Source organism: Mesorhizobium sp. CA4 (assembly GCF_020165075.1).
Classification (GTDB): Bacteria; Pseudomonadota; Alphaproteobacteria; order Rhizobiales; family Rhizobiaceae; genus Mesorhizobium.
The window spans coordinates 1-54765 of sequence record NZ_JAIUHK010000035.1; the positions used below are offsets into that span (position 1 = coordinate 1).

56 protein-coding genes (1 of these 56 only partly in view) are annotated in these 54765 nt (G+C 63.8%); 32 read left to right on the forward strand and 24 right to left on the reverse strand.

Annotated features, from left to right (window positions below; all coding sequences use genetic code 11):
- Positions 1–268: 268 nt before the first annotated feature.
- The 7 genes from LB528_RS24090 to rpsF form a co-directional block, all read right to left on the reverse strand.
- Positions 269–1759 (reverse strand): replicative DNA helicase, encoded by a 1491-nt coding sequence (locus LB528_RS24090; RefSeq protein ID WP_224512555.1) that lies wholly within the window; start codon positions 1757–1759, stop codon positions 269–271.
- Between the two features lie 197 nt (positions 1760–1956).
- Positions 1957–2922 (reverse strand): small ribosomal subunit Rsm22 family protein, encoded by a 966-nt coding sequence (locus LB528_RS24095; protein WP_224716575.1) that lies wholly within the window; start codon positions 2920–2922, stop codon positions 1957–1959.
- A gap of 1 nt (position 2923) precedes the next feature.
- Entirely contained in the window at positions 2924–3247 is a 324-nt protein-coding gene (locus LB528_RS24100) for a YnfA family protein (protein WP_224716576.1), read from the reverse strand.
- Between the two features lie 153 nt (positions 3248–3400).
- Positions 3401–4687, reverse strand: a complete 1287-nt coding sequence (locus tag LB528_RS24105; RefSeq protein WP_224716577.1) for an SAM-dependent methyltransferase — start codon at positions 4685–4687, stop codon at positions 3401–3403.
- 308 nt (positions 4688–4995) lie between these two features.
- Positions 4996–5580 (reverse strand): 50S ribosomal protein L9, encoded by a 585-nt coding sequence (gene rplI / locus LB528_RS24110; protein ID WP_224512562.1) that lies wholly within the window; start codon positions 5578–5580, stop codon positions 4996–4998.
- A 215-nt stretch (positions 5581–5795) separates the two neighbouring features.
- A complete protein-coding gene (gene rpsR, locus LB528_RS24115) occupies positions 5796–6044 on the reverse strand; it encodes a 30S ribosomal protein S18 (RefSeq protein ID WP_006203718.1) in 249 nt (82 codons plus the stop codon).
- Positions 6044–6538, reverse strand: a complete 495-nt coding sequence (gene rpsF / locus LB528_RS24120) for a 30S ribosomal protein S6 (RefSeq protein ID WP_224512564.1) — start codon at positions 6536–6538, stop codon at positions 6044–6046. The genes rpsR and rpsF overlap by 1 nt, the downstream gene beginning before the upstream one ends.
- A gap of 372 nt (positions 6539–6910) precedes the next feature.
- Between rpsF and LB528_RS24125 the strand changes: the two genes are divergently transcribed.
- Together LB528_RS24125 and LB528_RS24130 are read left to right on the forward strand one after the other, a co-directional pair.
- A complete protein-coding gene (locus tag LB528_RS24125) occupies positions 6911–7066 on the forward strand; it encodes a hypothetical protein (protein WP_224512567.1) in 156 nt (51 codons plus the stop codon).
- A 151-nt stretch (positions 7067–7217) separates the two neighbouring features.
- Positions 7218–7469, forward strand: coding sequence for a DUF2188 domain-containing protein (locus LB528_RS24130; protein ID WP_224716578.1), 252 nt, complete (start codon positions 7218–7220; stop codon positions 7467–7469).
- A 432-nt stretch (positions 7470–7901) separates the two neighbouring features.
- Here the strand turns inward: LB528_RS24130 and LB528_RS24135 are convergent, their stop codons facing one another.
- The gene (locus LB528_RS24135) at positions 7902–8084 is read right to left on the reverse strand and encodes a hypothetical protein (RefSeq protein WP_224716579.1); all 183 of its coding nucleotides are present in this window, start codon (positions 8082–8084) and stop codon (positions 7902–7904) included.
- Positions 8085–8630: 546 nt separating this feature from the next.
- On the opposite strand from LB528_RS24135, the gene LB528_RS24140 reads away from it, so the two are divergent.
- The 7 genes from LB528_RS24140 (at position 8631) to LB528_RS24170 (ending at position 11522) form a co-directional block, all read left to right on the forward strand.
- Complete coding sequence (locus tag LB528_RS24140; protein WP_224512573.1) at positions 8631–8990, forward strand: hypothetical protein; 360 nt, start codon at positions 8631–8633, stop codon at positions 8988–8990.
- Between the two features lie 91 nt (positions 8991–9081).
- Positions 9082–9324: a hypothetical protein gene (locus tag LB528_RS24145; protein ID WP_224512574.1), complete on the forward strand. Its 243-nt coding sequence runs from the start codon at positions 9082–9084 to the stop codon at positions 9322–9324.
- On the forward strand, positions 9321–9647 hold the full coding sequence (locus LB528_RS24150) for a hypothetical protein (protein ID WP_224716580.1): 327 nt from the start codon (positions 9321–9323) through the stop codon (positions 9645–9647). The genes LB528_RS24145 and LB528_RS24150 overlap by 4 nt, the downstream gene beginning before the upstream one ends.
- Complete coding sequence (locus tag LB528_RS24155) at positions 9644–9919, forward strand: DUF1488 domain-containing protein (RefSeq protein ID WP_224716581.1); 276 nt, start codon at positions 9644–9646, stop codon at positions 9917–9919. The genes LB528_RS24150 and LB528_RS24155 overlap by 4 nt, the downstream gene beginning before the upstream one ends.
- Before the next feature lie 83 nt (positions 9920–10002).
- Positions 10003–10254: a DUF982 domain-containing protein gene (locus LB528_RS24160; protein WP_224716582.1), complete on the forward strand. Its 252-nt coding sequence runs from the start codon at positions 10003–10005 to the stop codon at positions 10252–10254.
- A gap of 145 nt (positions 10255–10399) precedes the next feature.
- Positions 10400–10555, forward strand: coding sequence for a hypothetical protein (locus tag LB528_RS24165; protein ID WP_224512577.1), 156 nt, complete (start codon positions 10400–10402; stop codon positions 10553–10555).
- Between the two features lie 193 nt (positions 10556–10748).
- A complete protein-coding gene (locus LB528_RS24170; protein WP_224716625.1) occupies positions 10749–11522 on the forward strand; it encodes an NYN domain-containing protein in 774 nt (257 codons plus the stop codon).
- 326 nt (positions 11523–11848) lie between these two features.
- Here the strand turns inward: LB528_RS24170 and LB528_RS24175 are convergent, their stop codons facing one another.
- The 3 genes from LB528_RS24175 to LB528_RS24185 are packed head-to-tail and all read right to left on the reverse strand — an operon-like array spanning position 11849 to position 16851.
- Positions 11849–12604 (reverse strand): TetR family transcriptional regulator, encoded by a 756-nt coding sequence (locus tag LB528_RS24175; RefSeq protein ID WP_318012348.1) that lies wholly within the window; start codon positions 12602–12604, stop codon positions 11849–11851.
- 3 nt (positions 12605–12607) lie between these two features.
- Positions 12608–15724 (reverse strand): efflux RND transporter permease subunit, encoded by a 3117-nt coding sequence (locus tag LB528_RS24180; RefSeq protein WP_224716583.1) that lies wholly within the window; start codon positions 15722–15724, stop codon positions 12608–12610.
- A 2-nt stretch (positions 15725–15726) separates the two neighbouring features.
- A complete protein-coding gene (locus tag LB528_RS24185) occupies positions 15727–16851 on the reverse strand; it encodes an efflux RND transporter periplasmic adaptor subunit (RefSeq protein ID WP_224716584.1) in 1125 nt (374 codons plus the stop codon).
- Between the two features lie 85 nt (positions 16852–16936).
- Here LB528_RS24185 and LB528_RS24190 point away from each other — a divergent pair, with 85 nt between their 5' ends.
- The 7 genes from LB528_RS24190 to LB528_RS24220 all read left to right on the forward strand — a co-directional run bounded on the left by LB528_RS24190 (position 16937) and on the right by LB528_RS24220 (position 25156).
- Positions 16937–17515, forward strand: coding sequence for a TetR/AcrR family transcriptional regulator (locus tag LB528_RS24190; RefSeq protein ID WP_224512586.1), 579 nt, complete (start codon positions 16937–16939; stop codon positions 17513–17515).
- Between the two features lie 39 nt (positions 17516–17554).
- Entirely contained in the window at positions 17555–18853 is a 1299-nt protein-coding gene (gene fabF, locus LB528_RS24195; protein ID WP_224716585.1) for a beta-ketoacyl-ACP synthase II, read from the forward strand.
- Between the two features lie 56 nt (positions 18854–18909).
- Entirely contained in the window at positions 18910–19725 is an 816-nt protein-coding gene (locus LB528_RS24200; RefSeq protein WP_224716586.1) for an oxidoreductase, read from the forward strand.
- Between the two features lie 376 nt (positions 19726–20101).
- Positions 20102–21262, forward strand: a complete 1161-nt coding sequence (locus LB528_RS24205) for an acyltransferase family protein (protein ID WP_224716627.1) — start codon at positions 20102–20104, stop codon at positions 21260–21262.
- Positions 21259–22365, forward strand: a complete 1107-nt coding sequence (locus tag LB528_RS24210; protein ID WP_224716587.1) for a glycosyltransferase family 2 protein — start codon at positions 21259–21261, stop codon at positions 22363–22365. The genes LB528_RS24205 and LB528_RS24210 overlap by 4 nt, the downstream gene beginning before the upstream one ends.
- A complete protein-coding gene (locus LB528_RS24215; protein ID WP_224716588.1) occupies positions 22362–23381 on the forward strand; it encodes a glycosyltransferase family 2 protein in 1020 nt (339 codons plus the stop codon). Before LB528_RS24210 ends, LB528_RS24215 begins: the two co-directional genes overlap by 4 nt.
- On the forward strand, positions 23378–25156 hold the full coding sequence (locus LB528_RS24220; protein WP_224716590.1) for an ABC transporter ATP-binding protein: 1779 nt from the start codon (positions 23378–23380) through the stop codon (positions 25154–25156). The genes LB528_RS24215 and LB528_RS24220 overlap by 4 nt, the downstream gene beginning before the upstream one ends.
- 64 nt (positions 25157–25220) lie before the next feature.
- Here the strand turns inward: LB528_RS24220 and LB528_RS24225 are convergent, their stop codons facing one another.
- Positions 25221–27149, reverse strand: coding sequence for an LTA synthase family protein (locus LB528_RS24225; protein WP_224716592.1), 1929 nt, complete (start codon positions 27147–27149; stop codon positions 25221–25223).
- 278 nt (positions 27150–27427) lie between these two features.
- Between LB528_RS24225 and fabD the strand changes: the two genes are divergently transcribed.
- The 7 genes from fabD to gmk all read left to right on the forward strand — a co-directional run bounded on the left by fabD (position 27428) and on the right by gmk (position 34389).
- The gene (gene fabD / locus LB528_RS24230) at positions 27428–28369 is read left to right on the forward strand and encodes an ACP S-malonyltransferase (RefSeq protein WP_224716593.1); all 942 of its coding nucleotides are present in this window, start codon (positions 27428–27430) and stop codon (positions 28367–28369) included.
- Positions 28370–28671: 302 nt separating this feature from the next.
- Positions 28672–29409: a 3-oxoacyl-[acyl-carrier-protein] reductase gene (gene fabG, locus LB528_RS24235; protein WP_224512595.1), complete on the forward strand. Its 738-nt coding sequence runs from the start codon at positions 28672–28674 to the stop codon at positions 29407–29409.
- A 221-nt stretch (positions 29410–29630) separates the two neighbouring features.
- Entirely contained in the window at positions 29631–29867 is a 237-nt protein-coding gene (locus LB528_RS24240; RefSeq protein ID WP_006203723.1) for an acyl carrier protein, read from the forward strand.
- A 34-nt stretch (positions 29868–29901) separates the two neighbouring features.
- Positions 29902–31164 carry a beta-ketoacyl-ACP synthase II gene (gene fabF, locus LB528_RS24245; RefSeq protein WP_224512597.1) on the forward strand — a complete coding sequence of 421 codons (1263 nt, stop codon included), beginning with the start codon at positions 29902–29904 and terminating at the stop codon, positions 31162–31164.
- A 159-nt stretch (positions 31165–31323) separates the two neighbouring features.
- Positions 31324–32571: an endolytic transglycosylase MltG gene (mltG, locus tag LB528_RS24250; RefSeq protein ID WP_224716595.1), complete on the forward strand. Its 1248-nt coding sequence runs from the start codon at positions 31324–31326 to the stop codon at positions 32569–32571.
- 247 nt (positions 32572–32818) lie between these two features.
- Positions 32819–33709, forward strand: coding sequence for a YicC/YloC family endoribonuclease (locus LB528_RS24255; protein ID WP_224716596.1), 891 nt, complete (start codon positions 32819–32821; stop codon positions 33707–33709).
- Between the two features lie 5 nt (positions 33710–33714).
- Complete coding sequence (gene gmk / locus LB528_RS24260) at positions 33715–34389, forward strand: guanylate kinase (protein WP_224716597.1); 675 nt, start codon at positions 33715–33717, stop codon at positions 34387–34389.
- Between the two features lie 204 nt (positions 34390–34593).
- On the opposite strand, the gene rsmA is transcribed toward gmk, so the two are convergent.
- The 6 genes from rsmA to lptF form a co-directional block, all read right to left on the reverse strand.
- Entirely contained in the window at positions 34594–35439 is an 846-nt protein-coding gene (gene rsmA / locus LB528_RS24265) for a 16S rRNA (adenine(1518)-N(6)/adenine(1519)-N(6))-dimethyltransferase RsmA (RefSeq protein WP_224716598.1), read from the reverse strand.
- A 7-nt stretch (positions 35440–35446) separates the two neighbouring features.
- Positions 35447–36481, reverse strand: coding sequence for a 4-hydroxythreonine-4-phosphate dehydrogenase PdxA (gene pdxA, locus LB528_RS24270; protein WP_224716599.1), 1035 nt, complete (start codon positions 36479–36481; stop codon positions 35447–35449).
- Between the two features lie 74 nt (positions 36482–36555).
- A complete protein-coding gene (locus LB528_RS24275; protein ID WP_224716600.1) occupies positions 36556–37479 on the reverse strand; it encodes a peptidylprolyl isomerase in 924 nt (307 codons plus the stop codon).
- Positions 37480–37702: 223 nt separating this feature from the next.
- Entirely contained in the window at positions 37703–40117 is a 2415-nt protein-coding gene (locus tag LB528_RS24280) for an LPS-assembly protein LptD (RefSeq protein WP_224716601.1), read from the reverse strand.
- Positions 40117–41199 carry an LPS export ABC transporter permease LptG gene (gene lptG, locus LB528_RS24285; RefSeq protein ID WP_224716602.1) on the reverse strand — a complete coding sequence of 361 codons (1083 nt, stop codon included), beginning with the start codon at positions 41197–41199 and terminating at the stop codon, positions 40117–40119. Before lptG ends, LB528_RS24280 begins: the two co-directional genes overlap by 1 nt.
- Before the next feature lie 2 nt (positions 41200–41201).
- On the reverse strand, positions 41202–42398 hold the full coding sequence (gene lptF / locus LB528_RS24290) for an LPS export ABC transporter permease LptF (protein WP_224716603.1): 1197 nt from the start codon (positions 42396–42398) through the stop codon (positions 41202–41204).
- A gap of 355 nt (positions 42399–42753) precedes the next feature.
- Between lptF and LB528_RS24295 the strand changes: the two genes are divergently transcribed.
- Both LB528_RS24295 and LB528_RS24300 read left to right on the forward strand, forming a co-directional pair.
- Positions 42754–44295, forward strand: coding sequence for a leucyl aminopeptidase (locus tag LB528_RS24295; protein ID WP_224716604.1), 1542 nt, complete (start codon positions 42754–42756; stop codon positions 44293–44295).
- A 3-nt stretch (positions 44296–44298) separates the two neighbouring features.
- Positions 44299–44748: a DNA polymerase III subunit chi gene (locus tag LB528_RS24300; RefSeq protein ID WP_224716605.1), complete on the forward strand. Its 450-nt coding sequence runs from the start codon at positions 44299–44301 to the stop codon at positions 44746–44748.
- Here the strand turns inward: LB528_RS24300 and LB528_RS24305 are convergent.
- A complete protein-coding gene (locus LB528_RS24305) occupies positions 44745–45641 on the reverse strand; it encodes a LysR family transcriptional regulator (RefSeq protein ID WP_224716606.1) in 897 nt (298 codons plus the stop codon). The two genes, LB528_RS24300 and LB528_RS24305, sit on opposite strands and share 4 nt — an antisense overlap.
- Before the next feature lie 114 nt (positions 45642–45755).
- Between LB528_RS24305 and LB528_RS24310 the strand changes: the two genes are divergently transcribed.
- Entirely contained in the window at positions 45756–46553 is a 798-nt protein-coding gene (locus LB528_RS24310) for an alpha/beta fold hydrolase (protein WP_224716607.1), read from the forward strand.
- A gap of 105 nt (positions 46554–46658) precedes the next feature.
- Here LB528_RS24310 and LB528_RS24315 read toward each other — a convergent pair whose 3' ends face one another.
- The 3 genes from LB528_RS24315 to LB528_RS24325 all read right to left on the reverse strand — a co-directional run bounded on the left by LB528_RS24315 (position 46659) and on the right by LB528_RS24325 (position 49371).
- On the reverse strand, positions 46659–47735 hold the full coding sequence (locus LB528_RS24315; RefSeq protein ID WP_224716608.1) for a glycosyltransferase family 2 protein: 1077 nt from the start codon (positions 47733–47735) through the stop codon (positions 46659–46661).
- A gap of 5 nt (positions 47736–47740) precedes the next feature.
- On the reverse strand, positions 47741–48658 hold the full coding sequence (locus LB528_RS24320; protein WP_224716609.1) for a lysylphosphatidylglycerol synthase domain-containing protein: 918 nt from the start codon (positions 48656–48658) through the stop codon (positions 47741–47743).
- A gap of 239 nt (positions 48659–48897) precedes the next feature.
- Positions 48898–49371, reverse strand: coding sequence for a carboxymuconolactone decarboxylase family protein (locus LB528_RS24325; RefSeq protein ID WP_224716610.1), 474 nt, complete (start codon positions 49369–49371; stop codon positions 48898–48900).
- A 132-nt stretch (positions 49372–49503) separates the two neighbouring features.
- Between LB528_RS24325 and LB528_RS24330 the strand changes: the two genes are divergently transcribed.
- Genes LB528_RS24330 through LB528_RS24340 form a run of 3 tightly spaced genes read left to right on the forward strand, consistent with a single transcriptional unit; the run spans position 49504 to position 51693 of the window.
- Positions 49504–50121: a TetR/AcrR family transcriptional regulator gene (locus tag LB528_RS24330; RefSeq protein WP_224512628.1), complete on the forward strand. Its 618-nt coding sequence runs from the start codon at positions 49504–49506 to the stop codon at positions 50119–50121.
- 38 nt (positions 50122–50159) lie between these two features.
- On the forward strand, positions 50160–50786 hold the full coding sequence (locus LB528_RS24335; protein ID WP_224716611.1) for a hypothetical protein: 627 nt from the start codon (positions 50160–50162) through the stop codon (positions 50784–50786).
- A gap of 58 nt (positions 50787–50844) precedes the next feature.
- Positions 50845–51693, forward strand: a complete 849-nt coding sequence (locus LB528_RS24340) for a 23S rRNA (adenine(2030)-N(6))-methyltransferase RlmJ (RefSeq protein ID WP_224716612.1) — start codon at positions 50845–50847, stop codon at positions 51691–51693.
- Positions 51694–51708: 15 nt separating this feature from the next.
- Here the strand turns inward: LB528_RS24340 and LB528_RS24345 are convergent, their stop codons facing one another.
- Positions 51709–52464, reverse strand: a complete 756-nt coding sequence (locus tag LB528_RS24345) for an AraC family transcriptional regulator (protein ID WP_224716613.1) — start codon at positions 52462–52464, stop codon at positions 51709–51711.
- A gap of 182 nt (positions 52465–52646) precedes the next feature.
- Between LB528_RS24345 and LB528_RS24350 the strand changes: the two genes are divergently transcribed.
- The 3 genes from LB528_RS24350 to LB528_RS24360 all read left to right on the forward strand — a co-directional run bounded on the left by LB528_RS24350 (position 52647) and on the right by LB528_RS24360 (position 54083).
- Complete coding sequence (locus tag LB528_RS24350; protein ID WP_224716614.1) at positions 52647–53069, forward strand: VOC family protein; 423 nt, start codon at positions 52647–52649, stop codon at positions 53067–53069.
- Positions 53070–53103: 34 nt separating this feature from the next.
- Entirely contained in the window at positions 53104–53466 is a 363-nt protein-coding gene (locus LB528_RS24355) for a DoxX family protein (protein WP_224716615.1), read from the forward strand.
- A 164-nt stretch (positions 53467–53630) separates the two neighbouring features.
- Positions 53631–54083 (forward strand): hypothetical protein, encoded by a 453-nt coding sequence (locus LB528_RS24360; RefSeq protein WP_224716616.1) that lies wholly within the window; start codon positions 53631–53633, stop codon positions 54081–54083.
- A gap of 173 nt (positions 54084–54256) precedes the next feature.
- Here LB528_RS24360 and LB528_RS24365 read toward each other — a convergent pair whose 3' ends face one another.
- Positions 54257–54765: the 3' portion of a TetR/AcrR family transcriptional regulator gene (locus LB528_RS24365; protein ID WP_224716628.1), read on the reverse strand. The gene runs 82 nt beyond the window's last position; 509 of the gene's 591 nt are visible here — the last part of the coding sequence; the start codon falls outside the window, past its right edge — the gene reads right to left on this strand; it ends in the stop codon at positions 54257–54259.

A 54765-nucleotide genomic window follows, 5' to 3' on the forward strand; every position in this document is an offset into this window, starting at 1 on the left:
ACCGAGCCGCAATTCTGGCAGATGAACTGAACGCGCGATTTGGCCATTAGGCGCGGCCCGACATTGGATAGGCCGGCGGGACAGCGCCCCCCTCTGTCCTGCCGGACATCTCCCCCTCTAGGGGGGAGATCAGCAGTTTTGCCGACGGCGCCCATCTTGCCGCGTCGGTGATTGGCGAAAGCCGACGCGACATCCAATCTCCCCCCTTGAGGGGGAGATGTCCGGCAGGACAGAGAGGGGGGTGAAGGAATGAGGCCTTTGCCAAGAGCTACTCAAACCTCTCTGGCAAATGATGCTCCTCGGCCAAATCCGAGAACCGTGTGAACTCACCATGGAAGGCCAGGCTGACGGAGCCAGTTGGTCCGTGGCGCTGCTTGGCGACGATCACCTCGGCCTTGCCGCGCGCCTCGTTCATCTCGTTTTCCCACTTGACGTATTCCTCGGTGCCGAGCTTCGGCTCGCGGTTCTTGAGGTAATACTCCTCGCGATAGACGAACAGCACCACGTCGGCGTCCTGCTCGATGGAGCCGGATTCGCGCAAGTCCGAGAGCTGCGGGCGCTTGTCGTCGCGGCTTTCGACCTGACGCGACAGCTGCGACAGCGCGATGATCGGCACGCCGAGCTCCTTGGCCAGAGCTTTCAAACCCGTGGTGATCTCGGTGATTTCCTGCACGCGGTTCTGCGAGGCGCGGGCGGAGGATCCCTGCATCAGCTGGATATAGTCGATGACGATGAGGTCGAGGCCGCGCTGGCGCTTCAGCCGGCGCGCGCGGGCGGAGAGCTGCGCGATCGAGATGCCGCCGGTCTGGTCGATGAACAGCGGGATCTTCTGCATCGTCTGCGAGCAGGCGACGAGTTTTTCGAAATCCATCTCGGTGATCTCGCCGCGGCGGATCTTCGACGAAGAAATCTCGGTCTGCTCGGAGATGATGCGGGTGGCGAGCTGCTCCGACGACATTTCGAGCGAGAAGAAGCCGACGACGCCGCCATTGGCGGCCTTGAAGCTGCCGTCGGCCTGCTGCGCCGGAACATAGGCCTCGGCGATGTTGAAGGCGATGTTGGTGGCCAAGGAGGTCTTGCCCATGCCCGGGCGCCCGGCGAGCACGATCAGGTCGGAGGGCTGCAGGCCGCCCATGCGGCGATCGAGGTCGCGCAGCCCGGTGGCGATGCCTGACAGGTGGCCGTCACGCATATAGGCGGCGTTGGCCATGTCGACAGCGGTTTTCACCGCATCGTTGAAGCTTTCGAAGCCGCCATCGTAGCGGCCGGTTTCGGCAAGCTCGAACAGCCGCCGTTCGGCATCCTCGATCTGGTCGGAGGGCGACATGTCGACCGGCGCGTCATAGGCGATGTTGACCATGTCCTCGCCGACGGTGATCAGCGCCCGGCGCGTCGCGAGGTCGTAGATCGCCCGGCCATAGTCGGTGGCGTTGACGACGGTGACCGCTTCGACGGCGAGGCGCACGACATACTGTGCCACCGTCATGTCGCCGACCTTCTCGTCGGCCGGCAGGAAGGTCTTGAGCGTAATCGGCGTCGCGATCTTGCCCATGCGGATGAGTTCGGCCGCGACCTCGAAGATCCGGCGGTGCAGCGGCTCGTAGAAATGTCCCGGCTTGAGGAAATCGGAAACGCGGTAGAAGGCGTCGTTGTTGACGAGGATGGCGCCAAGCAGCGCCTGCTCGGCCTCGATGTTGTTCGGTGCCTCGCGATAAAGCGGCGTTTCCGCCGCGCCGAATTTCAGTGCCGCCTCTGCCATGATTTCCCCGATTTCGATCCCGCCTCCTCGATATCAGAACGGAAAGAAAGGGTGCTGACCTTTCTGCAACAGTAAGATTCCGACTGACTTTGATACTCGCGATTCACAGCAAAATTTTCACGTGGAAAGAATTGTCATTGACTCGAATCGAAGAGGCTGAAGATAGCGCTTCGAACGAGAACAAAACAAGAAAATTCCTATCCCAGCGTATCGCCCCAGTCCGCCCGCCGCGCGGCCCTGAAAACGTCCCCGTCGCGCTTGCTGAACAGTCGCTCGCCGGCGCTTCCGTCCGGCTGGCAGAGTTTCAGAACCACCTTGCCGGAGCCGCCTTTCGGCGGCGCAAGCACCCGTGCCGGGAGCGCCGGCGCTGGCTGCCGGGAGGCGGCAAGGTGAATGAATTTCTCGTCCTCCCATGGCACGTCGGCTTCCTTGACCAGGCGATGCAAGCGTGAGCGGGCGACGCGGCGCGAAAAATGGCACCAGTCTGGCGGCTTGAGCGGGCAGGGCGTCGCGTGCGGGCAAGGCGCCAGGATATGCGCGCCGGCTTCGATCAATTGTTGCCGGGCGGCAAGGATGCGCTGCCAGCCGGCGGGCGTGCCGGGCTCGACGATAAGCAGGGTGTCGGCGGTGAGCTGCCAGAGGCGACCGACGAGCTTCGGCAGCGAAGCCGGCGCGACCTCATCGAGCACATAGGCGATGCTGACAAGGTCGGCGGGCTTGATGTCGTCGAGATCGATGGTGGCGTCGCCGGCGACCCATTCGGCGCGGGCGGCGATCGTGCCGGCCGCAAGCGATTGCCCGACCTTGCGTACCGCCGCGCTTGCTTCGACCAGAACCGCCTGTTCCAACTCTGGCCAGGCATCTGAGGTGGCCCACAGCATGGTGCCAGGCCCGGCGCCGATGTCGAGCAAGGTCTTCGGGTGGAAATCCGGTAGCGCATGGGCCAGCGCATCGAGGCCAGCGCGTACAGCGGCATAGGTGGCGGGCAGCCGCGTCGCCAGATAGGCCTTGACGGCCATCTCCTCGCCCATATGCAAGCGGCCGTCGCGCAGCTCGGCGCGGTAGCGTTCCGAGAGCGTCCGCGCCGCTTGTTTCAGCGCCGGCAATGGCACCTTCTCCAGGAGGCTGTCGATGCCTTGTCGGAGCAGGGCGGGCAATTCCACCTCAGGCTCCCCTTGGTGCAAGCAGGATGACGGAGGCGCCGACGATGCAGAGCGCCGCGCCCGCCAGGTCCCAACGGTCGGGGCGCGCGCCCTCGACCAGCCACAGCCAGCCGAGCGAGGCCACGATGTAGATGCCGCCATAGGCAGCGTCCGCGCGGCCCGCCGCGTCCGTCTCGACCAGCGACAGCAGCAAGGCGAAGAGCGCCAGCGAGGCGAGTCCGGGAAGAAGCCAGAGCGGCGACTTTTCCAGCCGCCACCACGCCCAGAACGAGAAACAGCCGGCGATCTCGGCAAGGGCAGCTGTGGTGTAGATGAGGTAGGTCATGACAAGGTCGAACTTGTCACAGGCTGCCACGCCGATAGCAAGTCATCATCGGCTGGCGGGGGCTGAGGGAAATTCCCGAAGGGCGGCGCTAGCGCTCAAAAACCGGCTCTGCCGCCGACAGACGACCTTTGCCAAGGCTTAGGTCTAAATCGCCTATTCCACCTTCTTGCGGCGTGTCGGCTTGGCGGGCGCAGGCGCCGCCGGCTCCTTGTGCGCGATATCGCGCAGCTCCAGCGCCTTCTCGCATTTGGCCATATAGTCGCGCGTCATCGGCAGCGTGTCGTTCTTCTTGGCGATCTGGAACTGGAAGATCACCAGGTCCTGCCAGCGGAAGGCGGCCTCGGAGGCGGCAAGATAGAACTCCCACATTCGGCAGAAGCGCTCGTCATAGATCGCCTTCGCCTTGTCGCGATTGGCGGCGAAACGGGCCCCCCAATGCTTGAGCGTCTCGGCGTAGTGCAGACGCAGGATCTCGATGTCGGTGACGACCAGGCCGGACTTCTCGATCGCCGGCAGCACCTCCGACATTGCCGGGACGTAGCCGCCCGGGAAGATGTACTTGCGGATGAAGGCGCTGGTCGCCCACGGCACGCCGGAGCGGCCGATGGTGTGGAGCAGCATCACGCCGTCGGGCTTCAGAAGCGTCGCAGCCTTGTCGAAGAAGGTGCGGTAGTGGTTGACCCCGACATGCTCGAACATGCCGACCGAGACGATGCGGTCGAAGCGCTCGTTGATGTGGCGATAGTCCTTGAGATCGAAATGCACGCGGTCCTGCAAGCCTTGCGCATGCGCGCGGTCGGTGGAGACGCCCTGCTGCTCGGTCGACAGCGTCACGCCCTGCACGTCGACGTCGAAGGCTTTGGCGAGATAGAGGCCGAGGCCGCCCCAGCCGGAGCCGATGTCGAGCACCGTCTGGCCGGCCTTGAGCCTGAGCTTGGCGGCGATGTGGCGCTTCTTGGCCAGTTGCGCTTCGTCCAGCGTCATGTCCGGCTGTTCGAAATAGGCGCAGGAATACTGCATGTCCTCGTCGAGGAAGAGCTTGTAGAGCTCGCCGGACAGGTCGTAGTGGCGCTCGACATTGCGGCGCGAGCGCGACGCGGTGTTGATCTGCTGCAGCCGGCGGAAGGCGTGGCGCAGGCCCTCGATCGCCTTCGACCAGGTGACGTCGATGCCGCTCGATCCCATGTTCTGGAACGCGATGCGCATCAGCCCGAGAACGCCGCCCTCGAGCACGTCCAGCTCGCCGTCCATATAGGCTTCGGGCACCGCCAGCATCGGGTCGAAGGTGATGGCGCGCTCGGCATGCGTGGTCTTGATATGGATATGCACCGGCTCGCCGCTGCCGTCGCCGAACTTGTGCGTCGTGCCTTTCGGTCCGGTCACCTTGAGGTCGCCGGCGCGCACCAGGCGCTCGAGAACGTGTTTCAACAGGATATTCATGACCAAATGTCCCCTCAGTCGGACCACCCGGTAACCGGACTGGATGCCAAATCGAACCGCACGGCGCATCGCCCGCGTCCAATCGACGCGCCACGCTGTAATGTGCACAAGATATAGGGTGGCGAAAAGTTCCTTTTGGCACAAAAAAGCCCGGGTCGGAGACCCGGGCGTTGGTCCAGAAATCCTGGACATGTGCGAGCCGAAGTGATGCCTCGGAAACTGTGCCGATCAGGCCCGGAGATCAGGCCCGGAGATCAGGCTAAGAGATCAGGCTAAGAGATCAGGCCCCAGAGATCAGGCCCCAGAGATCAGGTGTTCTCTTCGCCGCCTTCGAACTCGGCGTTCGGGTCGAAGAAATTCTCCGGCCGGGCGTTGTCGTTGATATCCTCGCCATAAATGGCTTCGGCGGTGGTCAGCGTCTCGCCCTTGGCCTGGCGCTCCGCCTCGTCGGCCGAACGGGCGACGTTGAGCGTCACGGTGACCTCGACTTCCGGATGCAGCGCGATCGCCACATTGGAGAGGCCGATGGTCTTGATCGGCTGGTTGAGCTCGATCTGGTTGCGGTTGACGGTGAAGCCTTCGGCGGTGAGCAGATCGGCGATGTCGCGGGTCGACACCGAGCCATAAAGTTGGCCGGTCTCGCCGGCCGAACGCACGACGATGAAGCTCTTGCCGTCGAGCGTCTCGGCGATCTTTGCGGCTTCCGACTTGCGCTCGAGGTTGCGGGCTTCGAGCTGGGCCCGCTGGCCTTCGAACTTCTTCTTGTTGGCTTCGTTGGCGCGCAGCGCCTTGCCCTGGGGGAGCAGGAAATTGCGGGCGAACCCGTCCTTGACCTTTACGGTCTCGCCCATCTGACCGAGGCGGGAAATGCGCTCGAGGAGAATGACTTCCATGGTTTCGTTCCTTTGTCAGTGCCGCCGATCCTTCGATCGACATTGATTGAATTGGAACAGGTCAGGAAGCTTGGTGCGGCGTCGCCGCTCTTGTCGCTGTCCTGCCTGTCTGGGCAGTTAGAGGCCGACTGGCCCCAACTCGGGATTTGATGCTCAACCCGACGCGCCCGTCACGTCGGTGAAAAGAGCGGGCGGGGAGCCGCCCGCTCGAGAAATCAGCGAACCACGTAGGGCAGCAGGCCGAGGAAGCGGGCGCGCTTGATCGCCTTGGCGAGCTCGCGCTGCTTCTTCTGGCTGACGGCGGTGATGCGCGAGGGCACGATCTTGCCGCGCTCGGAGATGTAGCGCTGCAGGAGACGCACGTCCTTGTAGTCGATCTTCGGAGCATTGGCGCCGGAGAACGGGCAGGTCTTGCGGCGGCGATGGAACGGACGCCGGGTCGGGATCTGGTTGATGTCGACCATTATTCTGCACCTCCTTCAACGCCTTCGCGCGGACGGCGCGGGCCACGGTCGCCGCCGTCACGGTCGCCGAACGAACGCGGGCCGCGGTCACCGCGGTCGCGATCGCCGAAGGAACGCGGGCCGCGATCGCCACGATCGCGGTCGCCGAAGCCGCCGCGCTCGGAGCGCTCTTCGCGCTTCTGCATCATCGCCGAAGCGCCTTCCTCATGCGCCTCGACCTTGATGGTCAAAAAGCGAAGGACGTCTTCCGACAGGCCCATCTGGCGCTCCATTTCGTTGAGCGCGGCCGGCGGGCAGGTGATGTCCATCAGCGTGTAGTAAGCCTTCCGGTTCTTCTTGACCCGGTAGGTGAGGGACTTCAGTCCCCAGTTCTCGATCCGGCCGACCGAGCCGCCATTCGCGGTGATGACGCCCTTGTACTGTTCGACAAGCGCGTCAACCTGCTGCTGCGACAGGTCCTGCCGGGCAAGAAACACATGTTCGTAAAGAGCCATTATGTTTTTCTGCCTTTCTTCGTTTCTCTCACACCGGCCCTCGCGGCTAAGCCTCTGCAACTTGTCTGACCCGGTCGCCAAGGCGTGGGGAAGAAAGGAGCATCACGAGACGGTCGAGAGCGGAGACACGGGAGGCAGGAAGCGCTTCTGGCTTCGTGTCGGGGTCTTTGATGACCACGGCCCTCCGTTCAGCCCCCAGCAAGGACCGGCAGATTGAGCGCGTCTATATAGCAATTTGCCAGGAAGACAAGGCCGGCAGGGTGCCGGGCGAGACTCCAATGTGTCGCAGCTTCGGAAAACGGCGGCGCACAATGTCGACGGACGAAGGATGTCTGCACCCAGCTGAAGAACCAGGGCGTCCAGATCTACACCATGGTGCTGCAGGCAGACACTGCGGCCAACCGCTCACTCTACAGCGCCTGCGCTTCGGACCCGAGCGACTATTACTACGTCGAGGATCCGGCCAAGCTCCCCAACGTGTTCCAGACGATCGCCAACAAATTTTCCAGGCTGCAGCTCACCAACTGAGGGGGAGCCATCGTCCAGCATTATGCGACTAGCTAATCGAGAGGGAAAGGCGCACAGTGCTCCGGCGTGACGCAGCAAGGACAGCCTTGCTAACGGCCGGATGTCCGGGACTTTATTTCAAGGCAGTTCCACAACGGTGCTGCAACCGCGGTTGTCCATCCAATTTTTATTCTTCGGCATTGAAGAGGCGGCCAGCATGGCAGGAGCGAGATACTATATATTTAAGGACGCTCATTGCTGGAAGATTGGCTACGACGGTAAGGAATATGTCTATAAGTCGAACGCAGATGCAGTCATGGCCGCGATCAAGGCTGCAAACGAAACTGCGTTACACGGCTTCGAAGCTGAGGTCCTCGTTCAGGGGATAGACGGCAAGTGGCGCACGGAATGGTCCGGGGGATGAACGGACGTTCAAGCTCTCACTCGATCGCCGGCGGGAAATGAGCCTATGCCTCGCCTTTGAGGCGGCGACCATTATAGACCAGACCAGCGCGGGCGCCTTCGGTCAGTGCAAATACCGCCGCATGATACTTAGTAGCCAATCGTGGAGGCTCATGTCTGGAGGTCGGCAACCATATTCTTCGATCGCAGTCCGCAGGGTCAACTGAACCAATTCCTCACCTGATTTGAGCGATCCGCCTCTGTACTGTCGCGCTCTTGTTCGAAGGGCGCCGAGCAGATGCTGGTCACCTTGGGTGGACAACAGGTTGTGATCCGGACGCATTGATCGCCCTGTCTCTCGAGCGGAATGGAGCGAGGTCTCTGCCTCGGCTGTCGACGTGCTTCGCCCGGTTGCGGAACGGAGGCTGCGTAGGCGCTCATGGCGCCAATCGATTCAAAGCAGGCGGTTGCGTTCCGCGACTTCACGTGCCCGCCTTAGAGTTCCGTCTGTGTCGGCGATCCTGCGCCTTGCTGCTTCGTCGGTTCTGATGGTCAGCCGCGCCGACATGATCTTGGATGACTTGGTCACCACAGCGATCAGGACACGTGGGGTATCCGGTGTTTTCATGGTTCTCATGGGTATTCTCCCTTCAGTGAAATGGATGCCGGGACCGCAGTTATCCAGACAATGCCGCACATGATCGGGCCAGGAGCGCTAAACCGCAGTATCGGCCTTGCCGCGATCGCCGGATGTCCTCGATGCCGGGCTTGGCGCGGCTGTCGGGCGGCCGAGTTTTAAGGGCGACTTCTTGCTTGGGGCTGAACGAGTGTGCATATCCTTTTATAGACGGCTTGCCGTGCGATAGCCAGGAGCGCCGAAATTATTTACCGGACCCGCAAAATTATCGACGAAGATAAATTGCGAGACGCGAAAAAAATCTCGCAAAAAGCAGCCGATTTTTGGTGTTTTTGAAATCTGTGTTTAGACTTTTATTTATCCGATGAAAATAAACGCTGTCGCGGTCTTGCCCGCGGTGCCCTTGGAGCGCATATATTAAATTCGTTGATTTGGTCGAGGTGGCTTTCGTTACGATAAAGCCTCGCCATCCGCCTTCCGAATTTTCGATAATGAAATGCATGCGCCGCTTCCGGCGCTGCGGCTCGTCGAGGGACGGAGACAACCATGACCACGCTTCTGCAACGCAACACACGCCCGATCCAGCATGGCGCGCCGGCGCGCCTTTTCGACATCGGACAGGCGGTCCGGCTGAAGGGCGGCCTCGGCGTCGGTCCGAAGACGGGTGAAGTCTACCGCGTCACCGGAACCCTGCCGCCGAGGGGAAACTCGCCGCAATACCGCGTCCGCAACGAAAGCGAGCCGCATGAGCGGGTCGTGACGGAGGACCGGCTGGAAACGGCCGGCGACGTGCCAGAGGACGGCATGATGCTCATCGAAAGGACATTCGGACATGGCCAAGGGACAGAAGCGCTCGAACGGCGAGATCAGAAAGCCGAAGCAGGAAAAGACACCGGCCAAACCTGAGAGCGCGTTCGTTCAAATCAAAGGCGCCGGCGGGGTCCGCTCAAGGAAAGAGCAAGGCTGACGGCGGGATGTTTGTGCGCGACGGGCTCGGATGAAAGTCGTGATTGAATTCTATCGCGTCCGCGCCGCGGACGACGCTCATGCCGTCGTCGGCCGTGAGACTGTGGAAGCGGTCGATCTGGAAGCGGCAATCGAGATCGCGCGGCTTCTGGCAAGGACGCTGAACATGCCGCAATGGCCAGATGCCGTCGCGATTGCCGACACCGACGGCGCGACGATCTATTCCGGCGTCATTGCCGCGCAGGCGGGCATGGACAAAGGGCCGACATCATGAACGCCGGCAACCAGCCCACCGATGTCGCCCGCAGCATCTGGGCTCGTCCGGACGAGCAAAATGCAAGCGGCGCTCAGGCATGCGAGTTTAGAGACCACCAATATGGCCGCCGCGTGGAAGCCGATCGTTCCTGGACCGTCTATCATGTCTTCACGGGGATTCCTGCGCATGTGAACGGTACCTCTATGATCGGGCTCAGCCGTTCGGAAGCGACGAACAATATGCTGTCCCTCAACCTTCGCACCAGCGAACGCCGCAAGGGGAGGATCGCCGCGCGGCCAGCTCTTGTTGGCGTTCCTGAATTATCGGGAGACCAGTCATGACCCTAGCTTTCCCCAATCCCAGTCGCAGCTTCGACGAAGCGCGCAATGCCGTCTGCTTCATCGGCCATGACGGCATGTTTCGGATCCGTTTCTTTATCGAGGCAGAGGCGTTGGCCAAATCCGGCGTTGTCCCAGGCGGAAAAGTAAGCACCGAGACGGCCTGTCTTACGGCATTCGACGCCTTGCGGGCCACCATCCAAGACGTGGCCGGCAAGGTTTATGTCCGCAACCGCCGCGACTCCTACACTTTGACCGCCGCTGATTTCCGGTAGCGGCATCCGCAATGCGATCAAGGCTGGCTGAATAATGTTGCTGCCGCGCTCGTCTTTCGGCGCCGTCGGGCGTAGGGTGCACGATGGTTCACAAAAAATTCCGGGCTCCTGTGGTTGTCTACATCGCTGGCCCTATCGGTTTCACTCTCATTGAGTCCGTCGCACAGGCTTCGGATTTCCTGTTTGACCATTGGCCTGGAAACGACAGCCTGGCTTGGACTGACGCGATGAAGCGCTGCGCCGAAGATGGTGCTGCCGATGACGCGAGTGTCGCTTTCCTTGCCGCGCTTAAGAGTGCGGGGATCAGCTACGACCGCGCCGTTGAGATTTACTGAGCTCGGTGACGGAAAGCGCGCGGTCTGATCTGCGCGCTTTCGGTTTGCAACAGCCATGGAAAACCGCGGCGGTGTTTGCTTAAAACTTGCCCAATCCTGCATACTCCAATCCTGCATACTCCAATCCTGCATACGGAGATTTCGAATGGCGATGAAGCCGAACTATCGATACGAGCGGAGCCAACGAGACAAGGCCAAGGCGGCCAAGAAAGAAGCCAAGCTTGCCGGGAAAGCTGCGAAGGAGAAACCTTCATCCATAGAGCAGAAGGAAGCGCGAGAGCCCGCCGCTGACGAAAGCTGAGGCATGGCGATGACAGAGCGCGAGACGGACAACTTCGAAATCGACGTGGAATGCCCCCGTTGCCGCCATCAGGCAAAGACGCTTGTCGGCTGGATTCGTACTCACACCCAGATGGAATGCGCGAACTGCGGCGAGATCATTGACATTGAAAGCAAGAACTTCAGGTGGCATGAACAGCGCTAAGGAAAGCCCTATGACGCCATCCGAACCTCGGTCGCCGCGCCTTGCCGTTCTGATCGATGCCGACAATGCCTCGGCCAAGATTGCCGATGGGCTGTTCGAGGAGATCGCCAAGATCGGCGAGGCCAGCGTGCGTCGCATCTATGGCGATTTTTCCAGCTCGCGCTCGAAAGCCTGGGCCGACGTTCTTTCGAAGCACGCAATCATACCCCAGCAGCAGTTTGCCTACACGACAGGCAAGAACGCCTCGGACATCACGCTCGTCATCGACGCGATGGATCTGCTCCATAGCGGCCGGTTCGATGGCTTCTGCTTGGTTTCCTCTGACAGCGATTTCACCCGGCTGGCGGCCCGCATTCGTGAACAGGGCATCGACGTGTTCGGCTTCGGCGAACACAAGACACCCGAGAGTTTCCGCCAGGCATGCCGGCGATTTGTCTATACCGAGAACCTGCTGCCGTCTGCCCCCGCGAACGAGCCTGAAGCGGTATCGAGCATGAAGCCGTTGCAGCCGCCGTCAGCGGCCGTGCCGATCATCCGCAAAATCATCGCGCAGATGGAAAGCGAAGACGGCTGGGTACCGCTCGGTGCGGTCGGGACACAGCTCGCCAATTTGGCTTCCGACTTCGATCCGCGTACCTTCGGCTTTCGCAAGCTGAGCGATCTCGTCCGCAAGACCAACGCGTTCGAAATCGACCGTCCCGAGGGCGGGACGTTGCGCATCAGAATAAAACCGGAAGCCGCGATCAAACCGGAGGCCGCGCGAAGGGGCAGGCGAAAGACCTGACCGGTGCGGCGCAGATATGCCGACGTGTTCGCAGGTTGGCCATCTATCGATCGCCGAGCTTTTCCATCTCCCGGTCCTGTTCGGTGCAACTGCCTGTTCGGTGCGCAACTGGTTGAGCGGATCGGTCAGGGCCTTGCCTTCGGGTGAGCCAGATCCGCGGGCCATGAACGCCTCGGTGCCAACCTCCGAAGCTTGACCGCCCGAGGCCCGGTTGGCTCATGCCTCACAAAATCTCGTCGCGCTCGCCGACCCCATGACCAGCCGGCGGTCGCGCATAGTAACAACCGCATTGTGGTCCTGCGCCGGCCGGCAGCGGCAGGCTGCAATCATTGGACACGTGGCTCAGTCCGACTGCCGAGTGCTTTCAGAATGAAGCGTATCTGCTCGCGCAGGCTCGCTTCGGTGTCTTCGCCGTGTTGAATGCAGTGCTCGATCAGAAGCGGGTGGAAGAACGGTATGAACGCCGTCTTGACGGCACGCGCCGCCTCTGCGGGGTCGCCGACCTCGAGTTCGCCCGCCTCGACGCCCTCGCGAATGATCGCCTCGAACGTCGTCACCATCCACTCGATATGAGCTTTGATGATCGCCCAGTTCTCCTCCATCACGGCGACAATCATGTCGTGCATATGCTTCTGCTCGATCAGTGTCGCCTTGCCATGGTGGTGAACTGCGATCAAAAGCCGACTTAGTTTCTCCGAGGCCGTGGCGTTCGTGCGTGCGATCGCAAAGGCGATGTCGGCAACCTCGTTCAGAATCCGCTTGCAGATGAAACCGGTGATCGCGTCCCTGGAGCGAAAGAAACGGTAGACATTCGCCCGGCTCATGCCGAGTTCGGAGGCGATGTCGGCCATCGATGTCTTGTGGTAACCGATGCGGCGAAAGTGCTCCTCCGCCACCTCCAGAATGCGAGCGCGCACTTCCTCGAGATCAGTTCGCATTCCGATCGGGTGGTTCATCGGTGTCTCCGGAACTGATCGATCGGACATGCGGGGCTCGTGCGGGCGGTTGTCTGCAAACGCGTAAACTCGTCCCGCCCGCAAGGCAGATCCTGCGGGCGGGATCCTTGACGCGTCTTCCGGCAATCCCTATTCCGCAGCCGTTGCCAGCCGCAGTTCCGGTTCCGGTTCATGCGTCAAATCCTCAGGGATCGCATCCGCCACCGGCTTGATCCGGAACCACGCGGTATAGAGCGCTGGAAGGAAGAGCAGTATCAGCACCGTGCCGACCGCCGTGCCGCCGATCAGCGTATACGCCATCGATCCCCAGAAGACGGAGTGCGTGAGGGGTATGAAGGCCAGCACCGCTGCAAGCGCGGTCAGGATCACAGGCCTCGCGCGCTGCACCGTGGCTTCGATGACGGCGTGATAGTCATCCAGGCCGGCAGCTTGGTTTTCCTTGATCTGTTCGGTCAGGATCAACGTGTTGCGCATCAGGATGCCGGCCAGTCCTATTAAGCCCAGAATGGCGTTGAAGCCGAAGGGCTGGTTGAAGGTAAGCAGCATGGGCACGACGCCGACGAGACCAAGCGGGGCCGTCAGCACGACCATGAACATCGTCGAGAAGGATCGCACCTGCAGCATGATGACGATCAGCATGGCGGCGATCATAGCCGGGAAGATTTTGCCCAACGCGGTGTTGGCCTTCTCCGCCTCCTCGATCGATCCGCCCATTTCGATGCGATAACCGGCAGGAAGGGATGCGATCAACGGCTGAAGGGCTTTCATGATCTGCTTCGAGACCTCCGGAGGCTGGGTCGCTTCGTTGATGTCGGAGCGGATCGTGATGACCGGCGTGCGATCGCGGCGCTTCAGGATCGGCTCTTCCAGACGGACCTCCGAATGGCCGATCTGGTCGAGCGGAATCTGCCGGCCCTCCCGGCTCATCAACGAGAAATCCGCCAGGCGCGATGGATCCAGCCGCTCGCCGCCGGCGCTGCGCGCCACGATCGGGACGTTGCGGATGTCCTCGCGGACCTGCGTGACCGGAATGCCGGTGAGGAGGAATTGCAGCTGCTGCGCAGCCTCGGCCGGCGATAGACCGATGAGGTTCAGACGATCCTGGTCCGGGACAAAGCGAAGCACGGGTGTGCGATTGCCCCAGTCGCGGCTGGCCTGCCGCACATCCGGGACGGTTCGCATGATGTCGAGAGCCTTCTCGGAGATGCTGTAGAGTTCTGCGGGGTCAGGTCCCACGACCCGGAACTCGACCGGGAACGGCGTGTACGGTCCGAAGACAAGCTGAGTGACGCGCACGTAAGCCTCGGGTGCAACCCCTTGTGACACCGCCTTTCGGAGCCGCTCCTTCAAGGCCTCGCGCGCCTCGGCGTTCGGGGTCAGCACGACGATCTTGGCAAAGGCAGGATCGGGCAGCTCAGGCGCCATGGCGAAGAAGAAGCGCGGAGCGCCCTGACCGACATAGCTGGTGACGATCTTGGCCTCGGGCTGGCCGTCAAGCCAGTGCTCGAGCTTCTCGACCGTGGCGGTCGTCGTCTCGATGCTGGTGCCTTCCGGCAGGCGAACCTCGACAAGCACTTCCGGGCGGTCGGATGTCGGAAAGAACTGCTGCTTGACGGCGCCCATGCCGGCAACGGAAAGCGCGAAGGCGATAGCGACGATACCGGAGGTCACGAACTTGTGGCGCACGGCAAAGGTGATGAGCCGCCGCAGGCGCCGATAATTCGGCGTGTCGTAGATCGCGTGGTGACCGCCCTCGATCGGCTTGATCTCGGGCAGCATCTTGACGCCGAGATACGGCGTGAAGACCACGGCGACGATCCAGGAGACGATGAGCGCGAACCCCACGACCCAGAAGATGTTGCCGGCGTATTCGCCGGCCGTCGAGCGGGCGAAGCCCACCGGCAGGAAGCCGGCGATCGTCACCAGCGTTCCCGACAGCATCGGTGCCGCGGTATGGCTCCACGCATAGGCCGCGGCTCTGATGCGGTCCATGCCCTCTTCCATCTTCACCACCATCACCTCGATGGCGATGATGGCATCGTCCACGAGGAGACCGAGCGCCAGGATCAAGGCGCCGAGCGTGATCCGGTCGAAGAACCGGCCGGTCTCCAGCATGATGAGGAACACGGCGGCGAGCGTCAGGGGGACAGCGGCCGCCACGACGATGCCGACGCGCCAGCCCATGCTGAGCAGGCTGATCAGCAGTACGACGCCGAGCGCCATCGCGAACTTCATCATGAATTCGTCAACCGCCGAACTGATGTTGACGGCTTGGTCTGACACCTTGTCGAGCGTCATCCCGAGCGGCAATGTCCGTAAGATGTCGGCCGTCCTGTCCTCCAGCGCCTTGCCGAGCGCACGACCATCCCAGCCCTCCTGCATAACCGCCGCGAGCATGATGGTGGGCTCGCCCTGGCGGCGGATGAGATAGGTGGCAGGATCCTCATAGCCGCGGCGGACCTCGGCGATGTCGGAAAGCTTCAGCGTCCGCCCCGCTGCGACGATCGGCGTGTCGGCGATCGCCTCGACGCTGTCATACGCGCCGTTGACCCGGATGAAGACCTGCGGCCCCTCAGTGTCGATCGAGCCCGACGGCGTAACGGTGTTCTGCCGCTGCAAGGCCGCAACGATATCCCGTGCCGACACGCCGAGCGTTGCCAGCTTGGTATAGGAGAACTCGACGAAGATCTGCTCCGGACGTTCGCCCAGGATGTTGATCTTCTTGACACCCGGCACGTGCAGGAGATCCTGGCGGATCGTCTCGGCCTGCCTTGCCAGCTCGCGCATCGGCATACCTTTCGCCTTAAGGGCGTACAGGGCGAAGCTGACGTCCGAATATTCATCGTTGACGAAGGGGCCGTAGACGCCGGGCGCCAGGTTGCGCGCCTCATCCCCGAGCTTCTTGCGAGCTTGGTAGAACTCTTCCTGCACGGCGGATGGCGGTGTGCTGTCCTTCAGCGTGACAGTCATATACGCGTAGCCCGGCCGTGTGGTCGTCTCCACGCGGTCGTACCAGGTCAGCTCCTGAAGCCGCTTCTCCAAGGGTTCGGCGACGAGGTCCTGCATCTCACGCGCCGTCGCGCCCGGCCACGCCGTGGTGACCGTCAGGGTCTTGATGGTGAAGTTGGGGTCCTCCGCGCGCCCGAGCATGACGAAGGCGTAGGCCCCGGCGGCCACCAGCAGGAGGATGAAGAACAGGGTGACGGCGCGTTCGCGGACGGCGATGGCGGAAAGACTGAGGTTCATGATCAGTTGCTCCCGCTTTCGGCCGCAGTCCTGACGCGGGCGCCTTCCTGCAGGAGATGAGCGCCGAGCGAAACAACCCGATCGCTGCGGTTCAATCCGGAGATCACGGCGGATTCGCCGGTCACGCGAATAAGCTTGACGGGTTGAAAATGCACGGTCGAGGCGGCCTTGTCCAAAACCCAAACGCCGGTCTTCTTGCCGTCGTCGAGCACGGCTCCCAGCGGCACCTGGACTTCCGGCTCGCTCGCCTGCGTTGCCAGCCGAATGGTTACAGTCGCGCCAAGCGGCGCTGCCGCTGCCTCACCGTCAAGCACATAGCGGGCCTCATAGGTGCGGGTCTGGGCATCGGCGGAGTTGGACAGTTGTCGCAGATGCGCCGTATGGCGCTGCTCGTCGCCCCCATATACGCTGGCGTCGGCCAACGAGCCGATCGCCGGCCGGATCGTTTCGGGAAGCGCGACCACCGCTTCGCGTGGGCCGGCCTGGGCGACCCGGACCACCGTCTGGCCGGCGGAGACGACCTGGCCCGGCTCGCCAAGCGTGTCGAACACCGTTCCGTCGGCGTCCGCCAGCAGGACCGCGTATGTGGCCTCATTCTGCGCGACCTTCGCTTCCGCCTCGGCGGCGGCAAGTTCGGCCGTGGCGGTATCCAGCGCGGCCTTTGCCTGCTCGTAGCGCTGCCGGGGAACCCATCCATCTTTCAGCAGATTGGCGTATCGCCGTTCATCCGGTTGCGTCTGAACGACGATCGCACGCGCGGCAATAACGGCATTGTGCTTTGCCGTAAGCGCGAGGCGAAGGTCGGTGTCGTCGATCCGCATCAGCGGCTGACCGGCCTTTACCTGCTGGCCGACATTAACGAGCCTTTCAACGATCTTACCGGGGACGCGGAAGCCGAGATTGCTCTCCACCCTCACGCCTATGATTCCCGTGAAGCTGCGTTCGGCACCGCTCACCGGCGCTACCGTCGCCAGCCTGACGACGGGCGGCTCCTGCCTCGGGTCGCTTGCGGAGGCTTCCTGGGCGGAACTGGCAAATGTGCCGAATGCCGCCGCCCCTGATACCGCGATCGCTCCTGACCCCGCGATCAGGATCGCGCCCACGATAATAGCCGGTCTGTTTTTCATGCCCATCGCCTCGAGTAAAAATAGATTGCATTCACACTCTATATCGGATATGGATTACGAATGCAATCTAAAAAAGGAGATGACGATGCGTGTGAGCCGCATTCAGGCTGAGCAGAACCGGCAAACCGTGATCGATGTGGCCAGCCGCCTTTTTCGGGAGCACGGTTTCGACGGCATCGGCCTCAAGGATCTGATGAAGGGCGCCGGGCTGACCCAAGGCGCTTTCTACAAACAGTTCGCGTCGAAGGAGGATCTCGCCGCACAGGCGTCCAAGCGGGCGATGGAGAGCGCTGCCGATAGATGGACGGCGGCGACCGCAGCGAATCCTGGCGATCCGCTTGGGGCGGTGATCGAGTTCTACCTCAGCATGGACCATCGCGAAGAAAGGATGGACGGCTGCCCGGTCGCGGCGCTCGGCTCGGACGCCGCCAGGCAGGGGAGCGACGTCAAAGCGTCGTTCGAAACCGGGATCAAAGCATATCTTGAGGTCCTCGGCAGGATGATTGCCAGGACGGACGGCGAGCAAGCCAATGAAAAAGCCATGGCTGTCCTCTCGACGATGGTCGGTGCGGTGGTCCTCTCGCGCGTCGTCAATGATCCCAACCTAGCCCAGGCCTTCTTGGATGCGGCGACCGAACAGGTTCGCGCCACCGTCACCGTTTGAACGGCGCAGGGCTGGCGACTCAGATCGATAGGAGAATAGATGCGACGGATTGTTGTCACTGGCATGGGCGCGGTCACGCCCCTTGCCGCAGATGTCGAGACGTCGTGGTCGCGTCTCCTGGCCGGCCGCTCGGGCATCCGCGGGCTTCCCGACGAAATGGTCGAAACCCTGCCGACAAAGATCGGCGGAACGGTTCTTTCCCTGGAGGAGGATCCCGAAGCCGGTCTCGATGTGAATGCCTTCCTGGCGCCGAAGGACCAGCGCAAAATCGACCGCTTCATCCTTTTCGCGCTGGCGGCGGCGGAAGAAGCGCTGGCCCAGGCGGGGTGGAAGCCGGTCTCGGAAAAGGATCGGCTTCGCACCGCGACCATCATTGCTTCAGGCATCGGAGGGTTCCCCGCCATAACCGAGGCGGTGCGGACCGTCGATCAGCGCGGCGTTCGGCGTCTTTCGCCGTTCACGGTGCCGTCGTTCCTGGTGAACCTCGCCGCGGGCCACATCACGATCCGTTACGGCTTCAAGGGCCACATCGGCGCGCCGGTAACGGCGTGCGCCGCCGGCATCCAGGCGATCGGCGATGCGGCACGTATCATCCGGGCCAATGAAGCCGACATCGCCGTATGCGGCGGCACCGAAGCCTGCATGAATGTCGTCAGTCTGGGCGGCTTCGCGGCGGCGCGCTCGCTTTCGACGTCATTCAACCATCGTCCCGAGCAGGCCTCCCGTCCGTTCGACGTCTCGCGGGACGGCTTCGTCATGGGCGAAGGCGCGGGTATCCTTGTCATCGAGGAATTGAGCCATGCGCTGGCGCGCGGCGCACAACCGCTCGCCGAGGTCGTCGGCTACGGCACGACGGCGGATGCGCATCACGTCACTTCCGGCCCCGAAGACGGGGACGGCGCGCGCCGTGCCATGGAGATCGCGATTGCACAGGCCGGCATCTCACCGCGCGAGATCCGCCATCTCAACGCTCACGCGACCTCCACGCCGGTGGGCGACCTGGGAGAAATCGAGGCGATCAAAAGCGTCTTCGGCACGAATTTCTCCATAGCGGTCAGCGGAACCAAATCGGCGACCGGACACCTGCTCGGGGCTGCCGGCGGGCTTGGCGCGATCTTCACGATCCTGGCGCTCAGGGATCAGGTGGCGCCGCCGACCCTCAACCTGAGCGCCCCCGATCCGGCCGGCGACGGAATAGACTTGGTCGCAAACCAGGCCCGGCCGATGGAGATGGAATACGCGATCGCCAACGGCTTCGGCTTCGGCGGCGTCAACGCCAGCGCGCTGTTCCGGCGCTGGGACGGACATGGCGTGAACGGTCGAGCCGCTCGTGACTGACGCTTTTGCTTCGGCCTTTCCTGCTTTTCGAGTTCAACCCAAAGAAAGTGATCTCCATGACTAGGACCAATCCTGGCGTCGCCATCGTCACAGGGGCATCCAGCGGAATCGGGCAGGTGACGGCCAAGGCCCTGCAGAAGGCGGGCTTTCGCGTCTTCGGAACCAGCCGTCGCGCAGTCTCCAAGAAAACCGACGGCATTACCATGCTGGCCTGCGACGTCACCGATGACGCGTCCGTGGCGAAGCTGGTCGACGAGGTGCTGGCCGATGCCGGGCGCATCGATCTGCTCGTCAACAATGCCGGCATGGGTCTGCTCGGCGGCGCGGAGGAATCCTCGACTGCACAGGCCCAGGCTCTGTTCGACGTGAACGTCTTCGGTGTCATCCGGATGATCAACGCGGTGCTGCCGATCATGCGACGTCAAGGAAAGGGCAGGATCGTCAATTTGAGCTCGGTGCAGGGGTTCATCCCGGCGCCTTATTTCGCGCTTTATTCGGCGACCAAACACGCCGTCGAGGGCTATTCCGAATCGCTTGACCACGAGCTGCGGCCGTTCGGAATTCGCGTCGCGCTGGTCGAGCCCGCCTACACCCGGACTTCGTTCGAAGACAACCTCGCCAAGCCGAACCGGTTGCTCGAGATCTATGACGCCGCGCGCGCCGGCATGACAGTAGCAGTGCGCAAGGCGATGGACAAAGGCGATGCGCCCGAAGTGGTGGCCGACACCGTTCTGGCGGCTGCGACTGATCCAACTCCGAAGCGGCGCTATGCGGCCGGAAAGATGGCGCGCCGGGTCAGTGTCCTGCGCCGTTTCGTCCCCGCATCCGCATTCGACAAGAGCCTGCGAAAGCAGCTCGGGCTGCCGGCCTGAACTGAATGGAGATCATCGGTTATCGACATTGCAACGGGGCAAATTAAAGACAATCACAGTCGGCGCCGCCCAAGAGGGGCTGCCACCAGCCAGGGTCTCCAGCCGCTTGTCGAGCCTGACGCATCGCCTTGATCGGTGAATGCGCTCCGCCAAAATGGGCGGAATAGTGGCACGGGCAGGGCATTTTCTGGCACGAGACATCACATTTCGGTTCAACCGGTTACCTATTCTGTGTTGCACTGCACCATGTTGTCTGCAGTTATTTAGCGTATGCGAATATAGCTTAGGAGTCGGCAGGCTTGCGTTTTCCGTTGACCAGCACGGATATTGCGGTCGGCGGCCCGGGTCACGTTGTCAGCGCTGGCGGCTGTAAATGATGGCCGGTGGTCGTGACCTTCAGCTTGACACGCTGCGGGCTTTTGCCGTCACGCTCGTTCTTTACGCGCATTTCCTTGCGCCCGGCGGCACGTCCTTCCTCGGTCACCTCGGGGTACGGCTGTTCTTCACGCTTTCCGGTTTCCTGATCACCAGGCTTTTGCTGGAGGCGCGCGACGCCGCCCAATTCGCGGCCGGGCCGGCGCTATACTCCTTTTATGCCAGGCGCGCGATCCGGATATTTCCGCCCTATTTCGCTGTGCTGGCCTTTGTCTGGTTCACCGATCTGGAACAGGCCGGATCGTCGCTCGCCTGGCATGCGCTTTATCTCTCGAACTTCTGGTACGCGCATCGCAACGAATGGACACCCTGGCTGCTCTGCCATTTCTGGAGCCTCAGCATCGAGGAGCAGTTCTACCTCGCCTGGCCGCTGATTGTGCTTCTGGCGCCGCGCAGGCGCATCGAGGCTATCACGATCTGCGTCATCGCCTTCTCGCTCGCCTACCGCTTCTACTGGCCGATCGCTGCCAACCCGGCCTTGGCCCGGGACCTCTTGCCGCCGGCCTCGATGGACGCGCTCGCCTGCGGTGCGCTGCTCGCCGTCCGCCGCGCCAGGGGCGCGGATGTGCCGGGTTGGGTGCGGCGCGGCTGGCCGGCCTTCGCGGCAGTTTTCCTCCTCGTCGTCGGGTCCGATCCCGGGCCGGCGGACTCGGCATGGGAATGGCCGCGCTGGCTTTTGGTGCAGGTGCTGCCGCTGGTGCCGCTGGTGGCGATCGTCGCCGCCTGCTCAAGCGGCCTTGACGGCAGGATCGGCAGGCTGGCCGAGCTGCCGCCGCTGCTGGCGCTCGGCCGCATCAGCTACGGCGTCTATCTCTACCACCCGATCCTGCTCGCCTATGTCGTCAAGGCGCAGCCATGGATCCCGCTCAATGTCTCGGAACAGGGACCTGGGCGCTTCCTCGTCGCCGGCGCCGCCACGCTGCTTGCCGCCTCGTTGTCATGGGTGCTTTTTGAAAAACCCGTCAACGGCCTCAAGCGCCATTTCCCTTATGTGGCGCGGTCGCGCGCACGCACGCCGAGCGAAGCCCAGGGGTTTGGAGCTACTTATCCCCGCGCACAAGCAGCCGTCGATCTGCGGCCGACGGACCGGAGCTATCCATGACGCGCCCGCTCATCTCCGTATTGCTGCCGGTGTACAACGCCGAACCCTACGTCGCCGCCGCCGTCGACTCCATTCTGCGGCAAGACTACGACCGGCTCGAAGTCATCGCCATCGATGACGGCTCCACCGACCGGTCGCTGGAAATCCTTGAGCGCTACCGCCGCGCCGACCGCCGCGTATCCGTTATTTCGCGCGCAAATCGCGGGCTCGTCGCCAGCCTCAACGAGGGGCTGGCGGTGGCCCGCGGCGAGCTTATTGCGCGCATGGATGCCGACGACTTCGCCTACCCATGGCGGCTGTCGCGGCAGGCCGCGCTGTTTGCCGCGCGACCCGAGCTCGGCTTCTGCGGCTCGGTGGTCGACATGCTGCAGCACGGCCGCATCGCCCGGGGCCAGCTTGACCCGGTTTTCCGGCTCGGGCTGCCTGTGCTGTCGAAATTTTTCACGATCTTCATGCACCCGACGGTGGTTTATAACCGCCGGGTCGTCGACGAATCCGACCTCAATTATAACTGCTCTTACCGGCACGCCGAGGATTTCGACCTCTTCAGGCGGCTCGCCGGTCGCTATCCGGCGGCAATGATGTCTGAAAGCCTGCTCGTCTATCGCTTGCATCCCGGCAGCGTGACTAGCCGGCACGCCAGCGAGATGCGGCGCACGCATCTTCGCATTGTCGGTGAAAATCTCGAGGCAGAGGGACTGGTACAGGACAGCGTCGACCTATGCGCCATCGGCGACGATGTTTCGTTCGACAACGTGCGCCGCGCAGCCGCCTTCATCCGCGGCCTGGAGGAGCGGATCGCCGAGTTACCGGCTGCGTCACGGCCGAGCTTCGAGGCCGGCGCGCTGAACCTGTTTTATTTCCTATACCAGCTCGTCAACGACCAGCAGCGGCCGGCGCTGACGCACGAGCTCTTGACCCTGACGGCGAAGTGGAACGTTATCCGCCGCCGGGAGAAATATGCGCTCAGCCCGGGTGCCTGGGCGCCTTGGCTGAGCCAAGCCTCGATATGGGCGGCCCGCCGCGCGGACTGGATGGCCTACCGATTGAAATCGGCGCCGGCGGCATCGGTGCTTGCGCCTTATCGGATGGGGGTGGCATGAACGCCGAGCGCCATCCCCTGCTGCGGCACCTCGCTCGGCCGTCGCCTGTCGGGAAGCGGCCGCAGGTTTCCTTCATCGTCTGCACGCGCGACCGCGCCGCGGTGCTCGAAGCCTGTATCGACTCGATCCGCGTCGCCTGCGCGGCGCATCCGGCTTTCGCCGCCGAGCTGGTGGTGGTGGATAACGGCTCGCGCGACGGCACGGCCGAATATCTTGCTTCGGCAACCACGATGTCCGACATTGCGGTGACGGCGATCTCTGAGCCGCGCGCGGGACTGGCCGCCGCGCGCAATGCCGGGCTGGCGCGGGCGCGCGGGCGCGTGCTGGTCTTCGTCGACGACGACTGCAGGCTCGACCGCAACTACCTGGTCGACCTTGAGCGGCATTATGCGAGCGGCGAGAAATGGCTGATCCGAGGCGGCCGCGTCGAGATCGGCGACGAGCGCGACCTGCCCTTTACCATCAAGCGCTGCGACAAGCATGAGCGGCTGACGCGCGCCGTCCACCCCGGCGGCTTCGTGCTCGGCTGCAACATGACCATGCATCGCGATGTTGCCGCCTTGATCGGTCCCTTCGACGAACGCTTCGGCGCCGGCGGGTCGCTGCGTTCGGCCGAGGACACGGACTACCTGGTGCGCGCCATGCTGGCCGGCATGGCGGTGGAATACGTGCCCGATATGACGATCTTCCACCACCACGGCAGGCGTGGCCGCAAGGCGGTCGACCGGCTGCATCGCGATTATCATTTCGGCAACGGCGCGCTTTGCCTGAAGCATATGCGCCGCGCGCCGTTCCTGCTCCGCCACTTCTACTGGGCGATGCGGGCGGCCATGCGGGAGCTCATCGGTGGGCCGTGTTTCGACCGGGAGCTCAGGCTGTCGCATTGGCCGATCGTGCTGATGAATCTAGCGGGCGCGGCCAAGTTTGCGCTGCTCGTGCTTGCCGGACGTCCAAATCGGCAAGCGCAACGCGTTCAGGAAACCATCGAGGCCAGCGCTGAGGCCAGTGCGCGATGACCGGATCCAAATCCCCTGCCTGGTCGATAGTGCAGCGCGCGCTCGGGCGGCGTCAGCTCGGCCTGGTGCCCGTCGTCGTCTCGCTCGGGCTAGCCGGTGCCGCGCTCGAAGGGTTGGGTATCGGGCTCATCATCCCGCTGCTCGGCGTCATCATGGGGCATAGCGAGGCGACCGGCATGGCCGGCCTTTCCGCGCTGTTGCAGAAGGTCGGCGCAGGGCTCGGCGAGCGCGAGCGGCTGATCGCGATCTCGGCCGCGATCCTCGGCTCGATCCTGCTCAAGAACCTGCTCGCCTTCGCCAATTCGGTTCTGACCGCCCATATCTACGGCAAAGCCAGCCAGTCGATACGCGGTGCGCTGGCCGAGCGTCTTCTCGACGTCGGCTATCCCTTCTTTCTGAAACAGAGTCCCGGGCGGCTGCTCAACATCATCTCCAACGAATCCTGGCGCGCCTCGGATGCCATCCAGGGGGTGCTGGGCGGCATCGTCAGCATCTCCGCGGCCATCATCCTGCTCGCCTTCCTTCTCCTGCTCTCCTGGCAGATGACGCTTCTGGTGATGCTCGGGCTGGCGCTGGTGCAAGCGGCGCATATGGGGTTGTCGGCACGCCTGAGAGCGCCGAGCCGCAGCGTTTCGGCACGCAATAGCGCTTTAGCCTCGCAGATGCTGCATCTGGTGCATGCCGGCCGCCTGATCCGCATCTTCGGCCAGGAGGCGCGCGAGAAGGCGGCGTTCGAAAAGGCATCGGACGGGGTGCGGCGGGCGGCCTTCCTGCTCTCCAGCCGCCAGGGGGCGCTGGCGCCGCTGACCGAGGTGCTGCACGCCATGCTGTTCCTGGCGGTGGTGATCGGCGCCTGGTTTGCCGGCTTGAGCTTCCCGCTGGTCGCTGCCTTCCTCATCCTGCTCTACCGCCTGCAGCCGCATGTCAGGACGCTGCAGATGACATGGAGCCAGCTGCAGGGGCTTTCCGGCTCGCTGGAGGAGGTGACCTGGCTGCTCGACCCCGAAGGCAAGCCGGCACCGCCTCAGGGCAGCCGGCCGTTCGCGGGATTGAACGACAGAATCGCTTTCGAGCGCGTGAGCTTCAGCTATGCCAATGAGGAGCAGCGCGCGGCGGTGCTGCACGCTGCGAGCTTCGACATTGTGAGCGGCCGCTCGACGGCGCTGATCGGCCGGTCCGGCGCCGGCAAGACGACGATCGTCAACCTGCTCTGCCGCTTCGTCGAGCCGGATGGGGGCAGGATCCTCGTCGGGGGCGTGCCGCTCAGCGAGATCGATCCGGCCGACTGGCGCCGCAACATTGCGCTCGCCAGCCAGGAGCTGGAACTGGTCGACGGCACCATCCTCGCCAACATCACCTACGGCAAGGACACGGCGAGCGCCGAAGAGGCCCGCCGCGCGGCCGAGCTTGCCGAGGCGCATGGCTTTATCGAAACACTGCCGCAAGGCTACCAGACCGTCGTCGGCTATCGCGGCGTCAACCTGTCGGCTGGGCAAAGACAGCGCATCGCGCTCGCCCGCGCCCTTGTGCGCGATCCCGATATATTGATTCTCGATGAGGCCACCAACGCGGTGGACGGGCTTTCGGAAGCCGCGATCGTCGAGACGCTGAAATCGCGCGCCGGCCGTCGCACCACGATCGTCATCAGCCATCATCACTCGACGATCTCCTTCTGCGACGACCTGGTGATCCTGGAGCACGGCCGGGTGAAGAAGCAAGCGCCGTTTGCCGAGATGGCGACGCTCAGCATGGATGAATTGTATCGGCCGGAGTGAGGAGCGAGCGGGGGCACTATTTGCTCAGCACGCGGCTGCCCTCTCGGCTCCAACAACCGCCCACTCAACTCGTATGCGCGACGAGCTTTTCCACCGTCTCGGGGAAGAAATCCGGCGCCGAGTGGCGCTTGCCAAACATCATGTCGTACTGGATGAGCCGGAAATCGTTGATCTGCGGATCGATCTGCTTCTGCCTCGCCCAATCCGGCGTGGCGTCGCCCGCGGACGACAGGAGCAGGTTGCGGTCGACCACCCGATAACGCTCGCGCAGCGCGCCGAGGAAGCCGGTGTAGTAGGGGTGGGTGATGCCTGCCGTGGTCAGGATGTGGTAGGGCAGGAAGGCCGGGCTCACCGAGCCTAGGTTCTTCACCGGGCCGGAGCGGTTCGACCAGATGATCAGCGGCGTGTCGTGGTGTTCGAGCGCGGCGTCGGCGCTAGGCTCCTTGCGCGGCGCGACGTTGTCCTTGAGGAAGCCGGTCTCGACATAGACCGGGCCGAGCGGCGGCAGGTGGTCGCCGAAGAAAGCGATGATGGTCGGCCGCCGGCGCGCTTTCGCCCAGTCGATCAGCCGCTGCAGGCCCCGGTCGGCATCGGCTGAACCCTCGGTATAGGAAAGCAGCGATTCCCGCGCCCAGGAACTGATCGGCGCATCGACCGAATGCGTCGGATTGTAGTAGCGGTAGGGCTCGTAAGGGCCGTGGTTCTGCAGGCTGACGGCGAACAGGAACACCGGATCGTCGCTGGCGTCGGCCTCGCGGATGATCTCGGCGGTCATCGCCGCGTCGGAAGCCAGCGGCCCGCGCTTCTCCATCGGCGGCAGCGTCTCTTCCGAGCGGAAGTCGTTGAAGCCGAAATCGGCATAGACGGCGCCCCGGTTCCAGAACCAGTTGGTGCCCGGGTGGATGGCATGCGCCCGGTAGCCCTCGCTCTTCAGGAAGGTCGCCAGCGAGGGCGTTGGGGTGCGCACATATTGCTGATAGGGGATCGAGCCGGCCGGCAGGAAAGCGTTGGAAAAGCCGGTCAGCGCCTCGAACTCAATATTGGCGGTCATGCCGCCAAACTCGGGCGAGAACATCGAGCCGGAGCGCAAGGCGCGCACTGTCGGGATCGGGTCGGGCTTGATGATGACGCCGGGCAGGTGCGTCGGATCCCAGAAGGATTCGCTCATCACCACGACGATATCCGGCTTCTCGTCCGGCACGGAAGCGGCGACGTCGGGCCGCTGGATCGCGGCCATTGCCTTTTCGGAATAGCCGGGCGGCGCCGAGACATGCGCCATCGGCACGTTCATCGCGAAGGCGAGCGCAAAGCCGTTGGAGGCGTAGTTCTCCTTCTGGTCCCACATGATCGGGATGATCTGCAGCCGGTCGCGCGTCCACGAGAAGGTGGCATAGTCCATGATCGAGACGAAGAAAGCGAGCAGCGGCACGGCAAGCGCCAGCCGCGCCAGACGGCCCTTGCGGCTAAGGATCGGCACACGTCGGCGCCAGGTTCGCCAGCAATAGACGAGCAGCGTCAGGCCGCCGACGATGGCCGCGGCGAGCATGATGGCGGTCCACGGCCGTTCGCGCACCAAAAGCGGCATCAGCGCCATGATCTGGCGGGCAAACAGGAAATCCGTGGGATAGAGCGGGTCGCCGAGATAATGCGATTTCTGGTGGCCGACAAAGGCAAGCGCCAGCGTCAGCGGCGCCACGATCATCAGGCTCTGATGGCTGCGGCCCAGTACCGCGTCAAGCCCGACCAGCACCAGCGCGAAGACGACGATGGTGGTCCAGCCCGGCTTGAAGGGCTGCAGGAAGAAATCGACCGTGCCGAAGAAATCGCCGCGCACGATCCATTCGATCGCGAATACGAGCAGGGCGGAGGCAAGAAGCGTCGTCAGGCCGTAGCGTACAGTCGGCCATGTCCGTCCGGGCAGATAGCCGGTGGACGGATCGTCTTCCAAAAATCCCGGTACGGGCCTGGCCGCGCCTTTCCTGATACTTGCCACTGTGTTTTCCCCCAGGCCACGCAACACGCCTTCCACGCCCGTCACGCTTCTGTCATTGAAATGTCACGCAAAGCTAGCGCCTGTGGCTGAAATAAGAAGAGCCAGCAACCCAAACGTGAGCGGTTTTCATCAGGTGTGATCGCCAAAAAGCCTTTCGGAACAGGCATTCAGCCAGCTTTTCCAGCTGAAATACGGGTCGAAGGGCCGCCGGCGGGCTTGACTTGGCCGTCCGCCTTGCGCCAGAGGCAGGGAAAAACCAGCCTCTGGAGAGACTTCAAATGGCCGTCGCATTCACCTTTCCGGGACAGGGCAGCCAGGCCGTCGGCATGGGCAAGGACCTCGCCGATGCCTTCCCGGAAGCCCGCCGCGTGTTCGAGGAAGTGGACGCCGCACTCGGCGAAAAACTGTCGAAACTGATCTGGGAAGGGCCGGAAGAGACGCTGACGCTGACCGCCAACGCCCAGCCGGCGCTGATGGCGGTCTCGCTGGCGGCGATGCGCGCGCTCGAAGCGCGCGGCTTCTCTTTGAAGGACAAGGTGGCTTATGTCGCCGGCCATTCGCTTGGTGAATATTCCGCGCTTGCCGCGGCCGGCTTCGTTTCGGTTGGCGACGCCGCCAAGCTTTTGCGCACCCGCGGCAACGCCATGCAGGCGGCGGTCCCGGCCGGCGAGGGCGCCATGGCGGCGATCATCGGGCTGGAGCAGGCCGATGTCGAAGCGGCATGCGCGGAAGCAGCCAAGGGCTCCGTCTGCCAGGTCGCCAACGACAATGGCGGCGGCCAGCTGGTGATTTCGGGCGCCAAAGCGGCGGTTGAGCTGGCGGCGAAACTGTGCACCGAAAAGGGCGCCAAGCGGGCGCTGATGCTGCAGGTGTCCGCCCCCTTCCACTCGGCGCTGATGACGCCGGCGGCCGACATCATGCGCGAAGCGCTGGCCGGTGTCGCCAAATCCGCGCCCGTGGTTCCGATCGTCTCCAACGTCACCGTGACCCCGACCAGCGACCCAGACGAGATCGCCCGCCGCCTGGTCGAGCAGGTGGTTGCCCGGGTGCGCTGGGGCGAGACGGTGGAATGGTTCGGCGCCAATGGCGTTGCGACGCTTTACGAGGTCGGCGCCGGCAAGGTGCTGTCGGGCCTGGCACGCCGCATCAACCGTGAGATCGCCACCGGCGCGGTGGGCACGGCGGCGGAAGTCGAGGCCGCGCTGGCGGCTTTGGGGTGAGGCCCCGTTTTCGTCATTCTAGGGCGGAGCAAGGAGCGAAGCGACGCAGCGCAGACCCTAGAATCCATGCCGTGACTTGGAAGTGCCGCCGCGGTGCAGAATTCTGCTCCGTTGCATCCTTCGGCCAATGTCACGGCATGGATCCTCGGGTCTACGCGTCCGCTTCGCTCCCGCTCCGCCCGTGGATGACGACGGGAAGGAGGCCTTCGCCAATGTCCGACGCTTGTCTAGCGTGACTTGGACGATATGACGTATACGGAACGCGACTGCTTGCAGCCGTCTGGAAAAATGAGGTTGAAGATATGTTCGAACTGACCGGCCGCAAGGCGCTCGTCACCGGCGCATCGGGAGGCATCGGCGAGGCGATCGCCAGGGTGCTGCACAGCCAGGGTGCGATCGTTGGTCTGCACGGCACGCGCGTTGAAAAGCTCGAGGCGTTGGCCGGCGAGCTCGGCGATCGTGTAAAGCTCTTTCCGGCTGATTTGACGAACCGCGACGCGGTCAAGGCGCTCGGTCAGAAGGCGGAAGCCGAGCTCGAGGGCGTCGACATCCTGGTCAACAATGCCGGCATCACCAAGGACGGCTTGTTTGTGCGCATGTCGGACGCCGACTGGGACAGCGTGATCGAGGTCAACCTCACCGCCGTGTTCCGGCTCACCCGCGAGCTGACGCATCCGATGATGCGCCGCCGCCATGGCCGCATCATCAACATCACCTCGGTGGTCGGCGTCACCGGCAATCCCGGCCAGACCAATTACTGCGCCTCCAAGGCCGGCATGATCGGCTTCTCCAAGTCGCTGGCGCAGGAGATCGCCACCCGCAACATCACCGTCAACTGCGTCGCTCCGGGCTTCATCGAATCGGCCATGACCGACAAGCTCAACGACAAGCAGAAAGAGACGATCATGGCCGCGATCCCGACCAGGCGCATGGGCACCAGCGCCGAGGTCGCGTCCGCCGTCGCTTATCTCGCCTCCAACGAGGCGGCCTATGTCACCGGCCAGACCATTCACGTCAACGGCGGCATGGCGATGATCTAAGGGGGCGATGATCTGGCGGGAGGCCGGGGCCAGGCGCCTGTGAAAACAGCCATTTCGGCTTGGACGCCCGTCATTTTTCGTGTAATGCGGCCCGCAACCCGGCGGTTCGGGCAAAAACCGGTCCTGTGGCGTTGCGTTGCCCGCAAGACCATCTTTCAGCTTGATTAGCGGCATTCCGCCCGCTAACGAAGATAGACAACCTAAGACGAGGATTGCCCCAAATGAGTGACACCGCAGAGCGCGTCAAGAAGATCGTCATCGAGCATCTCGGCGTCGATGCCGACAAGGTGACGGAGCAGGCGAGCTTCATCGACGATCTGGGCGCGGACAGCCTCGACACGGTTGAACTCGTCATGGCGTTCGAAGAAGAATTCGGCGTCGAGATTCCGGACGATGCCGCCGAGACCATCCTGACCGTCGGCGACGCTGTAAAGTATATCGACAAGGCCTCGGCCTGAGGTCTTTCGCAGGCATTATCGGGGAGGACCTGCGATGAGGCGTGTCGTCGTCACGGGCCTTGGCCTGCTTTCGCCATTTGGCATGGGCGTCGAGCACAGCTGGCGGGAATTGCTTTCCGGCCGCAGCGCCTGCCGCCGTGTCACCGAATTCGAGGTGGACGATCTTGCTTGCAAGATCGCCCACATCATCCCGCGCGGCGACGGCTCGAACGGAACCTTCAATCCGGAGGCCGTGCTCGAGCCGAAGGAACTGCGCAAGATCGGCGACTTCATCCTTTACGGCATCGCAGCCGCCGACGAGGCGTTGGCCGATTCCGGCTGGAAGCCCGAAGCGCATGAGGACCAGTGCGCCACCGGCGTGCTGATCGGCTCCGGCATCGGCGGCATCGACGGCATCGCCGAAAACGCGATGATCCTGAAGGACCGCGGCCCGCGCCGCATCAGCCCCTTCTTCATCCCCGGACAGATCATCAATCTGGTGTCGGGCCAGGTCTCCATCCGTCACGGCCTGAAAGGCCCCAACCATGCCGTGGTCACCGCCTGCTCGACCGGCGCGCACGCCATCGGCGACGCGGCCCGGCTGATCATGTGGGGCGATGCCGACGTCATGGTGGCGGGCGGTGCGGAAGCGCCGATCACCCGGCTGTCCATTGCCGGCTTCGCCGCCTGCCGCGCGCTCTCCACCGAGCGTAACGACACCCCCGAAACCGCTTCGCGTCCCTATGACCGCGACCGCGACGGCTTCGTCATGGGCGAGGGCGCCGGTGTCGTTGTCCTGGAAGAGCTCGAGCACGCCAAGGCGCGCGGCGCCAAGATCTATGCGGAAGTCACCGGCTATGGATTGACGGGCGATGCCTATCACATCACCGCCCCCGCCGAGGACGGCGACGGCGCCTTCCGCTGCATGACGGCGGCGTTGAACCGGGCGAAGCTTTCCCCGGCCGACATCGACTACATCAATGCGCACGGCACCTCGACCATGGCCGACACGATCGAGCTTGGCGCGGTCGAGCGGCTGGTCGGCAATGCCGCCTCCAAGATCTCGATGTCGTCGACAAAGTCGTCGGTCGGCCATCTGCTGGGCGCCGCCGGTGCCGCCGAAGCGATCTTCTCGATCCTCGCCATCCGCGACAACGTTGCGCCCGCCACCATCAATCTCGACAATCCGGAACGCGAGACGGCGATCGATCTCGTGCCGAACAAGCCGCGCCAGCGCCAGATCGACGTTGCGCTGTCGAATTCGTTCGGTTTCGGCGGCACCAACGCCTCGCTCGTGTTCCAGCGTTACAATGGCTGAGTAGCAACCGGAGCAGTCCTACGGAGAGTGCGCGGTCTCCCCTCCGGAATTGCTCGGAGACAGACCAATCGGCAGTCCGCCAACTGCCGTCATTTTTGCCAAATTCGCCCTTAGCTTTTCGGCGAGGGATTCGTTGCAAGATCAGACGGGCAGGGCGTCATGAACACTAATCCGAGCGACGGGGAATTCGGACGGCAAGGCGCGACGGGGCCGATCGTGCCGAAGACGGCCGCCGAGGCGTTGCGCCCGGAAGCCGGCACGCCGCCGCCGTCGAAGCGTTCACGCGCCTCGCGCAGCCAGCTCGTCGTATTCCTGAATTTCTTCCTCTCCTTGGTGATCCTGGTGGTGCTTGCCTCGGGTGCGGCGCTCTATTTCGGCATGCAGGCTTTCGTCGAGCCCGGTCCGTCCGCCAATGGCGACACCTTCATGATCAAGCCGAACACCGGCGTGCAGGAGATCGCCGACCAGCTCGAACGCCGCAGCCTGATCAGCGATGCCCGCATCTTCCGGCTCGGCGTGCGCGTCACCGGCAATGAATCAGCGCTGAAGGCCGGCGAATACGCCATCAAGCCGCGCGCTTCGATGCGCGACATCATGGAACTCTTCAAGAGTGGCAAGTCGGTGATGTACTCGCTCACCATTCCCGAAGGGCTGACGGTCGAGCAGGCGCTGCAGCGCGTGGCCGATCAGGAGGCGCTCACCGGCGACATGCCGGCTACCTTGCCGCCTGAGGGCAGCATCGCCACCGACACGCTCCGCTTCACCCGTGGCGCCACAAGGCAGCAGATGATCGATAAGCTGATCGCCGACCAGAAGAAGCTGGTCGAAGATGTCTGGTCGCATCGCGCGCCCGACCTGCCGATCGCCAACATCGACGACTTCGTCACGCTCGCCTCGATCGTCGAGAAGGAGACGGGCAGGAGCGACGAGCGTTCGCGGGTCGCCGCCGTATTCCTCAACCGCCTGGCCAAGGGCATGCGGCTGCAGTCGGACCCAACCATCATCTACGGCCTGTTCGGCGGCAAGGGAAAGCCCGCCGACCGGCCGATCTACCAGTCGGACCTCGACAAGCAGACGCCTTACAACACCTACATGATCAAGGGCCTGCCGCCGACGCCGATCGCCAATCCGGGCCGTGCGGCGCTCGAAGCGGTCGCCAATCCGTCGAAGACCGACGATCTCTATTTCGTCGCTGACGGCAATGGCGGCCACGTCTTTGCAGCGACGCTGGAAGAGCACAACCAGAACGTCGCCCGCTATCGGGCGGTGCAGAAGAAGCAGGCGGATGCTGCCGCCAAGGCTTCCGGCCAGACGACGGCGCCGGCCGCTCCCGATGGCAACACCGACAGCGGCGACGCCGGGGCCAATGGCGAGAATGGCGACGCCGGCGGCGACGACGCGCAATAGGCGCAATGCATGTCGCCCAAAAGCGCGCAGCGGTTTTGGGAAGACGACATGCATCGAAACTCACTGCATGTCGCCCAAAAGCGCGCGGCGGTTTTGGGAAACGACATGCATTATACAGAAGCACGCGTCCTTTGACGCGGGGCCGTATTCATGTTTTTAGGGGGCGCCGGCCGATCGTCCGGCGATTTCTGGGCGCGCAGCGCTGGGCCGCGGATGCCTTTGGCTGCGACAGGGGGACGACAGGGCAATGAGCCTGCAAAGCATGACCGGTTTTGCGCGGTCCGCCGGCGAGAGCGACGGCACCTCGATCGCCTGGGAGGTGAAATCGGTGAACGGCAAGAGCGCCGAGGTGAGATTGAGATTGCCGCAGGGGTTCGACCGCCTGGAGACGGCTGTCCGACAAACCGTCCAGAAGCGTTTCGCGCGCGGCAATTTTCAAGCGACGTTAACCGTCGGCCGCGCCGCCGCAAAGCAAGTCCAGCCGGTGGTCAACGAGGCGTTCCTTAAAGACCTGGCGGGTCTGGCCAAGCGCTTGCAGGAGCAGTTCGGTACCCAGCCCGCCACCGCCGACGGCCTGCTCTCCCTGCGCGGCGTGCTCGACATTCCTGAAGCCGTCGAAACCGATGAGGAGCGGGCAGCCCTCGACGCCGCAATCCTGTCGGCGCTTGAGGCGGCGCTTGGCGGGCTGGAACAGGCGCGCCGCAGCGAGGGCGCCGCACTTGGCGTACTGCTTGCCGGCCATATCGACGCCATCGAGGCGCTGACATTGAAGGCCGAGGCCGATCCCTCGCGCGAGCCCGCCGCGATCCGCGAGCGCATTTCCGAGCAGCTGCGTCTGTTGATGGACGCCTCGGCCAATCTCGATGCCGTCCGGCTGCACCAGGAGGCCGCCTTTCTCGCCACCAAGGCCGACATACGCGAGGAGATCGACCGGCTGAAGACTCATGTCACCTCGGCGCGGGTGCTGCTCAAAAGCGGCGCCGCCGTTGGCCGCAAGCTCGATTTTCTCGCGCAGGAATTCAACCGCGAATCGAATACCTTATGCTCCAAATCGAACGCCGCCGCAGTCACCGCGATCGGGCTGGAGCTCAAGGCGGTGGTCGACCAGTTTCGCGAGCAGGTTCAGAATCTGGAGTGACGGGAATGGTTGCCAAGGAGCCGACGGCCGCCAGGGACCTGGGGTCCCGCATTCGCCGCCGCGGATTGATGCTGGTGCTGTCGTCGCCGTCGGGCGCCGGCAAGTCGACGATCGCGCGCAATCTTCTGGAAAGCGATTCAAGCCTTGAGCTATCGGTCTCCGTCACCACGAGGCCGCGCCGGGGCTCGGAGATCGAAGGCGTCCACTATCATTTCCGCTCCATGCGCGAGTTCGAGCGGCTGCGCGATTCCGACGCGCTGCTCGAATGGGCGGAGGTTCACGGCAATTGCTATGCAACGCCGCGCGAGCCGGCGGAGGTGGCCCTGGCTGAAGGCCGCGACATGCTCTTCGACATCGACTGGCAGGGCGCCCAGCAGCTCAAGGAGAAGATGCGCGCCGACATCGTCTCCATCTTCATCCTGCCGCCGTCGATGAAGGAATTGAAGGCGCGGCTGAAGCGTCGCGCCGAGGACCAGGAATCCGTCATCGAGACCAGGCTGAACAACGCTCGCCTCGAGATCGAGCATTGGAAGGAATACGACTTCGTCATCGTCAACGACGATCTCGACCGCGCCTTCGCCGAGGTCCGCGCCATCGTCACGGCGGAGCGGCTGCGGCGCGATAGGCGGCCGGGGCTGTTCGATTTTATTTCGGGCTTGCTGGACGAGAAGACGGGGTGACTCTTTCTTCTCCTCTTGTGGGAGAAGGTGGATAGGCGCGAAGCGCCGAGACGGATGAGAGATGTTGGAAGGAACGACGCGCTGAAGACCAAGATGCTTCAAAAGCCGATTTCGTCATCGTAGCGATCCTTCCAGCACCCCTCATCCGACCGAGCTTCGCTCGGCCACCTTCTCCCACAAGAAGGGGAGAAGGGAAGGGCGCAGCTACACCGTGTTGGTCAACCTGACGAACTCCTCCACGCTCAGCGTCTCCGCCCGCCGCGTCGGGTCGATGCCGGCCCGCGCCAGCAAGGCTTCGCCGCCCAGGCTCTTCACGCTTTGCCTCAGCATCTTGCGACGCTGGCCGAAGGCGGCTTCGGTGACGCGGCCGAGCTTTTTTGCGTCCGTAGGTAGGGGAGACTGCCGCGGCACCAGATGCACGACGGAGGAGGTGACCTTTGGCGGTGGCGTGAACGCCTGCGGCGGTACGTCAAAGGCGATTTTCGCCTCCGTGCGCCAGCCCGCCAGGACGCCGAGCCGGCCATAGGCGTCGCTGCCCGGACCCGCGGTGATGCGCTCCGCCACTTCCCGCTGGAACATCAGGGTCATTGATTGGTAGAAGGGCGGCCAGTCGTACACGGTCAGCCAGCGGATCAGAAGTTCGGTGCCGATATTGTATGGCAGGTTGGCGACGATCTTCACCGGCCCGCCGTTCGCCCTTCCGGCAAGTGCGGCGAAATCCGTCTTCAGCGCATCGCCGGGAATGACCTCGAGCCGACTGGGATAATGGCTGGAGACCTCTGCCAGCGCCTCCAGGCAGCGCTCGTCGCGCTCGATGGCGATCACGCGATGAGCACCATTGAAGAGCAGTGCGCGTGTCAGCCCACCGGGGCCTGGGCCGACCTCGATCACCGTCGCCTCGCCGAGATCGCCGGCCGCACGCGCGATCCTGCCCGTCAGGTTGAGGTCGAGCAAGAAATTTTGCCCGAGCGCTTTCTTGGCCTGCAGACCGTGCCGCTCGATAACTTCGCGCAGCGGCGGCAACCCGTCGATCGTGGTGCGCCCGTTCAATTGAGCCTCATGCGGCGGTGACCCGCCGTCCGCCGTCGACCAGCCGGCGTGCCAGCCTCAACGCGGCGATCAGGCTGTCGGGGCGCGCTATGCCCTTGCCGGCGATGTCGAAAGCGGTGCCGTGATCGGGCGAGGTTCGGATGAAGGGCAGGCCAAGCGTCACGTTCACCGCCTCGTCGAAGGCTAAAGTTTTGGCCGGGATCAGCGCCTGGTCGTGATACATGCAGAGCGCCGCGTCATAGGAAGCGCGCGCACGCGAATGAAACATGGTGTCCGCCGGCAGCGGCCCGACGGCGTCGATGCCTTCCGCTTTCAACATCTCGACCGCCGGGGCGACAATCGCCGCATCCTCGGAGCCCATCGCGCCGCCTTCGCCGGCATGCGGGTTGAGCCCGGCGATCGCAAGCCTCGGCCGGGCGATGCCGAAACGGCTCTTGAGATCGGCGGCGGTGATGCGCGCGGTCGTGACGATCAGCTCCGTCGTGAGCACCTTCGGCACGTCGGCCAAAGCGATGTGGATGGTCACCGGAATGGTGCGCAGGTCCGGTCCGGCCAGCAGCATCACCGGCGTCACGTCCCTGCCGGTGTGGCGTGAGGCCAGATGCGCCAGATATTCGGTGTGGCCGGGAAAGCCAAACCCGGCATCATAGAGCGGCTTCTTGGCGATTGGGCAGGTGACCATCGCCGCTGCGCGGCCGGCGAGGCAGTCCGCGACGGCGCGGTCAATGGCTTCGATCGTGCCGGCGGCATTGGCCGGGTCCGGCTCGCCCGGGTTGTCGAACTGGCGCGCATCGAGCGGTACGACGGGGAGAGCCCGGGTAAAATGGTGCGCTGCCTGCCCCGGCAGCGTCTCGGCAATCGTGACGTTTGCGCCGACCAGCTGCGCGCGGGCTTCGATCAAAGCGGGGTCGGCAATGAGATAGAAGGGCGGCACGCCGGCGCTGTCGCCCGCCTGCCAGGCGGCAATGGCGATCTCGGGCCCGATGCCGGAGGGGTCGCCGACGCTGAGCGCCAGCGGGGCATCGGTCTTCTGTCCGCTCATGCGAACGCGCGGATCGGACCGCTGACGCATCGGCGGAAGGTGAACTTGTTGCGGTGTCGAGACACGCTCGTCACTCAGCGTTCGACGATCTTGGCCTTCTGGCGCAACTCGGCGACATATTTCTTGCTGAGCTCGTCGGCGTCCTTGTCGTTGCTGCCTTCGGCCTGGAACACCATTTGCGCGGCCTTGTCGTCGGAGACCTCGCGCGAGGAGCAGACGCCGATGAACTCGACGCCGCGTTCGGTCTCACGCGTCGGCGTCGCGCCGCCGACCTTGGTCGCCTTGATCTGCTCGGCCCAGTCGGACGGCAGTTGCGGCGCCAGCACGCGACCGAGGTCGCGCACGGTGACATCGAGCAGGCCCTTGGCGAACTCGCGCGTGGTGTTGCAGCCGCTGAAGCGGGCACGCATGGCATCGGCCTCGCGCTTGCGTTTGGCGAGCGTGGCGGAGCGCTCCGGAGCCGGTACCACGAAGATCACCTGCTGCAGCATGTATTCCGTCGCGGTCGGCTTGGCGCCGCCCTTGTCGAGCATGCGCCGCACGGCGTCCTGCTCGGTCACCGATCCGCCTTCGCCGGAGCGATAACGCGCGCTGAGTGCCTGGTTCCAGGCCATCTGGGCACGGATGAATTCCTTAAAGTGTTCCTTGGTGACGCCTGATTGCGCCATGATCGCATCGAGCTTCGCCAGCGGCATCTTGTTGCCCGATGCGAAGCGCTGGTAGGCGGCCTCGACCTGCTGATCGGAGATGCGGATACCGAGCCGCTTGGCCTCGGCCAGACGCAGCGTCTGGTCGATCATCTCCTCCTTGGCATCACCTTTCTTGTGCTGCAGCTTGAAGAAGGCGGCGCGGTGCGCGATGTCGCCGGAGGTGATCGGGATGCCGTTGACGATATACTTGATCTCCGCGGCGAAAGCAGGCTGCACGACAGCCGTGACCGAAACCGAGGCCGCCGCCACCAGAAGCGCGAATCCCGCTGAAAACAGGTATTTCCTCATCTTACCTTCCAATTTTCCCCGCTGCGAAAAGCGCTGCGCGTCCTCCGAACGTGTGCGCGATGCACTTGATCCCATGCCCATTTTATGCGGCGAAACGATGTCGCCGGCGCATGACGCCGATAATCAGGCCCATTTTCGAAGGAACACGCTCCAAATCAAGACCAAAGCCCGACATCAGCGCGCAGCCGACGCACGGCTCGGAGGCCGGCCGCCTGCCGCTTGGTCACTGGATGGTATCGACCGCGCTTGTTGACGAACCGAAATCGCCGAGCGTGCGGAACGACAGGTTGAAACCGATGTTCTGCGACACTTCCTTCGTGACGGTGTCGCGCGTCTGCGAATACGTCATGATGTAGGTGAAGCAGGAATCGTTATAGGCGAAGCCGACGCCGTCCTTGACCAGTACATTTGTCTCGAGGTCGTAGGTGCCGGTGCCGAACAGCCGCCAGTTCTGCGCCAAATGCGTCGAGGCGCCGAGCGTGACCTCATGGCGGTCGGTGGCGAAGCCATAGAGCGGCTGCGCCTCGATGAACGCATATTTGGCGCTGAGCGATATCGGCAGGCCGGAATAGGCGGCCTTCACCTCGGCGCGCCTGACCTCCCAGGTCTGCTCGTCGAAACGCCCGCTCAGCGAGCCGGAGAAACCGCTCGGACTGTTGAAGCCGACGAGGCCGACATAATCCGAAGTCCGCTTATCCAGGCCGGACTCGGCCCCGGCATTCACGAGATCGGGTGCGGAAAAGGAGTTTTCGCCGGCGAGTTGGTACGACTGGCCGAAGATGGCGTTCGTGGCCCAGCCATTGTCATAGGCTCCCGAGTACCGGAAGCCGACATTGGCGCGCGTGCCGCCTTCGATCCGGTCATAGCCCGAGAATTTGTCGCGCTCGAACAGCGTCGTGGCATCGAAGACGAAGCTCTGCGCGTCTTCGTTGGGGACGGCCAATCCGCCGACATATTGCTCGTTCGGACGCACGAAGACCTGCGCCGTCGGCTCCAGGACATGGCTGGAACTTGTCATCGAGAACAGGAGCGGCCAACGCGCCTCGAGGCCAAGGGTCGCCATGTAGCGGGCCAGCGACGAGCGCATGTCGACATCTTCGCCGAGATTCGCCCCCATCTGGTTGACGGCGGCGAGCGAAGCCGAATTGGCGTTGACATAACCGGCGTCGCCGCGGAACGCCAGCAACGGCGTCAGTTGCAGGCCGCCATCGGTGGTAAAGGTGCGCTTCCACTCGGCTTCCGCGCTCAGCCGGCTGGACTCGCCTTCGATGCCGCGGACATTGTTGATCGAATTCGGGTCGCTAGGATTGGCCAGCACGGCGTCCAGCCGGTTGCGGCTGATGACGCGAGTATTGACGTTGAACGACAACTGGCCGCCGGCCACCGACGTGTCGGGAATATAGGCATAGTCGAGCGACGGCAGCACCCATGGCTGCTTGGCGGAGCGCGCCGTTGGATCGCTGGAAAGCGTGTCCTCCTGCACCTCGAAGCGCATGGCCCGAACGTCGAAATAATTGCGGTCGCTCAAGCCCGTCAGATAGATCGACGACTGGTGGACGAGGTCGCTATAGCCGTCGATGTTATAGGTGCGCGAGAAATTCTTGTCGGTCTGCAGCAGCACGTCCCAGCCGAAATCCCAGCGCTCGTTGATGGCGAACTGGCCCTTGGTGCCCATCATGCCACGGAATTTGTTCGGATCGCCGGGCTCGCCCGAATCGACGGTGTAACGGTTGCCTGTGCCGATGAACGCGTCGGGATCCTGCTGGTTGATCCCGGCGATCTTCAGCGTGTACTGGCCGTTGTTGAAGCGCTGGCGCCACTCGGCCTCGCCGAGGAAACCCTGCTTGGTATAGCCGCTGCCGGTGACGGTCAGATCATAGGTCGGGGACAGGGCGAAATAATAAGGGACTTTGACGCCGACGCCGAGATGGTTGTTGTAGACGATGCCGGGGATCAGGAAGCCGCTCTTGCGCTTCACCGTCGGGTCGGCGATCTCGAAGGCCGGCAGATAGGCTAGCGGGAAGCCGAAGAATTCGAAATTCGAGTTCTCGAAGCGGACCGTCTTCTTCTCGCCGTTCCAGATGATCTTTCGCGCCTTGACGCGCCAGGTCGGCGCTTTGTCCGGCTTGTCCTCGCAAGGTTCGCAGGCGGTGTAGACGCCATTGTGGAAGGTGGTGAGCACGCCGCCCATGCGCTCGGCGCTCTCGGCGGCGAAATAAGCCTTGTCGATCGTCTCGACGCGCAGCGCGTTCAGAAAACCGTCGGCGAAATCGTCGGTGATGTCGATATGGTCGGAATTGACCTTGGTGCCGTCGCTGTTGATCAGTTCGACGGCGCCGCTGGCGACGAGGCGCTTGGTGTCGCGATTATAGACCACACGCTGGGCGACCAGCTTGTTGCCGCCATAGTCGATCTGCACGCCGCCGACAGCCGTCACCGTGTGCTTGTCGTTGTCATAGACAAGCGTATCGGCGGCCAGCAGCATCTGCGTGCCGGACGGGACGGGCTTGGCAGTAACCTGCTGCGCCAGCGCGGGTGCCGTCGGCACCGCACAAGCGAACAGGCATGCCAAAGCGGTCGCCCCATAGAGGCGTGCCAAACCAGCCTGCCTATGGCTGCGCAAAACCGCCTCCCTCACTAGCCGTCTTCCTTGTATAGCAGAAACGTCACCCCAAAGAACATAGCCACGACAACCGGAACCCATGCAGCCACCACTGTAGGCACGAATCCGGCTACACCGAATGCCTTGACCAGTACCGAAACGACATAAAGCAGAAAGCCGGCCACGACGCCACCCAGAATCATCGTCGCCGACTGCCCCATTCGCGCAAATCGCATTGAAACCGTTGCAGCAATCAGCGTCATGGCGACGAGAAGGAACGGCAACGCGATAAGCGAATCAAATTGCATGGCGAAGGCGTTCGCCTTGAGCCCGAAGGAACGGGCAACCTCGATCTTGCGCGGCAGCTCGTAGAAGGGGATGGTCTCCGGGCGCGCCAGGCGCTCCTGTACGAATTCCGGCTTGAGATTGGTCGGCACCTTGTCCGACGCCAGCGCCTGGATATTGCCTCCCTTGAAGACCTTGACGTCCTGCAATTCCCAGTAACCGTCGCGCAGGAAGGCCCTGGCGGCATCCTTGCGCTCTGCGATGTCGCCCTGCGGGCCGAGGATGAAAAACACCGCGTCCGCCATCTCCAGCCCCTGGTTGAGGATGGCGCGGGCGCCGATGATGGTGTCGCCCGATTCTGTCTTTTGCCTGAGCCACGGCGTGACGTTGGTCGTGACCGAATTCGACTTGCCGGCCCTGAGGTCGTTCTCCATCTGCTCGGACCAGGAAAAGCCATGCGCGGCGATCGGGTTGATGATGGCGACCGACAGCACGCCGAACATCAGCGCGCCGACGCAGCAGGGGAACAGGAACTGCCAGGCCGAAACGCCTGCCGAACGCGCGATGACCAGCTCATAGCGTCGGTTGAGCGACACCAGCGTCGCCATCGCCGAGAACAGCCCGACGAACGGCACCGTCTGCAGCATGATCATCGGCATCCTGAGCGCCGAAATGGCGAAGGCTATGCCGTAGGTGAAGCCTGGCAGCCCGGTCGTGCGCCCGGAAAGCTCGGTAAAGTCGATCAGGAACACCAGCGCCAGCAGGCCCAGGAAGAACCAGAACGTGATCGAGACGTAGCGGAAGAAGAAATAGCGGCCCAGCGTCCAGCCCATGGTCAGGCTCCCTGGCCCGAAGTGCGCCGGGCGAGCCAGAGCTTGAATGTCGTCCAGTTTTCGCCGGCGCGCTTGGCAAGGCCCGTCAGCCAGTCGGCCCAGCTGACCGGCAATTCCATGGTGCGGGACGAGACGATGAACCAGATCGAAACGGCGGAGGCGACGAGTGGTATGCCATACAGCAGGTAGACATAGTACCAGACCTTGTCGGCTTTACCGGCGGCGAAGAAGCCCAGCCATCGCACGAAAAGCGCGATCGCGATCGCCGTGATCAGCGGATTGATGCGTGCTTCGCGATGCGAGCGCGCATCGCCCGCCACCGCAAGCGCGATCAGCGCGAACACCAGCGAATAGGACCATTCGGCGAAGCGCTGGTTGAGCTCCGCACGGTAGCTGCCCGGTTCGCGCTGGAACATCTTGTCGTTGGGATCCGGGTTGAGCAGATATGCCGTCGTGCGGTCCTTGGGCAAAAGCGTGATGTCGTTCGCCGCCGACATGAAGGCCGACATGTCGAAGGCGTAAGAGGTGAAGCGGATGACGGAAAGATCGCCGGTCACCGATTTGCGGTTGATGACGCCGTCGTTCATCATCAGCACCTTCTCGTCGCCCTTTTCGACGATGCTGCCGGTCTTGGCGTAGTAGGTGAGGCTGGCGCCTTCCTCGCGCGAATCGGCGACGAAGATGCCGCCCAGCCGGTTGCCGGGAAGCCGTTCGCCGACTTGCAGGTAGAGACCGTCGTCGATCTTGCGGAACGTGCCTTCCTGGATGATCAGCGACACGAGGTCGGCGCGCGAAGCCGCCACCAGCTGGCGGTTCTTCTGCCTGGCATAGGGGTCTATCGCGTTGTCGACGATGAAGGAGAAGGCGCAAGCAAAAGCCGCGAGCAGCAGGATCGGCCGCGCGATCGTCCAGCGCGAGGCGCCCGCAGCGCTGAGCACGGCCAGCTCCGAATCGGTGTTCATGGCGCTCAGCGTCTGCGCCACCGCCACCACCAGGGCGAACGGCACCACGATCGGGATGATGGAGGGGATGATGAGCGCCGCGACCTCGAAGAAGGTCAGCGCCGATTGGCCGTTGTCGGTGACGAGGTCGATCTTGGCCAGCACCTGGGTCGTCCACACGATCGCCAGCGTCCAGGCCAGCGCGGCGAGGAACATCGTCAGCGCCCGGCGCATGATGTAGCGTTCAACGACCTTCATGAAGGCTTTTCTCGATTTTGCCGAACGGCATCATGCCCGCCGACAAAGTAGTGATCCGGCGACGCGCGCACAACTGGGTCATAGGCGGCTCGCTCCGGATTGTCGCCCACGCCGCGTGCCCCGGCGCGGCGGAGTCTCCGCGCCAATAGATAAGAAATGCAGAACATCGATGGTTAACAGCAGGTTACGGCAGCAAGCTAACGCCGTGCCGAGGCGAATCCTTTGTTCTATTGTGACGCTGATATAGACAGCGATCTCGGCCAAGTCTTGCCAAATGGCTGAAAACGACCAAATGTCGCGCACGCTTGCCAAACCTTGCCGACACCCCACGGCTATCCCCGAAAGCAGGAACCTGATGACGCCGAGCCCCTCCATTTCCTTTGCCAAATTCGTCGCGCCGAAAAAGGGCAGCGTTTTCCTGTTCGCCGCCGACGGCGGCGGGCTCGGCGAGGCGGCGAAGGCCTGCGATCCGGCCGGCGCGCTTACGCGTGCCTTTCCGGTCGCCGATTTTTCCGGCAAGTTCGCAAGCTCGGTCGAGGTGCTGGCGCCGGAAGGGACATCTGCCGACCGGCTCGTGGCGATCGGCTCCGGCAACGTCTCAAACCTCGACGACAATGCCTGGCTGAAGCTCGGCGGCGCCGTTGCAAGTTCGCTGCGCAAGGCGACCGAGGTGGCCATTGTCCTCGATCTGCCCGATCTGCAGCCCGATAGCCGCCAGGCGGCCAGCCTTGCCGCCGGCATCCTGCTGCGCAGCTATTCCTTCGATAAATACAAGACCAGGAAGGACAAGGAAGACGGGCAAACTGATACCAAGGGGGCCAATGCAAAGGGGGCTGCTGCCAAAAAGGCCGAGGCGGCAAAGCCGGCCAAGATAACCATCCATTGCGCCGACCCGGCGGCCGCGAAGAAGGCCTTCGCCGGCGAGCAAGCGGTGGTGGACGGCGTTCTGCTTGCGCGCGAGCTCGTCAACGAACCGGCCAATGCGCTGGGGCCGGTCGAATTCGCCGAGCGCGTCAAGGCGCTGGAGCAGCTCGGCGTCGAGGTCGAGATCCTGGCTGAAAAAGAGATGAAGAAGCTCGGCATGGGCTCGCTGCTCGGCGTCGCCCAGGGCTCGCCGCGCGGCGCGCGCATCGCGGTGATGCGCTGGAACGGCGGCAAGGCCAAGGACGCGCCGCTTGCCTTCATCGGCAAGGGCGTCACCTTCGACACCGGCGGCAATTCGATGAAGCCGGCATCGGGCATGGAAGACATGAAAGGCGACATGGGCGGAGCGGCCGCAGTCACCGGGCTGATGCACGCGCTCGCCGCGCGCAAGGCCAAGGCCAATGTCGTCGGCGTCATCGGCCTCGTCGAGAACGCCGTCGATGGTCATGCCCAGCGCCCCGGCGATATCGTCACCTCGATGTCGGGCCAGACGATCGAAGTCTTGAACACAGACGCCGAAGGCCGCCTCGTTCTGGCTGACGCGCTCTGGTACGCCAACGACCGTTTCAAGCCGAAATTCATGATCAATCTGGCGACGCTGACCGGCGCCATCATGGTAGCGCTCGGCCAGCATTATGCCGGCCTGTTCTCCAACAATGACGAGCTCGCCGGCCGGCTGTTCGGCGCAGGTCAAGCCAGCCAGGAGCGGGTCTGGCGAATGCCGCTCGGTCCCGAATACGACAAGCTGATCGATTCCAAGAACGCCGACATGAAGAATATCGGCGGCCGATATGGCGGCGCCATCATCGCCGCTCAGTTCCTGCAGCGCTTCGTCAAGGACACGCCCTGGGCGCATCTCGACATTGCCGGCACCGCGATGGGCGCGCCGTCGAGCGAGATCAACCAGTCCTGGGGCTCGGGTTTCGGCGTGAGGCTGCTCGATCGGCTGGTGCGCGATCACTATGAAGGGTAGGGGATGGCCGACATCCTGTTTTACCATTTGACCGAATCGACGCTGGAGGAGGCGCTGCCCGGCCTGCTCGAGCGCAGCCTCGAGCGTGGCTGGCGTGCTGTGGTGCAGACCGGCACGGAAGAGCGGCGCGACGCGCTCGACCAGCATCTGTGGACTTTCCGCGACGATTCTTTCTTGGCGCATGCCACCGACCGCGAGGCCTATCCGGCCGAGCAGCCGATCCTGCTCACTACCGGCGATGGCAACCAGAACGCGGCGCAGATCCGTTTCCTCGTCGACGGCGCCAGCCCGCCCGAGCTATCGGGATACGAGCGTGCCGTCTTCCTGTTCGACGGCCATGATGCGGCACAGCTCGAAGCCGCCCGCGGCCATTGGAAGACGATGAAGGAAGCCGGCCACGCGGTGACCTACTGGCAGCAGACGCCCGATCGGCGCTGGGAGCGCAAGGCTTAGCCCGCAAGCGCTTCGCTATCCCGAAGATGCCGCCACAGCGCCTCGGCCACAGGTCCGTGTGGCTTGTCGCGTCGCCGAACCGCAGCCACGGTTTCGGTGCGGCCGGGAATATGCCGGCCGGCAATCGAGATCAGCCGTCCGTCACGCAACTCATCCCCGATCAGCCATTCCGGCAGGTGGGCCCAGGCAAGTCCATGCAGGATCAGCTCCTTCTTCATCATATGGTCCGGGACCGAGCAGGAATGCGCGCCGTCGATGACGAAGAAATTCTCCGATGAAGGGCGCCGCGCCGTGTCGCGGATCACGCACTGGGTGAAGGGTCGCATTGCTTCCGGCGTGACGTCATGCCCGACGTCGGACGGCAGGAAGCCCGGCGCCACCACCGGCACGAAGGCGACTTCGCACAGATCGATTCGTTCCAGATGAGGGTCGGAGGGGTTGGCGCGATGGAAGGCGAGATCGGCCTCGCCGTCCATCAATCTCTCGACCGGCCCGCTGATCGCTTCATAGTCGAGATGCAGGCGCGTGCGCGGCCGCCCGGCGAAGAAGCGGCTGAGCAGGCCGAGTATGCTCGGCCGGGGACAGACGTCGCCCATGACGACGCGCAGCACGGTTTCCTCGCCGCTCGCGAGCTGACCGGCATAGTCTTTCAGATGCTCAACTTCGCGCAACGCCAACTGTGCGCGACGGTGGAAAAGGCGGCCTTGCTCGGTCAGGTTCACCCGATATCCGCCGCGATCGAGCAGCGTCAGGCCGAGCTGCTCCTCCAGCCGCGCCACCGCGGCGAAGACGGAAGGGTGCGTCCGGTGAAGAGCCTTGGCCGCGGCCTGAAAACTGCCCTGAGTAGCGACCGCGTCGAAACATCTGAGATCGTGAAGCTTCACGCCATCCATTGTCGAAGAATCCTACATAGATTGTCGGATCATAGTAATTTCTTCGATATTTGCCACGCCTAGCTTTGCCTCATCGAAAATCGCGCGAACGCGCCGAAAGCATGAGGAGCCAAGATGGCCGACACACTTCACTTCACGGCGGGCGATGGCGCCAGCATCGCCTACAGGCTGGATGGTCCGGAAGACCGTCCGGTGCTGATGCTCTCCAATTCCATTGCCACGACGTTCCACATGTGGGACGGCCAGGTTCCGGAACTCGCCAAATCCTTCCGCGTGCTGCGCTATGATTTTCGTGGCCATGGCGGCTCCGATGCCCCGGCCGGCGCCTATTCGCTCGACCGTCTCGGCCGCGACGTGCTGGAACTGCTCGATTTCCTCGGACTTGCCCGCGTGCATTTCCTGGGCCTGTCGCTCGGCGGTTTCGTCGGCCAATGGCTGGGCATCCATGCGCCGGAACGCATCGAGCGTCTGATCCTCTCCAACACCTCGCCGCATCTCGGGCCGGCCTCCTATTTCGACGAGCAGATACGCAACGTGCTTTCAGCCGGCGACCTCTCGGCCATTGCGGATATGTTCATGCGCAACTGGTTCTCGGCCTCGATGCTTGCCGGCCGAAACGAGACCGTCGAAGAATTCCATGCCGCGATCCTCGCAATGTCGCCGCAAGGCCTCGCGGGATGCTTCGCCGCAGTCCGCGACGCCGATCTGCGCCGCCCGATTTCCCTGATCCTCGCCCCGACGCTGGTCATCGGCGGCAAGGACGACAAGGTGACGCTGGCAAGCCACAGCGAGGCGATCGCGGCCGCGATCCCTCGTGCCGAGCTTCTGCTTTTGCCCGGCGTTCACCTGCTCAATATCGAGCGCCCGGCGGAGTTCATGGAGGCGGTGGTGGGATTCCTCCATAAGCGGTGATCCGCAAGTGCCGTATGAGTTTGGGAAACGTCGCTATCGATCGCTTTTGGCCAGATGGGGCCAAGCTCATGCGGCGGGGGGAATGCGCCTGTAGCGCCGACCAGGTTATTTCCGGCGCGGCTTCGCCTTTTCGGTCGCCGGCTTGCTCGGCCAATGCCAGCCGTCGCCCTCGCCATGCGCGGGCTGCGGCCGCGCCACATAGGCGAGCGCGCCGTTGGCCTCCAGATAGACGCGCGACAGCATCTCGGCGAGCACGCCCGACGTCACTGCCTGCAACCCGGCGATCACCAGGAAGAAGCCGGTGATCAGCATCGGCCGCGTGCCGATATCCTGTCCCCAGAAAACCTTGATCGTAAAGAGATAGGCAAGGATCAGCGAGCCGAGCACGCCGAGCACGATGCCAATGCCGCCGAAGAAATGGCCGGGCCGCGTGCGGTAGCGCAGGAAAAAAAACATGAAGACGAGGTCCAGCACCACGCGGAAAGTGCGCGAGATGCCGTATTTGGACTGGCCGTGGATGCGCGCGTGATGCGTCACCACCTCCTCGGCGATGCGGCGCGGCGTCGTCACTGTCGCCAGCCACGCCGGGATGAAGCGATGCATCTCGCCATAGAGCCGCACGCTGCGGATGACGCTGCCACGGAACACCTTCAGGCTGCAGCCATAGTCCTTGAGCTTAACACCGGTGACGCGCGCGATCAGCCTGTTAGCGATGCGCGAGGGCAGGCGGCGCATCCAGAACCCTTCTTTGCGGTCCTTGCGCCAGCCGGCGACGAGGTCGAGATCCTCGGTCAGCAGGCGATAGACCATGCGCGGAATGTCGAACGGATCGTTCTGCAGATCGCCGTCGAGCGTCGCGATGACGTCGCCGCGCGCGGCGTCGAGGCCGGCCTGCATGGCGGCGGTCTGCTTGTAGTTGCGCACCAGTTCCACGCCATGCACATGCGGCCCGTACTGAGCCGAGACCCGGTGGATCTCGGCGGGCGTGGCGTCCGTGCTGCCGTCGTCGACCAGCACCACTTCCCAGGGCTGGCTGTAGCTCTCCATCGCCTGGTGGATGCGGACAAGCAGCGGCTCGACATTGTCAGCCTCGTTGTACATCGGGATGACTATGGAGAGCTTGTGCTCGGGCATGACCGCGCCCTCGGGCAATCCGAAGGCCGGAATGGGAAGCACATTCATGGCGGTCATTTCCTTGCCGGTCCCGCCGCCGGGGTTTCCCGCAGCGTCGATTTCGAGGGAAACAGCCAGGCGATCGCACCGGTCGCGACCGCCGAGCACAGGATGAAGAGATGCAGCGCGAGCGCCGCCTGTAGGCCGTCCTTCATGGCGATGCCGGAATAGAGCAGCGCCGCCGCCGCGCCCGCCTCGTAGGTGCCGAAGCCGGCGACGCCCTGCACCGGCAGGATCGCGGCTGCCTCCGCGCCGACGGCACCCGGAAAGGCGGTCTGGAACGAGGTGTTGAGCAGCATGGCGAGCAGCCAGCCCTGCATGCCGAGCTTCAGCGCCCAGTTGGCGATCGTCCACCACCAGCCGTAGCGCGAGCGGCCCGTCGCCTCGGTGAAGATGTCGCGCAATTTGCCGAGTTTCGAAACGATCCTGCCGCCCGTCGTCCAGTTGTGCGGCGCGCGCGCCCAGCGCGGCAGGTACCATGCGGCGGCGATCAGCGCCGCGATGCCGGCGGCCCGCAGCGCCAGATGCAGGCTCGGCCAGACGAGGCAGGCCAGCACGCCGACGACAAAGGCGTCCTGCAGCCTGAACCACAGCAGAGAAGCGCTGGCGCGCATGATCGATACGCCGAACACCTGGCGGAACAGGATCGGGAAGGCCGTCTCGCCGCCGCGGAACGGCACGATGTTGATCATCGCATTGTGGATCAGGATGACGCGAAGTACGGCGCCGAAGCGGCCGTTCACGTCGTCGCGGAACTCGTCGCAGACGCGCAGCGCCCTGAGCACATAGGTGACGAACAGCGCCGCCGCGACCGCCACAAAGGCGCCGGGCGTGATGGAGGCGAAGGCATCGCCGACCATCTTCCAGCGCTGATCGCTGGCAAGCCATGCCAGCAGCGCCAGAGTGACGGTTATCGATATCGCTCGCTTCAAACAGGTCTCCAACGCGCCGCCCGGTTGCGGCGGAAGCGCCATCCGAAGGCCAGCAAAGGGGCAACTCTCGAATGCCGGCCCGGCCGGTGCCGGTCCGATGTCGGATCAGCGCCGGCTTTTCAAGGCGCTGTTCCTATAGAGCAGCGGCGGCGGCGAATCCACAAGCTTGGTTGGAGCAGCGATCGGGGCGGCGAAAAAGCGGGCGCACGTCGCGCCCGCCCGCTTTGCCGTGATAAGCCTTACTCCCCGCCCATGTCCTTCTTGAACTGGGCGAAATCGACCTGCATACCGTTGAAGACGGTGCTCCAGTGGCGGGTCAACGCCGAGACCGCGACGGCCTCCTGGATTTCTTCGTTGGTGGCGCCGGCGCGCTTGGCGTCCTGCGTGTCGGACCAGATACAGTAGCTGCAGGGGATTTGTGCGGCGACCGCCAGCGAGATCAGCGACTTCACCTTCGGCGACAGCGCCGTCTTATCGTTGAGCTCGATGGCCTTGACCTCGGCCCAGGCGCCGGGCAGACCGGCTTTCGGGAACTGCTTGAGGAAGCTCGGCACACCGCCCATCGTCGACTGGATGTCCTTGACGGCGGCGTCATAGTCATCGGCCCGGACAGGCGTGGACCCAACCACGGCGGCAAACACGCCCGCGGCGGCGATGAGCGAGGCGGAACGAAGGCAGGAATGCACGGTTGAGACGATGCGAATGACCAACATGATGTTCTCCTCTGGCTTTTGTTGGCCTTACGATGTAAGGTATGTGGAAGATGAACCTTACAGTGTAAGTTGTCAAGCGCCATGGATGCATCGAGCAAAAAAAAGCGAACCCGCGGAAAACTCTCCCGCGAGATGATCGAGGACGCCGCCTTCGAGGTGATCGAGCGGGAAGGGCTTCCCGGCTTTTCGATGCGCAAGCTCGCCGCCAGGCTCGGCTGCGAGGCGATGAGCATCTACCACCACTTTCCCTCGCAGGCGCATCTCTATGAGGCGCTGGTCGATCGGCAGATGAGCGGCCTCGTCATTCCCGACGACAGCTTGCCCTGGCGCGAGCGCGCCCGCGTTTGCATGCAGGAGTTCCGCCGTGTGGCAACAGAGCACCCGGCCTTTGCGCCCTTCATCGTTGTCTATCGCATGAACTCGCCGCCCTGCCTCGCGAAGCTGAACGCCATCATCGGCCTGTTCGAGGATGGCGGCTTCGGTCGCGAGCTCAGCGCCCGTCTGTTTCGCGCGGCAGGCTACTATCTGATGGGCGCGATTCTTGACGAGACAGCCGGCTACGCCAAGGGACCTTCGGCGGTCACCACCGTCAGCGACGAGGAGCTGGCGCGCGTTTATCCGAGTGTCATGAAGGCCGGCGCCTATTTCGGCGCCGCCGGTTTCGACAAGACTTTCGAGCTTGGCCTGGAAATGTTTCTGGACGAGATGGAGCGGGTCCGCGAAGCTGCGCGAGACGAAAACCGCTCGTAAGAATTGCGGCCAGCCGAAGAAAATAACCAAGGCTCTGAATGCGCTTCCTCTATGTCCTTCTCCTCATCGCCGGTGCCGCCGTCGGCATCTTCTATCCCTGGGCGATGAGCAATTTTTCCGGCCATGCGATCGGCACGTATCGCGTCTATGAGGGCGGCCGCTTCCGGCCCGTCACCGTGCAGCTTGCTGCAAGCGATGCCCCAGTGAGGGTGCTGGTCGATCTGACCGCGCGGGCCGAACGGGTCGCAGGTCAGCAGCGCACGGTGCTGACGCTGACCGCGGCAAATGGCGGCCGCACGGCGCTGGCCTCAGCGCTCTCTTTCAACCACACCGACAATCCGCGCCAGACCAGCCCGCAACTGCCCGACAAGATCTTTCGCGACGAGGCCGGCGTCATCGATAGGATCACGCCTGGATCTTACGTCTTCACCGTCGGCCCGGGCGATGCCGACGGCATCGACATGCGCGCGGTCGATCTCATCCTGCGCGCCGGCACCGGCTCGATCGACGAACGCGCGCAGCCGGCCGGCTATACGCTGATGGGCGTCGGCCTTGCCGGACTGGCGCTGTCGCTGGTCTTCGGGCGCCGCGGCGATGGCGCGAAAAATCCCAATTCGCAGCCGCCACCGCCGCGCTGGGGCCGCGGCGGTTCGCCACGAGCATGATGCCGAAAAGTGTGAAGCGGTTTTCGGTCGACATCATGCTCTCTGGAGGTAAGCGCGCATGAACTATCGCCACGCCTACCACGCCGGCAATTTCGCCGATGTCGTCAAGCATGCCGTGCTCGCGCGCCTCGTCGAATATCTCAAGCAGAAGGACAAGGCCTTCCGCGTCATCGACACCCACGCCGGCATCGGCCGCTACGATCTCGCCTCGGTGGAAGCCGGCAGGACCGGCGAATGGCAAGGCGGCATCGGCCGGCTGGCCGAGGCCACGCTCGAGCCGCAGGCGGCGGCGCTGCTTCAGCCCTATCTGGAAGCGGTGCGCGCGCAAAATCCCGACGGCGGCCTCAAGCACTATCCCGGCTCGCCGCTGATCGTGCGCCATCTCCTGCGCAGCCAGGACCGGCTGACGGCGATCGAGCTGCACCCCAAGGATGCCGCGCGGCTGAAATCCGTCTTCGCCGGCGATTTCCAGGCAAGGGTGATCGAGCTCGACGGCTGGCTGGCGCTCGGCGCGCAACTGCCGCCGAAAGAAAAGCGCGGCCTCGTCCTCATCGATCCGCCCTTCGAGGAGGAGGGCGAGTTCTTGAGGCTCGTCGAAGGACTGCAGAAGGCGCACCGGCGCTGGCCGGGCGGCATCTACGCGCTCTGGTACCCGATCAAGGATCGCAAAGCGGTGACGGCCTTCCGGGCGGCGCTGAAGGCGACAGGCATTCCGAAGCTGCTCGACATCGCCTTCGAGATCCGGCCCGCCTCGGACGAGCCCAGCCTCGACGGCAGCGGGCTGGTGGTGGTCAATCCGCCCTATACGCTGGAGAGCGAATTGCAGCAGATGCTTCCGGTTCTGCACAAAGCGCTCGCCGTCCGGCAGCCGTCGCGCTGGACGCTCGATTGGCTGGCGGGCGAGTAAGGCGCCCGCATTCGCTCAAGTCAGCGCGGCAGGCGTCACACCGGTCAGTCGCCGGCTTTCGCGGATCAGATGCGCCTGGTCGGCATAGCCGGCCTCGATCGCGAGCAGCGCGGTCGAGGCTTCGCCCTGCTGCCGTTGCAGGCGCCGGAAGCGGTGGAAGCGCAGGATGCGGTCGAGCGTCTTCGGGCCATAGCCGAAGGCGTCCTCGAAGCGGCGGCGCAGCGTCCGCTCGCTCATATGCAGTTGGCGCTGCAGGAACGGAACCAGCGGCGTTTCCGGCGGCAAACCTTTGTGGATGACGTCGAAGGCCAGGCCCATCTGCGGGTCGAGCGCTCTGCGTCCTTCCGTCCGCGCTCCGATGGCCTCTTCCAGGTGACGAACCAGATCGGCAAAATTGGGCATCGGTCTGATGCGGTCGGAAAGCTCGCGGCAACGCCTGCCCCACAATTCGCTGAGATCCAGCCGTCCGCCGACGATCTCGCTGGCCGGCACTCCCAGCCAGCCGGCGGCGGCGCCCGGACGGAAGCGGAAGCCGACGATCACCGCGCCCGCGGCCGGCTGCTCGATCTGCGGCTCCTTGTCCGGCCCGGCCACGCGAAAGCGGCCGTCGATCCATTGCAGATCGATGGTCGCGTCCGGCGTGATGACGATGGGTGGAACGGCGCGCTCGTCCACGCGATGGACCCAGACAGCGGAGAAGGCAGCGGCCAGGCCGCCAGCGACGGGCCGCTCACGAAAGAAGCCGGTGGTCTGCGCCAGGACCGGTTCCATTCTCTCTCCGATCTGCTCCAGCGGGAGTTGCTGGATCGGTGTGACGGTCATTTTGACCGAAATATTCAATGCCGGCCACGTCATCCATGGCAAAACGGACGAACTTCACGGCGCTTCACGCGCTCGCATCAGGCCGCATCCGTTTGCGACTGTGGTCACGAATATAGAAAGGAGTGAGAGAAATGAAAGCTCGCATCACCGTATTGACCCTCGGCGTCGACGATCTGGAAGTCTCCCTCAAATTCTATCGCGACGGCCTCGGCCTGCCGACCGAAGGCATCATCGGCCGCGAATTCGAGCATGGCGCCGTCGCCTTCTTCGAGCTCGCCGGCGGCCTGAAATTCGCGATCTACGAGCGCGCCAACATCGCCTGGGATGCCACGGTGCCGCAAAGCGGCCGCAGCCCGACCGAATTGACCATCGGCCACAATGTCGGCAGCGAGGCCGAGGTGGACGCCGTGATGGCCGAGGCCGTCAAGGCCGGCGCGCGTGTGGTCAAGCCGGCGCAAAAGACCTTCTGGGGCGGATATGCCGGCTACTTCCAGGATCCCGACGATCACCTGTGGGAGGTCGTCTACAATCCGGCCTTCGTCCCCGAGGACTGAACGCAGCAAAACATGCCGTCGAGAGGAGGCCGCCATGCCTTTTCAAGTCATTCAAGCGCTTGGCGCGCTCCTCATCGGCGGCGTCTTCATCTTCGCCGGCATCGAGCATTTCCTGAAATTCGGGGCGATGCGCGACTATCTGGCCGCCCAGAAATTTCCGGCCCCGGCCTCGATGCTGGCCGCCGGTTCGGCGGTCGAGATCATTGCGGGTTTCCTGCTTGCCATTGGCATGGCCCGGCCCTTCGCCGCCGGCGCGCTGATCCTCTTCACGCTGGCGACGAACCTCATGCTGCTGCGTTTTTGGGCGAGCGAGGAACCGGAGCGCCAGGTGCTGCGCAATGCGTTCCTGATCAACATCGCCGTCATCGGCGGGCTGCTGCTTGCCGGCACGTTTTAGGTTGTATGGAGATTCAGGCGATGCCGGCATGACCTGAATCTCCATACAACCCAATGATCTGGCGATGCGGGAACGAAGTTTTGCGGAAACCATTGTTTTCGCAACCGCTTGACCGCCGCCAAGCGAATCCGCACAGTGCGCGGAACCGACCTTGAGAGGCTGTCATGACTCGCTTCGCTCATTCCGCCCTTGCCGCGCTGGTAGCGCTGTCCACTCCCTTTGCCGCTCCGCTGGGCTTCAGCCAGGCGGCGCATGCCGCCGACCTGTCCGTCTACACCGAGGATGACGGCAGCGTCTGCGGCGAGGCTTGGGTGCTGAACAAGATCACCGACCGCTTCTCTTACCAGGTGCATCATGTGCCGCATCTGCCGCAGGTCGCGATCACTGATTTCCGCAACATCCGTCAGCATCGCTACGAGCCGGCGAGCGACGAGTGGCCGATCGGCCGCCACTATTGCCGCGCTACCGTCAACCTGTCGGATGGCCGCGACCGCTCGATTTTCTACCTGATCGAGGAAGGCCAGGGCTTTGCCTCGATCGGCGACAATGTGGAATTCTGCGTCTCGGGCTTCGACCGCTGGCTGGTCTATAACGGCCGCTGCCGGGTGCTGCGATAGGTTTGCTGCCTGATAGGCAGTGAAGGTAGGCGCGCTACGGCGCCCCCCTCTGTCCGGCAGGACAGAGGGGGGGCTGTCCCGCCGACCTGTCGGGGCTTCTGGCTTTCAGAGGTCGTCGCCGCCCGCAGCCATGCAAGCAGCTCCCGCTCATAGCCAGCTCCGCTGCCCCTCACTCAAGCCGCCCCGCGGCCCGATACGTAAGCCTCGATCAGTTCGACCAGCTGCTTCTGCAATTCCGGAGCGTCGAGCATGTTGCGCCGCGCCGCGTTGTGGATCACGCCTTCGACCGCCGAGGAGAGCACGCGCGCCATCGTCTCGGTATCCTTGCGGCGCTTGCGATACTGCGCGACGGCCGCCGTGTAATGTTCGAGATAGCGCGCCTGGAACGAGGCATGCGCGGCGCGTGAGCCGCGGTCGCCGGGCGCCTCGTCGAGCAGCACCTGGTGCAGCGTCGGATGGATCGAGTGCGCGCCGATCATGCCGCGCACCAATTCGCGCGCGAATTGCTTGAGCGGCTTCTCCTCCGCCGCCGCTTCGCGAATGACCGACAGCACATGATCGAAGTGACGGCGCCGGATCGCTTCGACCAGAGCGAGCTTGTCGGGGAAATATTGATAGAGCGAGCCGATGCTGACGCCGGCGGTCTCCGCCACCTTGTTGGTGGAGAAGCCCGCCCAGCCGA

What these genes read in the sequence shown, in the direction of transcription:
- LB528_RS24090 (WP_224512555.1), bottom strand. Translation starts at nt 1,759, where the DNA reads ATGGCAGAGGCGGCACTGAAATTCGGCGCGGCGGAAACGCCGCTTTAT.
- LB528_RS24100 (WP_224716576.1), bottom strand. Translation starts at nt 3,247, where the DNA reads ATGACCTACCTCATCTACACCACAGCTGCCCTTGCCGAGATCGCCGGC.
- LB528_RS24105 (WP_224716577.1), bottom strand. Translation starts at nt 4,687, where the DNA reads ATGAATATCCTGTTGAAACACGTTCTCGAGCGCCTGGTGCGCGCCGGC.
- rplI (WP_224512562.1), bottom strand. Translation starts at nt 5,580, where the DNA reads ATGGAAGTCATTCTCCTCGAGCGCATTTCCCGCCTCGGTCAGATGGGC.
- rpsR (WP_006203718.1), bottom strand. Translation starts at nt 6,044, where the DNA reads ATGGTCGACATCAACCAGATCCCGACCCGGCGTCCGTTCCATCGCCGC.
- rpsF (WP_224512564.1), bottom strand. Translation starts at nt 6,538, where the DNA reads ATGGCTCTTTACGAACATGTGTTTCTTGCCCGGCAGGACCTGTCGCAG.
- LB528_RS24125 (WP_224512567.1), top strand. Translation starts at nt 6,911, where the DNA reads ATGGTGCTGCAGGCAGACACTGCGGCCAACCGCTCACTCTACAGCGCC.
- LB528_RS24135 (WP_224716579.1), bottom strand. Translation starts at nt 8,084, where the DNA reads ATGAGAACCATGAAAACACCGGATACCCCACGTGTCCTGATCGCTGTG.
- LB528_RS24140 (WP_224512573.1), top strand. Translation starts at nt 8,631, where the DNA reads ATGACCACGCTTCTGCAACGCAACACACGCCCGATCCAGCATGGCGCG.
- LB528_RS24145 (WP_224512574.1), top strand. Translation starts at nt 9,082, where the DNA reads ATGAAAGTCGTGATTGAATTCTATCGCGTCCGCGCCGCGGACGACGCT.
- LB528_RS24150 (WP_224716580.1), top strand. Translation starts at nt 9,321, where the DNA reads ATGAACGCCGGCAACCAGCCCACCGATGTCGCCCGCAGCATCTGGGCT.
- LB528_RS24155 (WP_224716581.1), top strand. Translation starts at nt 9,644, where the DNA reads ATGACCCTAGCTTTCCCCAATCCCAGTCGCAGCTTCGACGAAGCGCGC.
- LB528_RS24160 (WP_224716582.1), top strand. Translation starts at nt 10,003, where the DNA reads ATGGTTCACAAAAAATTCCGGGCTCCTGTGGTTGTCTACATCGCTGGC.
- LB528_RS24165 (WP_224512577.1), top strand. Translation starts at nt 10,400, where the DNA reads ATGGCGATGAAGCCGAACTATCGATACGAGCGGAGCCAACGAGACAAG.
- LB528_RS24170 (WP_224716625.1), top strand. Translation starts at nt 10,749, where the DNA reads ATGACGCCATCCGAACCTCGGTCGCCGCGCCTTGCCGTTCTGATCGAT.
- LB528_RS24180 (WP_224716583.1), bottom strand. Translation starts at nt 15,724, where the DNA reads ATGAACCTCAGTCTTTCCGCCATCGCCGTCCGCGAACGCGCCGTCACC.
- LB528_RS24185 (WP_224716584.1), bottom strand. Translation starts at nt 16,851, where the DNA reads ATGAAAAACAGACCGGCTATTATCGTGGGCGCGATCCTGATCGCGGGG.
- LB528_RS24190 (WP_224512586.1), top strand. Translation starts at nt 16,937, where the DNA reads ATGCGTGTGAGCCGCATTCAGGCTGAGCAGAACCGGCAAACCGTGATC.
- fabF (WP_224716585.1), top strand. Translation starts at nt 17,555, where the DNA reads ATGCGACGGATTGTTGTCACTGGCATGGGCGCGGTCACGCCCCTTGCC.
- LB528_RS24200 (WP_224716586.1), top strand. Translation starts at nt 18,910, where the DNA reads ATGACTAGGACCAATCCTGGCGTCGCCATCGTCACAGGGGCATCCAGC.
- LB528_RS24205 (WP_224716627.1), top strand. Translation starts at nt 20,102, where the DNA reads ATGGCCGGTGGTCGTGACCTTCAGCTTGACACGCTGCGGGCTTTTGCC.
- LB528_RS24210 (WP_224716587.1), top strand. Translation starts at nt 21,259, where the DNA reads ATGACGCGCCCGCTCATCTCCGTATTGCTGCCGGTGTACAACGCCGAA.
- LB528_RS24215 (WP_224716588.1), top strand. Translation starts at nt 22,362, where the DNA reads ATGAACGCCGAGCGCCATCCCCTGCTGCGGCACCTCGCTCGGCCGTCG.
- LB528_RS24220 (WP_224716590.1), top strand. Translation starts at nt 23,378, where the DNA reads ATGACCGGATCCAAATCCCCTGCCTGGTCGATAGTGCAGCGCGCGCTC.
- fabD (WP_224716593.1), top strand. Translation starts at nt 27,428, where the DNA reads ATGGCCGTCGCATTCACCTTTCCGGGACAGGGCAGCCAGGCCGTCGGC.
- fabG (WP_224512595.1), top strand. Translation starts at nt 28,672, where the DNA reads ATGTTCGAACTGACCGGCCGCAAGGCGCTCGTCACCGGCGCATCGGGA.
- LB528_RS24240 (WP_006203723.1), top strand. Translation starts at nt 29,631, where the DNA reads ATGAGTGACACCGCAGAGCGCGTCAAGAAGATCGTCATCGAGCATCTC.
- fabF (WP_224512597.1), top strand. Translation starts at nt 29,902, where the DNA reads ATGAGGCGTGTCGTCGTCACGGGCCTTGGCCTGCTTTCGCCATTTGGC.
- mltG (WP_224716595.1), top strand. Translation starts at nt 31,324, where the DNA reads ATGAACACTAATCCGAGCGACGGGGAATTCGGACGGCAAGGCGCGACG.
- LB528_RS24255 (WP_224716596.1), top strand. Translation starts at nt 32,819, where the DNA reads ATGAGCCTGCAAAGCATGACCGGTTTTGCGCGGTCCGCCGGCGAGAGC.
- gmk (WP_224716597.1), top strand. Translation starts at nt 33,715, where the DNA reads ATGGTTGCCAAGGAGCCGACGGCCGCCAGGGACCTGGGGTCCCGCATT.
- pdxA (WP_224716599.1), bottom strand. Translation starts at nt 36,481, where the DNA reads ATGAGCGGACAGAAGACCGATGCCCCGCTGGCGCTCAGCGTCGGCGAC.
- LB528_RS24275 (WP_224716600.1), bottom strand. Translation starts at nt 37,479, where the DNA reads ATGAGGAAATACCTGTTTTCAGCGGGATTCGCGCTTCTGGTGGCGGCG.
- lptG (WP_224716602.1), bottom strand. Translation starts at nt 41,199, where the DNA reads ATGGGCTGGACGCTGGGCCGCTATTTCTTCTTCCGCTACGTCTCGATC.
- lptF (WP_224716603.1), bottom strand. Translation starts at nt 42,398, where the DNA reads ATGAAGGTCGTTGAACGCTACATCATGCGCCGGGCGCTGACGATGTTC.
- LB528_RS24295 (WP_224716604.1), top strand. Translation starts at nt 42,754, where the DNA reads ATGACGCCGAGCCCCTCCATTTCCTTTGCCAAATTCGTCGCGCCGAAA.
- LB528_RS24300 (WP_224716605.1), top strand. Translation starts at nt 44,299, where the DNA reads ATGGCCGACATCCTGTTTTACCATTTGACCGAATCGACGCTGGAGGAG.
- LB528_RS24305 (WP_224716606.1), bottom strand. Translation starts at nt 45,641, where the DNA reads ATGGATGGCGTGAAGCTTCACGATCTCAGATGTTTCGACGCGGTCGCT.
- LB528_RS24310 (WP_224716607.1), top strand. Translation starts at nt 45,756, where the DNA reads ATGGCCGACACACTTCACTTCACGGCGGGCGATGGCGCCAGCATCGCC.
- LB528_RS24315 (WP_224716608.1), bottom strand. Translation starts at nt 47,735, where the DNA reads ATGAATGTGCTTCCCATTCCGGCCTTCGGATTGCCCGAGGGCGCGGTC.
- LB528_RS24325 (WP_224716610.1), bottom strand. Translation starts at nt 49,371, where the DNA reads ATGTTGGTCATTCGCATCGTCTCAACCGTGCATTCCTGCCTTCGTTCC.
- LB528_RS24330 (WP_224512628.1), top strand. Translation starts at nt 49,504, where the DNA reads ATGATCGAGGACGCCGCCTTCGAGGTGATCGAGCGGGAAGGGCTTCCC.
- LB528_RS24335 (WP_224716611.1), top strand. Translation starts at nt 50,160, where the DNA reads ATGCGCTTCCTCTATGTCCTTCTCCTCATCGCCGGTGCCGCCGTCGGC.
- LB528_RS24340 (WP_224716612.1), top strand. Translation starts at nt 50,845, where the DNA reads ATGAACTATCGCCACGCCTACCACGCCGGCAATTTCGCCGATGTCGTC.
- LB528_RS24345 (WP_224716613.1), bottom strand. Translation starts at nt 52,464, where the DNA reads ATGGAACCGGTCCTGGCGCAGACCACCGGCTTCTTTCGTGAGCGGCCC.
- LB528_RS24350 (WP_224716614.1), top strand. Translation starts at nt 52,647, where the DNA reads ATGAAAGCTCGCATCACCGTATTGACCCTCGGCGTCGACGATCTGGAA.
- LB528_RS24355 (WP_224716615.1), top strand. Translation starts at nt 53,104, where the DNA reads ATGCCTTTTCAAGTCATTCAAGCGCTTGGCGCGCTCCTCATCGGCGGC.
- LB528_RS24360 (WP_224716616.1), top strand. Translation starts at nt 53,631, where the DNA reads ATGACTCGCTTCGCTCATTCCGCCCTTGCCGCGCTGGTAGCGCTGTCC.